39 protein-coding genes, 1 tRNA gene and 3 pseudogenes (1 of these 43 running past the window's edge) are annotated in these 47,697 nt (G+C 56.8%); 35 read left to right on the top strand and 8 right to left on the bottom strand.

What is annotated here, in order from left to right; translation table 11 throughout:
• From BHV64_RS10730 to BHV64_RS10705, 6 genes and pseudogenes are all read left to right on the top strand, one after another.
• Positions 1-667, top strand: a pseudogene (locus BHV64_RS10730) (MobV family relaxase); the annotation flags it as partial.
• A 341-nt stretch (positions 668-1,008) separates the two neighbouring features.
• A complete protein-coding gene (locus tag BHV64_RS10725) occupies positions 1,009-1,683 on the top strand; it encodes an SAM-dependent DNA methyltransferase (RefSeq protein WP_195559108.1) in 675 nt (224 codons plus the stop codon).
• The gene (locus BHV64_RS10720; RefSeq protein WP_195559107.1) at positions 1,670-3,157 is read left to right on the top strand and encodes an Eco57I restriction-modification methylase domain-containing protein; all 1,488 of its coding nucleotides are present in this window, start codon (positions 1,670-1,672) and stop codon (positions 3,155-3,157) included. Before BHV64_RS10725 ends, BHV64_RS10720 begins: the two co-directional genes overlap by 14 nt.
• Positions 3,158-3,301: 144 nt before the next feature.
• Complete coding sequence (locus tag BHV64_RS10715) at positions 3,302-4,603, top strand: AAA family ATPase (protein WP_195559106.1); 1,302 nt, start codon at positions 3,302-3,304, stop codon at positions 4,601-4,603.
• Entirely contained in the window at positions 4,603-5,202 is a 600-nt protein-coding gene (locus BHV64_RS10710) for a hypothetical protein (RefSeq protein ID WP_195559105.1), read from the top strand. The genes BHV64_RS10715 and BHV64_RS10710 overlap by 1 nt, the downstream gene beginning before the upstream one ends.
• Positions 5,203-5,205: 3 nt before the next feature.
• On the top strand, positions 5,206-7,671 hold the full coding sequence (locus BHV64_RS10705) for a GIY-YIG nuclease family protein (protein ID WP_195559104.1): 2,466 nt from the start codon (positions 5,206-5,208) through the stop codon (positions 7,669-7,671).
• Between the two features lie 150 nt (positions 7,672-7,821).
• On the opposite strand, the gene BHV64_RS10700 is transcribed toward BHV64_RS10705, so the two are convergent.
• The 4 genes from BHV64_RS10700 to BHV64_RS10685 form a co-directional block, all read right to left on the bottom strand.
• The gene (locus BHV64_RS10700) at positions 7,822-8,271 is read right to left on the bottom strand and encodes a hypothetical protein (protein ID WP_195559103.1); all 450 of its coding nucleotides are present in this window, start codon (positions 8,269-8,271) and stop codon (positions 7,822-7,824) included.
• Between the two features lie 3 nt (positions 8,272-8,274).
• Positions 8,275-8,709 (bottom strand): helix-turn-helix domain-containing protein, encoded by a 435-nt coding sequence (locus BHV64_RS10695; RefSeq protein ID WP_217726949.1) that lies wholly within the window; start codon positions 8,707-8,709, stop codon positions 8,275-8,277.
• Positions 8,710-8,727: 18 nt separating this feature from the next.
• On the bottom strand, positions 8,728-9,237 hold the full coding sequence (locus tag BHV64_RS10690) for a hypothetical protein (protein ID WP_195559101.1): 510 nt from the start codon (positions 9,235-9,237) through the stop codon (positions 8,728-8,730).
• Between the two features lie 456 nt (positions 9,238-9,693).
• A tRNA-Cys gene (locus BHV64_RS10685) sits at positions 9,694-9,764 on the bottom strand.
• Between the two features lie 278 nt (positions 9,765-10,042).
• On the opposite strand from BHV64_RS10685, the gene dprA reads away from it, so the two are divergent.
• From dprA to BHV64_RS10645, 8 genes and pseudogenes are all read left to right on the top strand, one after another.
• Positions 10,043-11,143 carry a DNA-processing protein DprA gene (gene dprA / locus BHV64_RS10680; RefSeq protein ID WP_288115895.1) on the top strand — a complete coding sequence of 367 codons (1,101 nt, stop codon included), beginning with the start codon at positions 10,043-10,045 and terminating at the stop codon, positions 11,141-11,143.
• Positions 11,140-11,922, top strand: a pseudogene (locus tag BHV64_RS10675) (TatD family hydrolase); the annotation flags it as partial. The gene dprA and the pseudogene BHV64_RS10675, both read left to right, overlap by 4 nt.
• 244 nt (positions 11,923-12,166) lie before the next feature.
• Entirely contained in the window at positions 12,167-12,472 is a 306-nt protein-coding gene (locus BHV64_RS10670) for a TIGR04076 family protein (RefSeq protein WP_118406387.1), read from the top strand.
• A 7-nt stretch (positions 12,473-12,479) separates the two neighbouring features.
• Positions 12,480-13,508 carry an asparaginase gene (locus tag BHV64_RS10665; RefSeq protein WP_195635720.1) on the top strand — a complete coding sequence of 343 codons (1,029 nt, stop codon included), beginning with the start codon at positions 12,480-12,482 and terminating at the stop codon, positions 13,506-13,508.
• Positions 13,509-13,878: 370 nt separating this feature from the next.
• Positions 13,879-14,631, top strand: coding sequence for a MotA/TolQ/ExbB proton channel family protein (locus BHV64_RS10660; RefSeq protein WP_015546928.1), 753 nt, complete (start codon positions 13,879-13,881; stop codon positions 14,629-14,631).
• A 28-nt stretch (positions 14,632-14,659) separates the two neighbouring features.
• Positions 14,660-15,079 carry a hypothetical protein gene (locus BHV64_RS10655; RefSeq protein WP_015546927.1) on the top strand — a complete coding sequence of 140 codons (420 nt, stop codon included), beginning with the start codon at positions 14,660-14,662 and terminating at the stop codon, positions 15,077-15,079.
• A 14-nt stretch (positions 15,080-15,093) separates the two neighbouring features.
• Positions 15,094-15,699 carry an ExbD/TolR family protein gene (locus BHV64_RS10650; protein ID WP_022061607.1) on the top strand — a complete coding sequence of 202 codons (606 nt, stop codon included), beginning with the start codon at positions 15,094-15,096 and terminating at the stop codon, positions 15,697-15,699.
• A 3-nt stretch (positions 15,700-15,702) separates the two neighbouring features.
• Entirely contained in the window at positions 15,703-16,173 is a 471-nt protein-coding gene (locus BHV64_RS10645) for an ExbD/TolR family protein (protein ID WP_022061608.1), read from the top strand.
• A 138-nt stretch (positions 16,174-16,311) separates the two neighbouring features.
• On the opposite strand, the gene BHV64_RS10640 is transcribed toward BHV64_RS10645, so the two are convergent.
• Positions 16,312-16,911 (bottom strand): ribonuclease HII, encoded by a 600-nt coding sequence (locus BHV64_RS10640; protein WP_147619620.1) that lies wholly within the window; start codon positions 16,909-16,911, stop codon positions 16,312-16,314.
• A 67-nt stretch (positions 16,912-16,978) separates the two neighbouring features.
• Here BHV64_RS10640 and BHV64_RS10635 point away from each other — a divergent pair, with 67 nt between their 5' ends.
• Both BHV64_RS10635 and BHV64_RS10630 read left to right on the top strand, forming a co-directional pair.
• Positions 16,979-18,010, top strand: a complete 1,032-nt coding sequence (locus BHV64_RS10635) for a hypothetical protein (RefSeq protein ID WP_149886194.1) — start codon at positions 16,979-16,981, stop codon at positions 18,008-18,010.
• A gap of 157 nt (positions 18,011-18,167) precedes the next feature.
• Positions 18,168-19,088: an AraC family transcriptional regulator gene (locus BHV64_RS10630; protein WP_022061609.1), complete on the top strand. Its 921-nt coding sequence runs from the start codon at positions 18,168-18,170 to the stop codon at positions 19,086-19,088.
• Between the two features lie 315 nt (positions 19,089-19,403).
• Here the strand turns inward: BHV64_RS10630 and BHV64_RS10625 are convergent, their stop codons facing one another.
• The gene (locus tag BHV64_RS10625; RefSeq protein WP_229104268.1) at positions 19,404-19,850 is read right to left on the bottom strand and encodes a hypothetical protein; all 447 of its coding nucleotides are present in this window, start codon (positions 19,848-19,850) and stop codon (positions 19,404-19,406) included.
• Between the two features lie 348 nt (positions 19,851-20,198).
• Here BHV64_RS10625 and lipA point away from each other — a divergent pair, with 348 nt between their 5' ends.
• From lipA to BHV64_RS10605, 4 genes are all read left to right on the top strand, one after another.
• On the top strand, positions 20,199-21,080 hold the full coding sequence (lipA, locus tag BHV64_RS10620; protein WP_015546919.1) for a lipoyl synthase: 882 nt from the start codon (positions 20,199-20,201) through the stop codon (positions 21,078-21,080).
• Positions 21,081-21,082: 2 nt separating this feature from the next.
• Positions 21,083-21,790 carry a lipoyl(octanoyl) transferase LipB gene (gene lipB / locus BHV64_RS10615; RefSeq protein ID WP_288115888.1) on the top strand — a complete coding sequence of 236 codons (708 nt, stop codon included), beginning with the start codon at positions 21,083-21,085 and terminating at the stop codon, positions 21,788-21,790.
• 181 nt (positions 21,791-21,971) lie between these two features.
• On the top strand, positions 21,972-23,738 hold the full coding sequence (recJ, locus tag BHV64_RS10610) for a single-stranded-DNA-specific exonuclease RecJ (RefSeq protein WP_229028782.1): 1,767 nt from the start codon (positions 21,972-21,974) through the stop codon (positions 23,736-23,738).
• A 115-nt stretch (positions 23,739-23,853) separates the two neighbouring features.
• Entirely contained in the window at positions 23,854-27,003 is a 3,150-nt protein-coding gene (locus BHV64_RS10605; protein ID WP_288115886.1) for an ATP-binding protein, read from the top strand.
• A 36-nt stretch (positions 27,004-27,039) separates the two neighbouring features.
• Here BHV64_RS10605 and BHV64_RS10600 read toward each other — a convergent pair whose 3' ends face one another.
• On the bottom strand, positions 27,040-27,570 hold the full coding sequence (locus BHV64_RS10600) for a nitroreductase family protein (protein WP_015546915.1): 531 nt from the start codon (positions 27,568-27,570) through the stop codon (positions 27,040-27,042).
• A 255-nt stretch (positions 27,571-27,825) separates the two neighbouring features.
• On the opposite strand from BHV64_RS10600, the gene BHV64_RS10595 reads away from it, so the two are divergent.
• The 15 genes and pseudogenes from BHV64_RS10595 (at position 27,826) to BHV64_RS10525 (ending at position 47,097) form a co-directional block, all read left to right on the top strand.
• Positions 27,826-28,665: an HAD family hydrolase gene (locus BHV64_RS10595; RefSeq protein WP_138265746.1), complete on the top strand. Its 840-nt coding sequence runs from the start codon at positions 27,826-27,828 to the stop codon at positions 28,663-28,665.
• A gap of 1 nt (position 28,666) precedes the next feature.
• A complete protein-coding gene (locus BHV64_RS10590) occupies positions 28,667-29,248 on the top strand; it encodes a hypothetical protein (RefSeq protein ID WP_149886866.1) in 582 nt (193 codons plus the stop codon).
• The gene (locus BHV64_RS10585; protein ID WP_217726942.1) at positions 29,235-29,891 is read left to right on the top strand and encodes an ATP-binding cassette domain-containing protein; all 657 of its coding nucleotides are present in this window, start codon (positions 29,235-29,237) and stop codon (positions 29,889-29,891) included. The genes BHV64_RS10590 and BHV64_RS10585 overlap by 14 nt, the downstream gene beginning before the upstream one ends.
• 24 nt (positions 29,892-29,915) lie before the next feature.
• A complete protein-coding gene (gene rdgB, locus BHV64_RS10580) occupies positions 29,916-30,497 on the top strand; it encodes an RdgB/HAM1 family non-canonical purine NTP pyrophosphatase (protein ID WP_138265744.1) in 582 nt (193 codons plus the stop codon).
• Positions 30,498-30,500: 3 nt separating this feature from the next.
• Positions 30,501-31,478 (top strand): Gfo/Idh/MocA family protein, encoded by a 978-nt coding sequence (locus BHV64_RS10575; protein ID WP_149886869.1) that lies wholly within the window; start codon positions 30,501-30,503, stop codon positions 31,476-31,478.
• A 19-nt stretch (positions 31,479-31,497) separates the two neighbouring features.
• Complete coding sequence (gene folE, locus BHV64_RS10570) at positions 31,498-32,106, top strand: GTP cyclohydrolase I FolE (protein WP_019151937.1); 609 nt, start codon at positions 31,498-31,500, stop codon at positions 32,104-32,106.
• Positions 32,107-32,633: 527 nt separating this feature from the next.
• On the top strand, positions 32,634-33,614 hold the full coding sequence (locus tag BHV64_RS10565; RefSeq protein ID WP_229028783.1) for a BACON domain-containing protein: 981 nt from the start codon (positions 32,634-32,636) through the stop codon (positions 33,612-33,614).
• A 28-nt stretch (positions 33,615-33,642) separates the two neighbouring features.
• Positions 33,643-35,169 carry a BACON domain-containing protein gene (locus BHV64_RS10560; protein WP_022062176.1) on the top strand — a complete coding sequence of 509 codons (1,527 nt, stop codon included), beginning with the start codon at positions 33,643-33,645 and terminating at the stop codon, positions 35,167-35,169.
• Between the two features lie 39 nt (positions 35,170-35,208).
• Entirely contained in the window at positions 35,209-38,196 is a 2,988-nt protein-coding gene (locus BHV64_RS10555; RefSeq protein WP_022062175.1) for a SusC/RagA family TonB-linked outer membrane protein, read from the top strand.
• An 18-nt stretch (positions 38,197-38,214) separates the two neighbouring features.
• On the top strand, positions 38,215-39,918 hold the full coding sequence (locus tag BHV64_RS10550; protein ID WP_149886870.1) for a RagB/SusD family nutrient uptake outer membrane protein: 1,704 nt from the start codon (positions 38,215-38,217) through the stop codon (positions 39,916-39,918).
• 80 nt (positions 39,919-39,998) lie between these two features.
• Positions 39,999-41,504 carry a calcineurin-like phosphoesterase C-terminal domain-containing protein gene (locus tag BHV64_RS10545; protein ID WP_022062173.1) on the top strand — a complete coding sequence of 502 codons (1,506 nt, stop codon included), beginning with the start codon at positions 39,999-40,001 and terminating at the stop codon, positions 41,502-41,504.
• Positions 41,505-41,585: 81 nt separating this feature from the next.
• Positions 41,586-43,826 (top strand): glycoside hydrolase family 31 protein, encoded by a 2,241-nt coding sequence (locus BHV64_RS10540; RefSeq protein WP_288115880.1) that lies wholly within the window; start codon positions 41,586-41,588, stop codon positions 43,824-43,826.
• Between the two features lie 146 nt (positions 43,827-43,972).
• Positions 43,973-45,555 (top strand): annotated as a pseudogene (locus BHV64_RS13295) (DUF6377 domain-containing protein).
• 248 nt (positions 45,556-45,803) lie between these two features.
• Positions 45,804-46,445, top strand: a complete 642-nt coding sequence (locus BHV64_RS10530; protein ID WP_022062169.1) for a DUF4136 domain-containing protein — start codon at positions 45,804-45,806, stop codon at positions 46,443-46,445.
• Positions 46,446-46,470: 25 nt separating this feature from the next.
• Positions 46,471-47,097: an outer membrane beta-barrel protein gene (locus BHV64_RS10525; protein WP_015546907.1), complete on the top strand. Its 627-nt coding sequence runs from the start codon at positions 46,471-46,473 to the stop codon at positions 47,095-47,097.
• Between the two features lie 241 nt (positions 47,098-47,338).
• On the opposite strand, the gene BHV64_RS10520 is transcribed toward BHV64_RS10525, so the two are convergent.
• Positions 47,339-47,697, bottom strand: the 3' end of a protein-coding gene (locus BHV64_RS10520) for an aldo/keto reductase (protein WP_288115879.1). Its footprint extends 646 nt past the window's final position; the window shows 359 of its 1,005 coding nt (coding positions 647-1,005); the start codon falls outside the window, past its right edge; it ends in the stop codon at positions 47,339-47,341.

The raw sequence follows: 47,697 nt of genomic DNA, 5'->3' as shown, positions 1-47,697 counted from the left end.
CACCGAATACGAACAGACCGCCACGCTCCAGGCGCAGAAGAGCGCCGAACTGAACCGCACCGAGGCCGAGCTGAAGAGTGTGAAGGGCGAGCTGAAGGGAGCCAGGTTAAAAAACGCCGCGGCGGAGGTCGGGTCGAATATCGTCGAGGGGATCGGGGCGATGATCGGCACCTCGCGTATCAAGCGGCAACAGCAGGAGATCGACCGTCTCAACGCGGAGAACGCCGCCCTGCACGAACAGATCGGGACGCTGAACCGCGCCAACCGCGAGGAGAAGGTCCGGCATGAGCAGGCTGAACAGCAACTGCAGGCGAAGCTCGACCGCATCGAACACTGGCTGCCCGACACGCAGACCCTTATCAACTGGGGCGAATACTGCCGCGACATGGGAATCCCGGAGTCGGACGCCCGCGAGATTATCGCCATGAAGCCCATCTACGTCTCCGGTGAACTCCATGCCCGGGAGTATTCGCGACGCTTCGACGTCGCGAATACCGAAATCCGCCTGCAACGCGACCCGAACGGCCCCGGAGGCTTCCAGCTGCTCATCGACCGACAACCCGCACACGCCTGGTTCCGCCAACGGTATGTGGAGCTCATGACCCGCTTGGGCTACCCCGTCCGCCCCGAACGTCCCGTCATCCGGCGACACACCATCAAGCGGTAAATCGAGGACCGAATCTAACCCCCGGATGAAATAAATCCCGGGATTTTTCCTATCTTTGAATCCGTAAAACCAAGAAATAGAATAACGACAAGAGAAAAAGACAATATCAACATATAACTAATTGAGCTTTTAGCTCTTATTCTCGACTTTGCGAAATCTGGTAAATTTTTTGAAGTACACGAGAGTAAGCAGCGGAGGTTCACGTCCATGGGCGTGGACCGTTCGTGCTTATTTGTGTACATAGGTTTACCAGAGCCTGCAAAGTCAAATAAGCGACAACGAATGGTTTCACGCCTTCTTTATGTCGCTTAGCGGAGGGTCGGGGCGAAGCTTTCAAGCCTATGCCCTCCACCAAATCTCATACACCGCAAATCATCTCGCGTCAGCGCGTGGCCGACCACGGCGAGGTCTTCACCGCAGAGCGTGAGGTCAAGGCGATGTGCGACCTCGTGAAGAACGAGACCGAGCGCATCGAATCCCGTTTTCTCGAACCCGCCTGCGGACAGGGCGCTTTTCTGATCGAGATCCTGCGTCGCAAACTCGCCGTCGTGTCGTCCCGTTATGCCGCGACGCAATCCGAATGGGAACGCCATGCCGCGATTGCCGTATCGAGTCTCTACGGAATCGACATTCTGGCAGACAACGTGACGCTCTGCCGCAATCATCTCTACGATACGTTCCTGACGGCATACCAGACTCTCTTCCCGAGGACCATGAAGCCCGCCTGCTGCCGTGCGGTGCGCTATCTGCTTGCGACCAACATTCTTTGGGGTGATGCCCTGACCCTCCAAACCCCGGACGATTCGGCGCGGCCGATTGTCTTTGCCGAGTGGTCGGACATTGGCGGCGGGCGGTTCAAACGCCGCGATTTCATGCTGGCCAACCTGCTGCAAAGCCAGCCGATGGAGGGCCCCAACCTCTTCTCCGACCTCGGAGATGCCGCCTTTATCCCGACCCCCGTAGCCGAATATCCACTTGTCCACTACCTCAAACTCGGAGCCGATGAAGAACTATAACCCCGATGTGCTGACCTGCCTGGCCAATCTGAGCAACGACGAGGTGTTCACCCCTCCGGTCGTTGTCAACCGCATGCTCGATCTACTGCCTGCGGAGTTGTGGCGCAATCCCGATGCGCGGTTCCTTGACCCCGTAAGCAAAACGGGAGTCTTCCTGCGCGAGATTGCCAAACGGTTAATGGTGGGGTTGTGCGAGCGGATTCCCGATCGGCAGCAGCGAGCCGACCACATCTTCACCCGACAGTTGTTCGGCTTGGCCATTACCGAACTGACGGCCCTTCTGTCGCGCCGTTCGGTCTATTGCAGCAAACAGGCGAACGGGCCCTATTCTGTTTGCACGGCCTTTCACGATGCGGATGGAAATATCCGCTTCCGGTCTACGGAACACACCTGGCAGAACGGCCGATGCCGCTATTGCGGGGCGAGCCGGGAGGTATACGACCGAGACGACACGCTTGAAAGCCACGCCTACGAATTTATCCACACCGAGAATCCCGAAACCATATTCTCCGATATGAAATTCGATGTCATTATAGGCAACCCGCCGTATCAGTTGAGCGATGGCGGAAACGGTGCCAGCGCAAGTCCGCTTTATCACAGGTTCGTTCGGCAGGCGCAGAAACTCAAACCTCGTTATTTGACCATGATTATCCCCTCCCGGTGGTTCGGAGGCGGAAAAGGGCTGGACGACTTCCGCCGGGAGATGTTAAACGACAACCACATCCGGGTTCTCGTGGACTATGAAAATGCCTCCGACTGTTTCCCCGGGGTCGATATAGCCGGCGGAGTCTGTTATTTTCTGTGGGACCGGGATAACCCCGGGCTGTGCGATGTCGTCAACATCCGGAACAACGAAACGAGGCACTCCGTCCGTGCGCTGAACGAGTTCGACACCTTCATCCGTCACGACCGGGCTGCATCCATTGTCAGAAAAGTCTGCGCATTCGGAGAGCCCATGATGTCCAATATGGTATCGAGCAGTAAGCCATTTGGATTGCGTACATTTGTGCGGCCTCAGGAATCCGGAGACATTCTTCTGAGGTGGCAAAACGGAGAGGGGCCCTATCGCCGCGATGAGATTACCGTCGGCCGGGAGTTGATTGACAAATGGAAGGTAATCACCTCCTATGTCGGCTATGACCATGCCGGCAATCCGGGCAAGGATGGAAAACGTCGGGTCTTTTCCAAAATAGACATTCTTCCGCCGGGGACCATTTGCACGGAGACCTATCTGGTCGTGGGCAGCTTCGACACGGAGCAGGAGGCAACGAATCTGGTTGCCTATATGAGAACGCTGTTCTTTCGGTTTCTGGTTGCCCAGTGCATGTACTCGCACCACATTACCAAAGAGGCCTATCGGCTGGTTCCTATACAGGACTTTTCCCAGTCATGGACGGATGAAAAGCTCTATGCCAAATATGGGATCACCGACGAGGAGTTTTTATATATTAAAACAACGATTCGCACAATGTAATACGCAACTATTATTATCGTATTAATGTCAAATGAGGACATTTTTCATCCATATTACAATAAATACGATATATAAATTTGCATTTCTATTTATTGTGAGTTATATTTGCGTTGTTTAGTAACCATACAATAATATAACTTAACTATGAAAATATCAAAAATTACAATTGAAGGATTTGCTAACATTGATAAAGTAAGTCTGTCGCTGTCTAATATATGTGCGCTATTGGCCTATAATAATTTTGGGAAAAGTAATATTCTAGAGGCAATCTCTTTTGGCTTCAGGTATCTTATTGCAGAAGCTTCGGAAAAAAAGAATAGGATGAATCGCAGCTTAAATTATATTCCTATAAATAATGCGACTGCGGGTAAAGATTTTTTGTTTGAATTTGAGATTGAGTTTAACAATCAAGGAGTAAAAAGAATTGTTACATATGGCTATAGTTTCTCTTGGCCTCAAAAAAAACAAACCTCTTCCATTAAAGCCGAATACCTTAAGATTAAAAGTACAGAAGATTTAAAGCCCAAATCGTATATTCGTAGAAATGATAGCAGTTGCTTTTATTTATCTTCTGAAGCCGGACGTTGTTCTTCAAAATTAGATATCGATCCTAATCAACTGGCTTTAAACAAATTGAGCAATTATGACAATTTGTTCTATATTGGCATTCTAAAAGAAATATTAAATATAAAGATTGTCGAAACAAATGCATTAGCTGATCCCAAAACATTTTTTAGAACCATCGAGGTCATAAATGGACATACTTCCTTTACGGATGGGATAGATACTATTCCTGATTTTAGCACATGTGCGAATTTTATGTACAATCTGAAAAATTCAGATTCTCATAAATACAATTTATTACAAGATGCAATTAAACAGTTAATTCCTGACATAATAGACTTTGAACCAATCAAAGTAGATCTAAAGAAACAAGTTGCAAAATTTAAAGGGAATAAAGATATTCCATTTGATTTTCCGGAATACATATATGATATTAGAGTACAAGAAAAAAGCCTAAATCAGCAAATAACTATTGAAAAACTATCATCAGGAACAAAAAGAATATTTTATTTACTCTTGATGACGATAGCTGCTGCTCATAACAATGTTCCCTTAATGATGATTGAAGAACTTGAAAATTCAATTCATCCTTCTTTGTTTCAACGATTATTAATTACGATTAGGAGACTTGCTAACGATACTCAAATATTACTAACAAGTCATTCTCCGTATTTACTACAATATTTGAAGCCCGAAACTCTTTATATAGGCATTCCGAATGATGAAAATTTAGCAATATTCAAGAGAGTAAAGCATTCAAAAATTAATTCTTTATTAAAAGAAGCATCGTCGTACGATATGTCTTTAGGTGATTTTATTTTTGATATGCTTGCAGATATTCATGATCAATCTGATGATGTGGTCTCTAAATATTTTGAATAATGGCTGAACATATCATTTTATTCGTTGAGGGCGATACGGACGAAGTCCTATTTAAGAAGATAATTGCTCGTTATAAAGAATTAGCAAATTATGAGTCAAACATAATTTGTCATATTGACAACTTAAAAGGCGTCAGTAAATATACCTCAAAAGCTAAAGGGCGCCTTCGTAATTATTATTTAAAGCATATTCGAAAAAATAAAGGCTCCTTAAAATTTGTGTTTTGTAGTTATGATACAGATGTTTTCGAATTTCAAGCAAACCCTCCTATCAACTGGCCTAATTTAAAAAAAGAGATGCAAGGAATAGTTGGGAAAGGGAAAGTGATACAAATTCCGGTAAAGACTTGTATTGAAGATTGGTTATTATCAGACCTATCCGGTCTATGTAGATATCTAAAAATAAAAGATATACCTAAAAAACTAACAGGTAAAGATGCGTATATGAAAATAAGTAATCTATTCGAGAAAAAAGGAAAAGTATACTCAAAAGGGTACGATGCTGAAAATATTGTACAAAATATAAACATTGATATTATCCTAGATAAACAAAAGGAAGCTCTCAAACCATTAAGAGATCTTTTCATTAAAGACAATTAAGAGATGTTCTTTTTCCCCTCCCGCCCGGCAGCGCATCCGACCATCTATGCCTACGAAGATACCCACCCGCAATACCGTGGGCTGCTGAAGGTCGGATACACCTCCGTCGATGTGCAGCATCGCGTGGCACAGCAATATCCAACGCTGCGGCCCGGAGCGCGCCCCTACCGCATTGTCTTCGAGGAGTCGGCCATGCGTGGCGACGGCACCTCGTTTACCGACCACGAGGTACACCGCGTGCTGCGTCGAATGGGAGTGGAGAATCCCGAGGGAGAGTGGTTCCGTTGTACGGTTCGCGAGGTCCGGGCGGCGGTACGCTCCGTGCGGGAGCGGCGTGAAGCCGAATTCCAACGCACGGAGCATTTTGCCATGCGCCCCGAGCAGGAGGCTGCCGTGGAGAAGACCTGCGAATATTTCCGTGCCTGCCGTGCCGACAACAACCGCACGCCGCATTTCCTCTGGAACTGCAAGATGCGCTTCGGCAAGACCTTCGCAGCCTACCAGCTGGCACGCCGCATGGGGTGGAAACGGCTGCTGGTCCTGACCTTCAAACCCGCCGTGCAGAGTGCCTGGGAAGAGGATTTGCGCACGCATGTCGATTTCGAAGGGTGGCAGTTCCTGTCGCGCAATTCGGAACTGAACTACGAGACGGCCGACCACAACCGTCCGATCGTCTGCTTCGGGTCGTTTCAGGATTTTCTCGGACGCAGCAAGTCGGGCGGCATCAAGTTAAAGAACGAGTGGGTACATGCCATCAACTGGGATTGTGTGATTCTCGACGAATATCACTACGGTGCCTGGCGCGACCATGCCAAGGATCTCTTCGAGAACGAAGACCGCCGCGAACAGGCCTTTGCCGAAGGGGAAGGCCGCGACTGGTTTGACGAGGAGGCGATGCCCATCACCACGGGAGCCTATCTCTATCTGTCGGGAACACCGTTTCGGGCCATCAGTTCGGGAGAGTTCATCGAGGAGCAGGTTTACAACTGGACCTATTCGGACGAGCAACGCGCCAAGGCGTCGTGGAACGATGCCGACGGGCCAAACCCCTACGCCGCCCTGCCGCGCATGGTGATGATGACCTATCAACTGCCCGACGAATTGCGGCAGGTTGCCATCGACGGCGAGTTCGACGAATTCGACCTCAATCTCTTCTTTCGGGCCGAAGGTAACGGCGACGACGCCCGGTTCGTCTTCAAAAACGAGGTGCAGAAGTGGCTGGACCTGATTCGCGGCGCCTATGTCGAAAATATTGTTTCCGACTTGAAGCTGGGGCATTCACGGCCTCCGATGCCCTTCTCCCACGCCCCGCTGCTCTCGGTGTTGACACACACATTCTGGTTCCTGCCGTCGGTGGCGTCGTGTTATGCCATGCGGAATCTGCTTGCCGAGCGTCAGAACCGTTTCTATCAGGATTATCGGGTGGTGGTCGCTGCAGGAAGCAGTGCCGGAATCGGAGTCGATGCGCTGGCTCCCGTGCTGAAGGCCATGGGCAATCCGTTGGAGACGAAGACCATCACGCTATCGTGCGGCAAACTGACGACGGGTGTATCGGTGAAGCCCTGGTCGGGTATCTTCATGCTGCGCAACTCATCAAGCCCCGAAACCTACTTCCAGGCGGCCTTTCGCGTGCAGACGCCCTGGACGGTATGCAATGCCGACGGCGTTTCGCCCAACCGGGTGGATATTCTGAAACAGGAGTGTTACGTATTCGACTTTGCTCCCAACCGGGCATTGCGGCAAATTGCGGATTACAGCTGCCGGCTGAATGTCGAGGAGAATAATCCCGAACGCAAGGTCGAGGAGTTTATCTCGTTCCTTCCGGTGCTGGCCTACGACGGCAGTTCGATGAAGCAGATCGATGCCGCCGGGATTCTCGACATTGCCATGAGCGGAACGACGGCGACTCTGCTGGCCCGTCGCTGGGAGAGCGCCCTGCTGGTCAATGTCGACAATGCAACGCTGCGGCGATTGATGGGGAATGCCGAGGCAATGGCTGCGCTGACGCGCATCGAGGGATTTCGCAACCTGAATCAGGACATCGAGACAATCATCAACAAATCGGAGGCGGTCAAGAAGGCGCGAAAGGAGACCCCGGACGAGGCAATGACCCCGCAGAAGAAACGGGAACTGACCGAGGAGGAGAAGGAGTACAAGAGCCTGCGGAAGCAGATTCAGGAGAAACTGATCAAATTTGCTACGCGCGTACCGATATTCATGTACCTGACGGATTTCCGCGAGCGGAGCCTCTATGATGTCATCACGCAACTGGAACCCGGATTGTTCAAGAAAGTAACGGGGCTGTCGATCTCGGATTTCGAGCTGCTTGTGTCGCTCGACGTCTTCAATTCGGCGCTGATGAATGATGCTATCTATAAGTTCAAGCGTTACGAGGATGCTTCGCTAACCTATGTAGGCATTAATCGACATGCGAATAAAGCTATTGGACTATATAACACAGTCATATAACATAAAACGCTAAAAAGACTTTTTAGTTATATTCCTATCTTAACACTCAACAATAATGAACTTCAACATAATATAGCCATATACAAAAATATCTGCCATCTAATAAATAGATAACAGATATTCATGATTAATATTTTGTACAGAATTGAACTATTGCTCCCGTTTCTGCATGTTGGCCATCATACTGTGTAATACAGCTTGTGCATCAAGCATTGGCAACGGGTATTTTGCCAACGAGGTACCTGCAGTTTTAGCAACGATAATGCCTCGCATAGTTCCAATTGCAACATTAATAAAATGAGGCATTAATTCTTTAATCTCTATCTTATCTTTTTCAATCTTTACAACAGCGTCTATAGGATTTACATTAAACGTAAACGCATAGCGACATTCCAGAAGAGGCGTTTTCTCTACAGCATATTGCACACCAAAAATAAGAGTAATCATACTCTCCTCTTTATTTACCGAAATTGCGTGCGCAAAACCAATATTAGGTCCATTCGGTTCTGATTTTGCCAATAAAGCCTCATCCAAGTTTAACATAAACTTGACTTCAGAAACGGAAACCAAACGAACCTGTATTTTATTATCTTGTCTCATATTCTAGTTTATCATATCATTATTCGCTGTGCAGAACGAAAAATTATTCCACAATACTGGAGTATAATCTGAATTATCTCGTATGGAAATCGATTTTGATCTATTAGATATATTAGTCTTCGGAGATGAATCTATCAAATTAATAAAAACATATTCATTGTTAGTTTTATGCTCCCCGGCAACTTCAATAATAGGTTCTTCTAAGACAGCTGAGATCTTCGCAATAGTTCTTAAGGTAAAATTATGAGCACCTTTTAACCATTTTGATATCTCAGATTCTTTTTTACCTATCATAGCAGCAAAATCCTTCTGTGATATTTTTCTATCAGATAATATCTTATCTATCTTATTGGCAATATCAAAAGACAGATCTATTTCTATCGTAATATCGTTTGGGACATTTGCCAAACATTCATTAAATAATTTTTCTGTCTTCATAGCTATATGCTTTTTATATTAAATTTCTATAATAAGTTTATCCTTCAATATAACGGTCTTATCGATAATCTTTATTTTACCTTGCCCCGTAAATTTTGTTATAACATGGTCTAATTTTGCTAAATCGGAGACATAAGTATTCAGTTCTTCATTATCGTTATATGCATTGCCGTATTTTATACCTCCATTACCAAGGATTAGAACTTCATCCGATATCCGCAAGCAATATAATCGTAATGTTCCACTACCTTTTTTTCTTCTCCTTATATCTAGTGGAATTGCAACAACCCTATCATTGATTTTACTTTCACATGTTCTAAAAAGCCGTTCGGAGGCCCCTTTGGCAATTATTTTTCTCAAGATCGCTATTATACGATTGAAATCTTCTTTAAGTATAGGGTCTGCGATATCTTTATATTTAGACATAAAGTCCATAAATTCAGTTTCTGCTTTATCTAAAAACTGAATAGTATAGACCCCGACAGCATCATAGATATCTAGGCGTCTGATCTCCAGCGATTTCTTCACTTATAAGTGCATTTTGGATATGCAAAGATAATACCTTTTTAGAGATTTGATACTAAAATTTGCAGAAAAATTAAATTATAAGTGAATTTTTACATATACCCCACAATCAGTATATCGGTATTTCTCAACTAAAACACCGCCTCATAACAAAGGAACATCGCCTAAATTTATAGTCAGCCATGAGTATCACCCGAAAAAAACTTCTCAGCAAAAGAATTTAATAAAGCTAACAATAAAAAAGACCGCTTAGGATAAAGTATCTACGCACCCAAACAATTCTCCAAAATAACTTACGTATCAAGAAGGCCAAATATTTTATCAATCAAAAAACAAATCAGCACTATCAATGAGCGACCAAATCAAGGACCTTGAAGATATGCCGTACAGCCGTATGACAAATGTATGACAAAACAAAAAGAAAACCGCGTTGCAGACATCTGCAACGCGGTCTCTGTGAGGTCTGAAGCGGATTCGAACCGCTGTACAAGGTTTTGCAGACCTTTGCCTAGCCACTCGGCCATCAGACCATCATCTTTCCCGCTGCGCCCTCTCTACACCAACCTAACCCTATCAGCTCTCTCCGCTCCCTTTCACACAACCGGAACTCAAACCGAAAAACGGCCCCTCTCCGGCCCGGGGAGCGTTCGGAACTAATTTCCAAGCGCATCGGGAGTGCAAATATACGAACAATTCTGATTTTTGCAAAACTTCTGCCCAACTTTGCATTATTTCCCGAATAAATTCCCGTTATTTCCCAAAAACCGCTACCTTTATCATCTGCAAAAACGATTTTTCATTCGCGGCTATGACCATCGAAGATATTGCCCTTCAGATGACTCCGGGCATCGGTATAAAAGGAGCCGTGCATCTGCTGGAGCTGTTCGGCGATGCGCGGAGCATTTTCGCCGCCACCGCCGATGAACTCGTCGCCAAAGCCGACCTGCGTCCCGACACGGCGCAGCAGATCGTCCGCCGGAAGGGATTTCCGGCCGCCGAAAAGGAACTCGCCCACTGTCGCCGCAACGACATTGCGGCCGTCGCCTCCACCGACCCGGAATACCCGGCGCTGCTGCGCGAAATCCCCGATTATCCCCACGTAATATACATAAAGGGCTGCGTCGAAGCCCTCTCGGCACGTTGTATCTCCATCGTCGGAACACGCGAGGCGACCCCTTACGGACAGACGGCCTGCAACCGGCTGGTCGGAGGACTCGCAGAGCGCGTTCCGGGGCTTTCGGTGGTCAGCGGGCTGGCGTTCGGCATCGACGTTGCGGCGCATCGCGCTGCGCTTGCAGCAGGCGTACCGACCGTCGCCGTGGTGGCCAACCCCCTGCCCGGGGTGACGCCCGCCCAGCATACGGACGTGGCGCGCGACATACTCGCCCGCGGGGGTGCGCTGGTCACGGAACTGCATTCGCAATCGAAACAGAACGGCAACTTCTACCTGGCGCGGAACCGCATCATCGCAGGATTGAGCGCGGGGTGTATCGTTGTCGAGTCGCCCGACAGCGGCGGTTCGCTTTTCACGGCCCACTGCGCCGACTCCTACGACCGCACGGTGATGGCCGTGCCGGGACGCATCACCGACCGGGCGTCGGCCGGGACGAACCACCTGATCCGCAACCGCAAAGCGCAATTGGTGCTGACAGCCGACGACGTGATCCGCGAACTGATGTGGGACCTCGGGGAGAATCCCGCAACGCTGCGCGCAAAACCCCCGACACCGGAACTGACACCCGACGAAGCGGGATTGCTGGGCTGTTTCCGCACGGACGACCCCCTTTCGGTCGAGGTGCTCGGCGAGCTGACGGGGCTGAATCCCGGCGAGCTGGCGACGCTGCTCGTGGGTCTGGAGCTGGCAGGAGCCGTGCGCCAGCTGCCCGGAAACCGATATATGAAGCTATGAAACTGACAGATACGCATTCACACCTTTACGACGAAGCGTTCGACCGCGACCGCGAAGAGGCTTTGGCGCGCGCCGCGGCCGAAGGGGTCGGGCAGCTGCTGCTCCCGGCCATCGACTCCGAAAGCCACGAACGGCTGTTCGGGCTTTGCCGCCACCACCCGCAGCGATGCATCCCGATGATGGGCCTGCACCCCACGTCGGTGAACGACAATCCCCGCTGGCGCGACGAACTCGCTCTGGTCGAAAGTTACCTCCGGACGCCGCCCGAGGGAATCGCGGGGTTCTGCGCCGTGGGCGAAATCGGGCTGGACCTCTACTGGAGCCGCGACTTCCGGGAAGAGCAGGCCGAAGCCTTCCGCCGCCAGATCGACCTTTCGCTGCAATACGGACTGCCGATCGCCGTGCATACGCGCGACGCCTGGCCCGAAACCGTCGCCATCATGCGCGAATACCGCGGCCGGGGCGTCCGGGGCGTTTTCCACGCCTATTCCGACGGAATCGAAACCTATCGCAAACTGAAGGAGTGCGGCGATTTCGTTTTCGGAATCGGCGGCGTAGTGACCTTTAAAAAGAGCAGGCTGGCCGAGGTCGCGGGCGAAATGGAGCTGCGGGACCTCGTGCTCGAAACCGACTGTCCCTATCTGACGCCCGCGCCTCACCGGGGCGAGCGCAACGAATCGGCCTGGGTGCGTTACGTCTGCGAAAAAGTCGCCCAAATCAAGGGACTGACCCCGGAAGAGGTCGCGGAAGCGACGACGGCCAATGCCGAAAGGATGTTCGGACGGCCGCAAAACCGGCCCGCCCCCAGTCATGGCCGGAAGATTTTCGATGCGCCCGAGGCGAATCGGCAGGCCGCAGCTCCGCCCTGCGGAGGCCTGCCCGCAACTGCGTTTCGAGCGGACCCCCGCGAGCTGCCACCTGAAAACGCGACCGAAGTTCCGGAGAACGAATCTTCCGACCACGCATCCCCCTCGTCAGACAACGGCCTTTCCCGGCCCGAAAGAGCATAACACGACACCGGACATGAAAAAAATAAAGATCACGGTCTTGCGCAAGACCTGCCACAGGGATCTGATGGAGCAGTACGAAAATCCCATCGAACATGCCTGCGATCTGTACGAAGGGCAGGTTTTCACGACCGACGGCTGGCGGAAACCCGACGGATTGTGCGACAGCGCCTGGCAGACGCTTTCGCCGTTCGTCATGACGCTGGCACACGGCGGCACGAACATCTACGACGGCTGGATGAAGAATCCCGCCTCGGCGATGATCTCCTGCAACGACGGGTTTCGCCCCGTGAGCTTTCTGATCGAAACATTAGAGAAATAAAAACGCTATGCGATCCTCCATTCTGATCATCTACACGGGCGGGACCATCGGCATGAAGACCGATGCCGCCACCGGGGCGCTGGTCCCCTTCGATTTCAGCGGCATCTACGACGAATTCCCTTCGCTGAAACGCCTCAACGTCGACATCGACGTACACACGGTGTCGCCCGTGATCGACTCGTCGAACGTCGAGCCGGCGAACTGGGTGGCCCTGGCCCGCCTGATCCGCGACAACTACGCCCGCTACGACGGATTCGTCGTGCTGCACGGAACCGACACCATGTCCTATACGGCATCGGCCTTGAGCTTCATGCTCGAAAATCTCGCCAAACCCGTGGTCTTCACCGGAAGCCAGATTCCGATCGGCGTGCTGCGCACCGACGGGCGCGAGAACCTCATCACGGCCATCGAAATCGCCGGAGCGCGCATCGGCGACCGGCCCGAGGTCCCCGAAGTGTCGCTCTATTTCCAGAACCGGCTTTTCCGCGCCAACCGCACCACCAAACGCAGCGCCGAAGCCCTGAGCGCCTTCCGTTCCTACAACTACCCGCCGCTGGCCGAAGTCGGCGTCAACATCGCCTACAACCTCCCGGCGATCCTGCAACCCGAAGAGTCGCCGGCGGAACTGCGCATCGCCACGAAGCTCTCCGGAGGCATCGAGCTGATCAAACTCTTCCCGGGAATGGGCGAGGAGATCCTGCGGGCCATGTTCTCGGCTCCGGGGCTGCGGGCCGTGGTGCTCGAAACCTTCGGCGCGGGCAACGCCCCCACCTCCGAATGGTTCATCCGCGTCATCGAAGAGGCCGTCGCACGCGGAATCATCCTCCTCAACATCACGCAGTGCGGCGGGGGCCGCGTCTCGATGGAGTTGTACGAAACGGGGCTCAAACTGCAAAAAACCGGCGTCCTGTGCGGCTACGACATGACCGCCGAGGCAGCCGTGACCAAACTGATGTACGTACTCGGGCTGGGGCTTCCGGACGACGAGACACGCATGCTTCTGCGCAAGCCCCTGCGCGGAGAATTTACGGCATAAGCCATTGCACGTAACAAATTTTTTTTCTATATTTCGCACTGCTAACGTACCCTTTCCGCCGGGACCATTGGGCGGAGGCCGGCGTAGCGCACAGGCAAAAAGATTGATTTACAACTACTTGATCGGGTCCGGGGTGAATTATCCGGGATTCGGCTCTACGTGCAGGAATAACCTTTCGCAACTGCGCCGGAGCACAAAAGGACGCCGCAAAGGCTGCGAAAGACAAAAAAAATAATTATTTTTAGCGAAAAAATAACCCGGCGGAAACGCCCGAAAAGAAAAGAGGCCCCGACCGGCCGGAAAAACGAAAGAAACCAAAACACAACAATAAAAAATCAACTAATCAAAATTTAATTTATCCAACACAACTATGAAAAAACTTTTTTTGATTCCGTCGGCTGCCCTGTCCGTATTGGGTACCGTTAGTGCGTTCGCACAGGATGCCGCTGCCGCAACCGAAACGGTTGTCGCTGAAACCCAGATCGCAGGCGACAGCATGCACCACGTTATGATGCAGAAGTTCCTCGAAGGCGGCTGGGAGTGGATGCTTCCGGTGCTCCTCTGCCTGGTGATCGGTCTGGCCGTGGCCATCGAGCGTATTCTGTACCTGTCGCTTTCGACGATCAACTCGAAGAAACTCATCGCATCCGTCGAGGAGGCGCTCAAGAACGGCGGCATCGAGGCTGCCAAGGAAGTTTGCCGCAACACCCGCGGTCCGATCGCTTCGATCTACTATCAGGGTCTCGACCGTTACGACCAGGGTCTCGACGCCGTCGAGAAAGCCGTCGTTTCCTACGGTTCGGTTCAGACCGGCCAGATGGAGTCGGGTCTTTCGTGGATCGGCCTGTTCATCGCCCTTTCGCCCATGTTGGGATTTATGGGAACCGTCGTCGGTATGATCGCGGCGTTCGACGCCATCCAGGCTGCCGGTGACATCAGCCCGACGCTGGTTGCAGGCGGTATCAAGGTCGCCCTGCTGACGACCCTCATGGGTCTTATCGCGGCGGTTGTTCTTCAGCTGTTCTACAACTATATCGTTTCGAAGATCGACTCGCTCGTGAACGATATGGAGGATTCGTCCATCACGCTGATGGATATTCTGACGGCTTACAACAAGAAATAATCGAACGCTGAAATAGTCAAAAGCAATTATGAAAAAGATTTTAAACATATTGCTGGGTATTCTGATGGCTATCACCGTAGTCCTCATGGTCTACGCGATCGCTACCGGCGGCTCGGACGCATCGATCAGCGTGAACCTGATGTGGGGTTACTTCCTCTTCGTGTTCGCTGTCGCTGCGGCCATTTTCTGCGCCGTTTTCGGAATGATTCAGAACCCGGCAGGCATCAAGGGAACCATCCTGTCCCTGGCGTTGATCATCGTTATCGTGGGCGTGTCGTACTTCTACTCGGCAGGCCACACGGTGAACATTGTCGACCTCCAGAACAACGGGTTCTTCGGCCACGGTGAAACCGTAATTACCGAAACGAGCATCCTCGTAACCTATGTTGCATGCGTCGCCGCATTCGTGACGGCCGTAGCAACCGAGATCTGGGGCGCATTCAAATAACCGAGTAAGACACAATGGCAACAGATAAAAGAAAAATCCAGGAGATCAATGCCGGTTCTATGGCCGACATCGCCTTCCTGCTGCTGATTTTCTTCCTGGTGGCCACTACCATGAATACCGACACGGGTCTGGTGCGCATGCTTCCGCCGATGCCTCCTGAGGATCAACCCCAGGATGAAATCAAGGTCAAGGAGCGCAACCTCTTCCTGGTGTTCATCAACGGTAGGGGCGACATCATGGCAGGAGCCGCAGGAAAACAGGAGGCGATCGACCTGCGTCAACTCAAGGACAGGACCAAAGAGTTCATCCTCAATCCGCTGGATGACGAGAACCTGCCCGAAAAGGCGAACAAGGACATTGAACTTCCCGACGGCGGCAAGTGGGTATATCCCGTGAGCGAAGGCGTCGTCTCGTTGCAGACGACCCGGGATACGGGCTACCAGTCCTATATCATGGTGCAGAACGAACTCACGCGCGCATTCAACGAAGTGCGCGACGAAGTGGCACAGCGTAAATTCGGCGCAAAATTCGCGGATCTTCCCGAGGAGTTGCGCAATGCAGTATCGAAGGCCGTACCTCTGAAGATTTCGGAGGCTGAACCGCGTAACATTAAGAAGTAAGCCATGGCAGTAATGAAAAAGAAGGGCAGCAAAGGTCTGCCCCCTATCTCGACCGCTTCGCTTCCTGACGTGATCTTCATGATCCTCTTCTTCTTTATGGTCTCGACGACCATGCGCGATCAGGAACTGCTGGTGAGATACAAACTTCCGGAAGCTACCGAAGTGCAGAAACTCGAGAAGAAATCGCTCGTAAGTTTCATCCACATCGGTCCTCCGGCAATGACGATGCAGGCAAAGTTCGGAACCGCGCCGCGCATCCAGTTGAACGACTCTTACAAATCGACCCGGGACATCCTGGACTTCGTTGCCGCCGAGCGCGACAAACTCTCCGAAGCCGACCGCGCTTCGATGACGATCTGCCTCAAGGCCGACGAAGCTACGAAAATGGGTATCGTGACCGACGTCAAGCAGGAGCTGCGTCGCGCCAACGCCCTGAAACTCTCCTATGCGGCTTCCAAGTCGCTGGGTTACTGATCCGGAGATTTCTTTTTGAAAAAGAGCAGGCTTACAGCCTGCTCTTTTTGTTTGACCGGGAATGCCGGGAATGTGCGGCAAATACGCGACAAATACGCCGCAAGCACCGGAAACGTCAGAGAGAGGAGGGGAGGGGCGTCAGAAAGGGAGTTCCAACTGATCAATCTCGTGGTTGAACGTCAGCCGGTGGTGGGGCGTGAGGCCGTGCTCGCGAATCGCCAGCCGATGCTCGCGCGTCGGATAGCCCTTGTTCTTCGCCCAGCCGTATTGGGGAAACTCTTCGGCGATGCGGAGCATGTACTCGTCACGATGGGTTTTGGCAAGCACCGAAGCCGCGGCAATGTCGGCGTATTTGCCATCGCCCTTGACGATGCAGCGCCAGGGAATTTCGAGACGTGTGCGGAACCGGTTGCCGTCGATGGCCAGAAACGCCGGAGCGGGATCGAGGCGCGCCACAGCCAGCGACATGCCCTCGAACGAAGCGTTCAGGATGTTGATTTCGTCGATCCGTGCGGCGGAGACCGCCTCGACAGCCCATGCGACGGCCTCGCGCTCGATGACGGCCCGCAACTTTTCGCGGTTGCGCTCGGTCATCTGCTTCGAGTCGTTGAGCAGCGGGTCGTGGAAATCGGGCGGCAGCATCACGGCCGCCGCAAACACCGGCCCGGCCAGACATCCCCGCCCGGCTTCGTCACACCCGGCCTCCGGAAGGTCGTATTGATACTGGTTTTCTAACATCGCACCACAAAGTTACGGATTATTCCGGCTTTTTTCGCTAATTTTGTCCGGAGAAAAAGCCCCCGACATGAAATTCGACATCGCACGGCAGCCGCTCGTTCCGGCCTTCCTGACCCTCGCCGCACTCGCCGTCGTCGCGATGTGGAGCGCAGGCGGCCCCGCCGTGTCCATGGCGGTGCAGGCCGGCCATGCCGCAGGAACCGTCGATATAGGCCGGAATGCCGCCGGCGCACTTGCGGTCTCTTCCCCCGGGGAACTGCTGGCGCAGTTCCAGGCCGCACATCCCGTCTGGGCGCGCTGGATCGCCGGACTGCTGATGCTCTTCACGGGCATGTCCGTCGGGCGCCTCACCGTACGCTACAACCTCTACTCCGTCGGAACCTGTCTCGCCATCCCGCTCTACGGAGCGATCGCCTGCGGCCTCGCCGTCGGCGGCGACTGCCTGACTACCTTCGCCGCATCGGCCCTGCTGGCCCTCGCCACGAAGAATTTCTGCCGTTCGTACTGCAACGGATTCGGCTTCGACGCCATCTTCCGCGCCTCGCTCTACATCGGACTGCTGCCGCTCGTCGCCACGGCCGCAGCGCCGCTCCTGATCCTGCTGCCGCTGGCCGTCATGCTTTTCCGGCGCACGCTGCGCGAAGTCGCCGTCGCGGTTGCGGGCCTGCTGCTGCCCGCTCTCACGCTCTGCTACGTCAACTGGGCCGCCGGAGGCGAGTTTCTCGCTCAGGTCGCGGAACCGGGAAGCGCATTCATCGCCGGAACGCCGCTGTCGCTGTTCCTCTCGACGCCCGTGCAGAACCTCGTCCTGCCGGGAGCCGTCTTCCTCCTCGACCTGACGGCCCTGCTGTTTTTCCTCTCGGACATCTACGCCCTCGGCACCAAACCGCGTCTCATATTCATATTCAATATAAGTGCGCTCCTGCTGACCGCCGCCGCACTGTGCGGTCCCGCCGCCACACCTGCAACCGTCGCCCTCGCGGCGGTGCCTTCGGCCGTCCTGCTGCCCTTCATGTTCGTGCGCATCCACCGGGCGATCGCCCTTCCCCTCTACCTGCTATTGCTCGCCTCTGCCGTCATTAGCGCAGTTTTACAATAATCTATTTAGTTCGAAACATAGCACAAACGGTTCTATTTGCCACTTTGTGCCCAAATGTGCTATTGCTTATGGTAGATTGAAAAGTTTTAATTGTATATTTGAGAACGAACAACAGTGACGCAATGCTTTGTTCAGAAAAACTTAAATTACAATTACTATGAAGAATTCAATGAATTCGTCGGTTCAACAACCGATGATTGTGAAGTATGTCGAGTCGCTTCACAACGGTATCCAGTCGCAGGCCCTTTCGCGCTATGCAATCGGCTACATCCTCCGCGGAACGAAGTACATCTACGACGGCGATAAGCGTCAGACACTTTCGCGCGGCGACGTTTTCTATCTGGGCATCGGACACCACTACATTGAGAACTTCCCCGAAGGCGGCCAGCCGTTCGAGCAGGTGCTCTTTTATTACACGCCCGGCGACCTGCAACGCATCCTGATGCATCTGAACATCACCTACGGGCTGAACATTTCGAACGAACATTCGTGCGAAAACTGCCGCAACCGTTCGCACGTCACCATGCCCGCGTGGAACTCGCTGCGAAACTTTTTCATCAACACCAACAACTACCTGCGCGACGAGGATTTCCGCCACGACGAGACAGCCGAGAACATCAAGATGACCGAGTTGATCTACCTGATCGCCTCGCACGAGGATTGCTGCATCAAAAGCAAGCTGTTGAGCAACGTCGACGCCGCGAAGGAGAATTTCGAACAGACCGTCTACGACCACATCTTCAAGGACATTTCGATCGAGGAGCTTTCGAAACTCACCAACCGTTCGCTCACCTCGTTCAAAAAGGAGTTCCGCCGCCACTTCCAGATGCCGCCCCACAAGTGGTACATCCGCCAACGGTTGATGCACTCGCGCCTGCTACTGATCTCGACCTCGAAATCCATCTCCGAAATCGGCAACGAATGCACGTTCCCCAACACATCGCATTTCATCAAACTCTTCAAGAAGGAGTATCAGATGACGCCCGCCACCTACCGGCACAAGCACCTCACGTCGCTGGTCCCGGAACCCGCCCTCAACGAAACGGCGGAAGCTGCGGAAATGCGCGAGGCGCTTTAATCAAAAACTTATAAACACGCAGGTATTTTAAAAATTTTAATTATAATCTATAAACAAAATTACGTTAGGTTTTAGAAAAATGTTACAAAACATTTGGAGTTTCATAAATTTCAATTACCTTTGTGTAACAAACGTGGGATTCTCCCACTCTCATTAACCTAACTAACCTAACCAGAGAGGTCCGATACCGGCAGGTGTCCGACCTCTTTTCTTTTGCGTGTTTGCGGGCGGGTGCTCTTTTGCGGGCGGGCGCAGAGCCGGACCATCAGCGGCAAGGCTCCGCACCCGACAACCCGCCTTTCAGGCGGGCGCACGCTAAACCCCGGCTTTCAGCAGAGGGTATCCTTCCCGGAACAGCGGATCATCCGCCAGCATGGCGCGCAGCCGTGCGTCGCCCGCGCAGCAGGCCGCCGCCGTTTCGGCCATCCGCAGAAAGCGAAGCCGCAGGAACCGGCAGGGAAGCATCTCGGTCCCGTGGTCGTAATAGTCGCCGTCGAGGCAGGCGAGCGCCGCGTCCCGGTAAGCCCGCACGGCCGACGGGCGCGACCCGACGCGGAGAAAGAAATCGCCGAGCCGCTCCCACTCCACGCTTTCGGCAAAGGCGCGCCGGTCGGCGCAGCATTTCAGCCCCTCCGCCCTGCGGACGGCCCGGAGGTGTTCCTCCTCCACGGCTTTGCGAAGATCCGCATCCAACAACAGTTCGTTTCCGCGCAGGCGGGCTGCAAGGCGGTAATTCGCCTTGCCGGTTTGCATTGTTTTCATAAAAGCACATTTTGAAATTAGACAAACGCCGGAGCCTGCCGAAGCGAATCAAAGAACGCAACAGGGCGTAATATCCCCGTCGATGCGGTCTTCGACAGACTGCCGATTTTCAAATGTGCGAATGATATGCAGGTAAAAGAATCACATAATTTCCGGACAAACGGCCCGGGTCATGCCGGAGATAACCGTTGCGGGGACAAATATAAGGCAAATTTCGGCTTCCTCCAAAAAAATCCGCATCCCCTCCGGTGCACCCAGACCCCGCATCGGAACAATAATTGGCTTTTTCACGGGGTTTTTCAATTATTTTTTCTTATTTTTGCATCAATTGGAAAATAATGAACTTAAATGCCGAAGTTTTATGACAAGGTAGATGTACTAAAAAAACCCGGATGGCTGAAAATCCGACTCCACCGCACTCCCGAATGGGGCGAAGTGCGGCAGATCGTCGAAAAGCACAATCTGCACACGATTTGCAGCAGCGGCAGGTGTCCCAACCAGGCCGAATGCTGGAGCCGGAGGACAGCGACATTTATGATTCTGGGAGACATCTGCACTCGGGGCTGCCGTTTCTGCGCAACCAAAACGGGCCGTCCCCTTGCTCCCGACGCCGAGGAGCCACGACAGGTGGCCGAAAGCGTCGCACTGATGAAACTGCGGTATGTCGTCGTAACTTCCGTGACGCGCGACGACCTCCCCGACGGCGGAGCAGCCCATTGGGCCGCAACCGTGGAGGCCATCCGCACACAGAACCCCGACGCCGTAATTGAGCTTCTTATTCCCGATTTGGACGCACGGCCCGACCTGCTGGAGGTGATCGTCGCGTCGAAGCCCGACATCATCGGGCACAACATCGAAACCGTCGAGCGACTGACCCCCGTGGTGCGCTCCAGAGCCAAGTACCGTACGAGCCTGGAGACCCTGCGCTGTCTGAACAGGCAGGGCGTCGTAACGAAAAGCGGACTGATGGTCGGACTTGGCGAGAGCGATGATGAAGTTTTGCAAACCTTGCACGACCTGCGCGACGCAGGCGTGCGGATTGTGACACTCGGTCAGTACCTTCGGCCCACTCTGGAGCACTACCCCGTTGCGGCGTACATCACTCCCGAAAAATTCGAATGGTACAGACTCCGGGCGCTGGAAATGGGTTTCAGCTACTGCGCGAGCGCACCTCTGGTCCGCTCGTCGTACATGGCCGAAGAAGCCCTGCGAAGCGTAAAAAGTTTGTAGCGATGAAAGCCTACTGCCGGGACCTCGGACGCATGGACTACAAAACCTGCTGGGATTTGCAGCAGGAGCTGTTCGACGCCGGGGTAGCCCGAAAGCGCACCGGTCCCATTCCGGTCCCGGGCGCAGACGGCGCGGACGATGCGGGCACGGTCCTGCTGGTGGAGCATCCGCCGGTTTACACGCTGGGCAAGAGCGGGCATGCCGAAAACCTGCTCGTCAATCAGGAAGCGCTCGAAGCGATGGGCGCACAGTTCTTTCACATCGACCGCGGCGGCGACATCACCTTCCACGGCCCCGGGCAGCTGGTATGCTATCCGATCCTCGACCTGGAGCGTATCGGCATCGGCCTGCGGGAGTATATCGAAGCGCTGGAGGAGGCCGTGATCCGCACGGTCGCGGAATACGGCATCGCGGCGGGACGCATCGCCGGAGCCTCGGGGGTCTGGATCGACCCCGGAAAGGCACGGCCGCGCAAGATCTGCGCAATAGGAGTCCGTTCGTCGCGTTATGTCACCATGCACGGGTTCGCACTGAACGTGACGACCGACCTTGAGTGGTTCTCGCGCATCAACCCCTGCGGATTCACCGACCGGGGCGTCACGTCGATCGCCGCCGAAACGGGGTCGCAGCCGTCGATGCAGGAGGTAAAACAGCTGGTCATCAGGGAATTGGCCACAGCCTTGCAGTGTGAAATAACGAGCGGTTCGTGAAAGAGGGCCGGCAAAAGGGTCTGGCATCTCACACATCTCCCACCCTGAAGGAGGGCCGGAGCGGAGATTTTTAAACGATGCCACAGGCGGCGGCGACAGCGGCGGACAGCGCCGAAACGATATAAAGACGCAATAACGATAATTGGAAATTAAATGTTAAAATATATAAATAACAATTCGTATGCCTATAGAAAAACGCTGGGTAGTGAAGCCACAGGGCGACCCCGCGACGGCAGCCATGCTGGCTGCCGCTCTGCGGATCTCGCCAGTACTGGCCAATCTGCTCGTACAGAGAGGCATAGACACCGTAGAAAAGGCGGAGAAGTTCTTTAAACCGAGCCTCGCCGACCTGCACGATCCGTTCCTGATGAAGGACATGGAGAAGGCGGTCGAGCGGGTCGAACGGGCCGTTGCGAACCAGGAGAAGATCATGGTTTACGGCGACTACGACGTGGACGGCTGTACGGCCGTCGCGCTGGTTTACAAGTTCCTGCGCCAGATCGGGCACAAAAACCTGATGTTCTACATCCCCGACCGTTATACCGAAGGATACGGTATTTCGATCAAAGGTATCGACCTCGCCGCCCGCAAGGGCGTGGGGCTTATCATCGCCCTGGACTGCGGCATCAAAGCCACGGAAAAGGTTGTCTATGCGAAGACGAAAGGCGTGGATTTCATCATCTGCGACCACCACCTCCCGGCCGAGGAGATTCCCAAGGCCGTAGCCGTTCTGGACCCCAAGCGGGTCGACTGCTCCTACCCGTTCGACGAACTGTCGGGCTGCGGCGTGGGATTCAAACTCGTGCAGGCCTATGCGCAGAAAAACCGCATGCCTTTCGAGCAGATCCTGCCCCTGCTGGACCTGCTGGTCGTATCGATCGCCTCGGACATCGTGCCGCTGGTCGGCGAGAACCGGATTCTGGCCTATTTCGGCCTGAAGAACCTCAACCGCGAGCCGTCGAAAGGTCTGCTGTCGATCATCAAGATCTGCGGGCTGGACAAACACAATATCACCATCGACGACATCGTCTTCAAGATCGGGCCGCGCATCAACGCCGCCGGCCGCATGCGAATGGACGAGAACGACGAAAACGCCTCGCCTTCGGGCGGGCACGCCGCCGTGGAACTGCTGATCGAGGGCAACGAGTCGATCGCCGAGGAGTTCGGCAGCGTGATCGACGCCTACAACCAGGACCGCAAGTCGATCGACCGCTCCGTCACGCAGGAAGCGCACGACTATATCGAGGGCAATCCCGAAATGAAGGCCCTCAAGAGCACCGTGATCTACAATCCCCGCTGGATGAAGGGCATCGTGGGCATCGTCGCGTCGCGTCTCATCGAGACCTACTACCGCCCGACGGTGGTGCTGACGATGAGCAACGGATTCGTGACCGGATCGGCGCGTTCGGTTCCCGGATTCGACCTTTACCAGGCCGTCGAGTCGTGCTCGGACCTGTTGGAAAACTTCGGCGGACACATGTACGCCGCAGGGCTGACGATGCGTCCGGAAAACGTCGGCGAGTTCACGCGGCGGTTCAACGCATACGTGGAGGAGAACATCGACCCGCAGATGCTCGTCCCGCAGGTGGACATCGACAGCGAACTGCTCTTCTCGGACATCACGCCGGCTTTCCGCAAGGACCTCAACCGCTTTCAGCCCTTCGGGCCGGGCAACACGGCGCCGGTCTTCGCCACCTGCGGCGTGAGCAACCACGGCGACGCCAAGCTCGTCGGCATGGAGTGCGAGCACCTGCGCATGGACCTGATGCAGCGGCAGAAGCCCAACACCAAGATCCAGGCCATCGCCTTCCAGCAGCCCACGCATTACGAATGGGTGCGCTCGGGACGCCCGATCGACGTCTGCTACCAGATCGTCGAAAACCACTACCGGGGAACTGTGACCACCCAGCTCCGGATCAAGGACATCAAACCCGTTCTGAACAGGTAGTCTCCGTCTTCGAAAGAGAGGTCAGGAACACAACTCCGGGCCTCTCTTTTTCAATTTACATGCGTCATTGCATTTAGCGTCACAGCCGGTCATCCGGCTCCTTCACTGCAAACAAATGAATCTTCGGAAGAAACCGTTCAGCATTTCCCTCCAGGCCCTGGCGGGAGTTCTGATTTTCAGCTGCCTGCTGGCACATCCCTTCTCCGAAGCTGCGAGCAGCCCCCCGGGCGACAAGCGCGACTACATGCTGGTGCTGAACACCTACACCGAATCGGCGCCCAGGAGCAGCCACATTATCAACAGCATCGTCGCGCATATCGACCAGGTGGACAACTTCGAAGTCTACACCGAAAACATGAACTCGCTGTTGATGACGTTCAAAAAACACAAAACCGGCGAGATCGAATCCTTCAAAAACAACCTGCTGCGGGAATACGGCAAGAATCCGCCCCGGATGCTGGTGCTGCTGGGCGCTCCGATCGCCGTGCTGCGCGACTTCGTGAAACAGACCTGGCCCGGCGTGCCGTTGATCCTCTGCTCGGAAATGGACTACATAGGTCCTGAAAACGCCTACCTCGACCGCCGCCCGCTGCGCCCCGAGGAGCGGCTGCCGCTGTGCGACAAAGCCGTGTCCGACAACATCACGCTCATCCGCACGCCGCTCTACCTGCGCGAGAACGTCGAGCTGATGCGCCGGATGATCCCGGGGATGGATTCGCTGATCTTCGTCGGCGACGGCCGCTATATCAATCAGCAGGCCGACAGCGACCTGCGCGAGCTGCTGGACCGCGAATTCCCGCAGATCGACTACCGGTTCTACTCGGCACACGAAATGTCGACCGAAGCGCTGCTGGACTCGCTCAACCGCATCGACATCCACCGCACGGGCATACTCTTCTCGTCGTGGCATTACACAAAAAAAATCGGCGACAACATCGTCTCCGTCACCGACTCCTACCGCGTCATCGCCAGCGTGCAGGCCCCGATGTTCGCGCTGATGCCCGCAGACATCCGCGACGGCGGACTGGTCGGAGGCTATGTATACGACGACGCCGAGGTGAACGCACACGTCATTTCGACCATCGACGCCGTTCTGGCCGGACACCAGCCACGCGACATTCCGTTCTACGCCCCGCAGGACGCCCGCCCGGTCTTCAACTACGCAGCCCTCGAACGCAAGGACCTCTCGCCGCACACCTGCCCGGCCAACACGCTCTTCTACAACAAACCGGTATCGACGCTCGAACAGTACAAATGGGCGATCGGGGGCGTCGTGCTGCTGCTGGCCTTCATCGGCATCCAACAGTGGCGCATTCGCATGATGTATCGCGTGGAATCGGCCCGGCAGCGGGAATCGGAAAGTCTGGCGAAATATTCGAACCTGTTCAACGCCATGTCGATCGTCTACATCCAGATGAAGGTGATTTACGACGAAAACGGCAACCCCGCAGACGCCCTCTACTGCGACGTGAACTCCCGTTACGAACGCATATTCATCCCCCGCGAGCAGGCGATCGGACGACGGGTCAGCGAACTGTTCCCCTTCCCGATGACCGAATTCATGCGGCTGATAAAAATCGCACAGACCGAGAACCGGACCATCACCTACCCCTATTATTACGAACCGCGCGACATCTTCTACGAAGTGGTGATCAGCCGCTCGTACCTCGAAGAACACATCGACATCTTCTGCCTCGACGGCACGGCGCTCTACAAGACGCAGCAGAAACTCGATTCGATCAACCACAAGCTGGCGATGGCGCTCGACGTGGCGGACATCGTGCCCTGGAAATGGGACCTGCGCAAAGGGTCGATCCTGTGCGACGTGAACAAATCGGTGCACGGCCAAATGCTCGCCGGGACGAACGCCGACCAGCAGCTGGAAGTCCCCTCGGAAAGCTATTTCGCCAAGATCCACAAGGAAGACCGCGAGCGGGTGCGCCGCGCCTACGACGACCTGATCGCCGGACGGAAGGACAAGGTGCGCGAGGAGTACCGCGTAGCCTCCGACGCCGGAGGACGCTGGCATCTGGACTGGGTGGAAGCACAGGCCACCGTGGACCAGCGCGACGACGACGGGCGCCCGCTGAACCTCATCGGATCGTCGCTCGTCATCACTCCGCGCAAGCGGCTGGAGCAGGACCTCCGTTCGGCACGCGACCGCGCCGAAGAGTCGAACCGCCTCAAATCGGCCTTCCTGGCCAACATGAGCCACGAAATCCGCACGCCGCTCAACGCCATCGTAGGGTTCTCGAGCATCCTTGCCGAGACCGACGAGGAGCAGGAAAAACGGGAATACATTTCGATCATCGAGAACAACAACGCCCTGCTCCTGCAACTGATCGGCGACATCCTCGACCTCTCGAAGATCGAGGCCGGAACTCTGGAGTTCAACTTCTCGGACTTCGAGCTGAACGAACTGATGCACGAAAAGGAGAACATCATCCGCATGAAAACGGCCGAAGGCGTCGAACTGATCTTCGAACCGGGGCTTGACGCATGTCTGTTCCACTCCGACCGCAACCGGCTTTCGCAGCTGCTGATCAACCTGCTGACCAACGCCGCGAAATTCACCGCCAAAGGGTCGATCCGCTTCGGCTACCGGGCGGAGGGCAGCCGGCTCCGTTTCTACGTCTCCGACACGGGCTGCGGCATTCCGCCCGAAGGGCAGCGGCGGATTTTCGACCGGTTCGTCAAACTCAACTCCTTCAAACAGGGCACGGGACTCGGGCTTCCGATCTGCAAAAGCATCGTCGAACATCTCGGCGGAGAGATCGGCGTGAAGTCGGAAGAAGGGCGCGGCACGACCTTCTGGTTCACGCTTCCCTACATCACCGGCAAGCCCTGCGAAACCCCGTGCGGGGAGGTCCCGACGGTTTCGGTCGAAAAGGACAAACTGACGATCCTCATTGCCGAGGACAACGACAGCAACTACCGCCTTTTCGAAACGATCCTGCGCCGCGACTACCGGCTGATACACGCCCGGGACGGGGAGCAGGCCGTAGAACTGTGCCGCACGGAACATCCGCACCTGATTCTCATGGACATCAACATGCCCGTGATGAACGGTTACGAGGCCGCGGCGGAAATCCGCAAATTCGCGGCGGAAATCCCGATCGTCGCCGTCACGGCCTACGCCTACGCCTCCGACGAGCAGAAGATCATGCAGAACGGATTCACGGGCTACATGCCCAAGCCGATCAACGCCCCGCAGCTCAAAAAACAGATTCTCGACATCCTGCGGGAACGCATCACGCTGATATGAAACGTTAAAGGACGCCTCGAAGGGCGTCCTTTAACGTTATCCGAGCCGGAGAATCCGCGCCTCGTCGTCCGCAGGCGGCAGCGGGGCGGGGGAGAAGTCAGAATAGCCCAGGGCGATGGCGCAGAGGGGTTCGCAGCCGTCGGGAACGGGCAGGAACGTCCGCAGGTAATCGGCGGCCCTCTCTCCGTCGGGGGCGTCCTTGCGGCGGGGCCGTCCGTTGACGTGCACCCAGCACGAAGCCAGCCCTTCGTCGACGCAGGCCAGCTGGAGCACCGTGGCCGAAATCGCGGCGTTCTCACGCCACAGATCGCTCGCCGAGGTGTCGCCCAGCACCAGGACCGCCAGTGGCGCGCCCTTCAGAAACGCCGACCCGTAATCGCGCATTTCGGCCATGCGGGCCACCAGCGCGGGATCGTCGACCACCAGAAAACGCGTCGTGCGCGTATTGCGTGCCGAAGGGGCCGAAAGGGCTTCGGCGAGAATGCGGTCCACGACCTCGCGGGGAACTTCGCGGTCGGTGAATTTACGGACCGAACGGCGTTTCGCAATCAATTCCTTGAACTCCATAATCTGTTGTTTTTACGTACGTTATTGCCGGAAAAGAGCCTCTGTTCCAGACAGACTGCGCCCCGGACCGGCACGAAAGCGACCGGCGTCGGGGCCGGTTTGCGCTGTTTTTGCAAAAATACGAAAAAAAAGCTATCTTTGGTGTCGGGGTCGCTGCGGCCCCTTCATCTGTCGGAAGGTTTTACCGAACCGCATGCCATACGGTTTTGCAGCCATCTGATTTTTAGCAGCTTTAAAATCAAAACTTTGAAAACGATGGAATTCAGATTTACCATAGCACTGATCTACGACTTCGACGGAACGCTCGCTCCGGGCAACATGCAGGAATACGACTTCATTCCGGCCGTCGGCAAGAGCAACAAGGAGTTCTGGACCGAGGCCAACACGCTCGCCGAGGAGCAGGACGCCGACATGGTCCTTACGTACATGGCGCGGATGATCCAGGAGGCCAAGTCGAAGGGACTCTCGCTCAAACGCGAGGCGTTCCAGGAGTCGGGCCGCCGCGTGACGCTCTTCAACGGCGTCAGGGAGTGGTTTTCCCGAATCAACCGCTACGGCGAAGAGCGGGGCATCCGCATCCTCCACTACATCAACTCGTCGGGTCTCAAGGAGATCATCGAGGGAACGGAGATCGCCCACGAGTTCCGCAAGATCTACGCCTGCTCGTTCCTCTACGACGTGGACGGCATCGCCTACTGGCCCGCCGTGGCGGTCAACTACACCAACAAGACGCAGTTCATCTTCAAGATCAACAAGGGCGTTGAGTCGGTTTTCGATTCGAAGCTCGTCAACCGCTACATCCCCGAAAACGAGCGTCCCGTACCGTTCAAACACATGATCTACGTGGGCGACGGGACCACCGACATCCCCTGTATGCGGCTGGTCAAGAACTCCGGGGGCCATTCGATCGCGGTCTACAACCCCGACCGGAAGGGGGCCAGCAAGGAGATGGCCTCGCTGATCCACGACAACCGCGTGAGCCACGTATGCCCGGCCGACTACACGGAGGGTTCGGAGATGGACATCCTCGTGAAGACCATCATCGACAAGATCGACCTCGACGACAGACTGGAAAAACTGGAGGTCGTCCGATAACATGCTTGCCGGGAAAGTCTACTCCGGACGGCTGGTGCGCCCGGCCCTGTTCGGCGGATCGCCCGAGTGGACCGCCGGGGTGCGCCGGCATCCTACTGCGGTCGTCGCCACGGCCGTCGTGCTGCTCGTCTGCGCCTGCATCCCCTATGCCGGATTCCCGGCCCTTTATCTCGCGGCGGCGGCCTGCGGGGCGTTCTATGCCGCGAACGAACCTCTGCAACTCCTGCTGCTGCCCGGAAAGGGCGCCGCGCGATTGCTTGCCCGCAAGATCTTCACGGCCTGGCGCAACTACTTTCTGATGACCGCCCCTTTCGCCGTGCTGGCACTCCTCGCACAGCCCCGTTCGGCCTGGATGGCCGCGGCGTGGGCCCCGCTGGCGGCGTTGGCGCTGCTCTATTTCGTCGCGGCCAAATACGCCCGCTACGACCCGGCGGACGAATCCCCGCGCTGGCCGCTGGCCGCCCGGCTGGGAGCTGCGGGATTTCTCATCCCGCCCCTGCTGCCCCTCAGCCTTTGCCTCGTGGTGAGCTACCTGCTCCGGGCCGAACGCAACCTCAGCCGCTACCTTTATGATTACGATTGACGCCCTCCGGATTTGCGACGGGGAGCGGACGCCGCTCGACGGCGTGACGATGCTCCTCACGGCCAATGCCGTCCACGGCATCGCAGGCGAGGGCCGCAGTGAACTGCTCCGGGCCGTATACGGACTCGCCGTGCCCGAATCGGGAAGCGTCACCTCGGGCGGACACCCCCTGCGGCGGCGCGACATGGCCTATCTGGAGGCGGAGCCGCGCTTCTGGCCGGGACTGACAGCGGGGGATTGCCTCGGCCTCGTACGCCGCTACCATCCCGCATCGGACCCGGCTCCGTTGCTTCGGCGGCTGCCCGTACCGCCCGCCGCCGAAGCAGCCTCCATGCCGCCCAACGAGCGGAAACGGCTGGCGCTGATCCTGCTGCTGATGCAGCGCAAACGGGTCCTGCTGCTCGACGAACCTTTTTGCGGACTCGACGCCGAAAGCGTTTTCGTCGTGCAGCAACTGATCCTGCAACTCGGCTGCGAGGGGCGGACCCTGCTCGTCGCAGCCGATTCGCTCGCCCTGCTCGACGGCATCTGCGACGATCTCTACGTGCTCGGCGGCGGGCAGGTCCAGGGACGTTACGAACATTACGAATTCCAACGGGCAATCCGCGAAGCGGGTTCCGCGGCGGGATTCCCGAAAAAATAGTATTTTTGTCCAAAACCGCAACCCATGAAAATCGTTTTCGCCACCAACAACGCCCACAAACTCACGGAAGTACAGGCCGTGCTGGGCGACGCCTATACGCTCGTGACGCCCCGCGACTGCGGCGTCACGGAGGAAATCCCCGAAGATCAGGAAACGCTCGAAGGCAACGCTTCGCAAAAGGCCCGCTACCTGCACCGCCGCACGGGACTCGACTGCTTCGCCGACGACACGGGACTCGAAGTCGAGGCGCTCGGCGGCGCCCCGGGCGTACATTCGGCCCGTTACGCCACCGACGGCCATGACTTCGCGGCCAACAACCGCCTGCTGCTGAAAAACCTCGAAGGAGCCGAAAACCGCCGCGCACGGTTCCGGACGGTCATTTCGCTGCTTCAGGGCGGCGAGGAGCACCTGTTCGAAGGCATCGTCGAAGGGCGCATCATCGACCGTGAGGCCGGGCACGAGGGCTTCGGTTACGACCCGCTGTTCGTTCCCGACGGCTACACGAAGACCTTCGCCGAGATGACGACCGAAGAGAAAAACGCCGTTTCGCACCGCGCCCGCGCCGTGCGCAAACTCGCGGCTTACCTCCATTCAACCGAACGATAGCCCATGAAAACCGTCAACTGGGGAATCGTAGGCTGCGGCAACGTCTGCGAGCGCAAGAGCGGCCCGGCGATGTACAAGACCCCACACTCGGCCCTCGCGGCCGTCATGCGCCGCGACGCGGAGAAGGTGGCCGACTTCGCACGGCGCCACAACGTGCCGAAAAGCTACACCGACGCCGCGGCGCTGATCGCCGACCCGGAGGTGGACATCGTCTACGTGGCCACGCCTCCCGGCACGCACCGGGAACTCGCGGTGCAGGCCCTCGAAGCCGGGAAGCCCGTCTACGTCGAGAAGCCGATGGCAATGAACCACGCCGAGTGCCTCGAAATGATCGCAGCGGCGGAAAAAGCCGGGCAGAAACTCTTCGTGGCCTACTACCGCCGGGCGCTGCCCTATTTCCTCAAAGTCAAGGAACTGCTCGACGGAGGGTCCGTCGGGCAGCCGTTGACGGCGGAAGTCCGCCTGCTCCGCCCGGAAAGACCCGAAGACCGCGATCCGGCCCGGCTTCCGTGGCGGCTGCGCCGGGAGGTCGGAGGCGAAGGCTATTTCCACGACCTCGCACCGCACACGCTCGACATCCTCGATTTCCTGCTCGGGGAGATCACCGACGCCCGGGGCTGCAAAAGCAACCGCGGGGGATTCTACGACGTGGCGGACACCGTCGCGGCGTCGTTCCGCTTCCGTTCGGGCGTGCCCGGTACGGGGATGTGGTGCTTCGTCGCTCCGCCCTCCGCTGCGGAGGATTCGGTGGTCGTCACGGGCCGCAAAGGCTCGGTGCGGTTCAGCACGTTCGATTTCACGCCGGTCGAACTGGTGACGGCGCGGGGTGTCGAACGCTTCGAAATCGCCCCTCCGGAGCATATTCAGGGCCCGCTGATCGAAACGATCGTCCGGGAGCTGCGCGGCGAGGGCGTGTGCCCCTCCACGGGAGTCTCCGCGGCGCGAACTTCGCGGGTGATGGATGAGATAATGAAAGAATAAATCGCTATCTTTGCGCCCTATGGAGACGAAAAACTACGACAAGGAGGAGCGTTTCGACCCTGCGACCGTCGAGGCGCTGAAACTCCACTATGCGGAGATCCTGCGCCTGCTGGGCGAGGACCCCGCGCGCGAAGGGCTGCTGAAAACCCCCGAACGGGTGGCCAAGGCTATGGCGTTCCTGACGAAAGGTTACGACGAAAATCCGCTCGACATCATCCGCTCGGCGATGTTCCGCGAGGAGTACCGGCAAATGGTGCTCGTCAAGGACATCGAGCTCTACTCGCTCTGCGAACACCACATGCTGCCCTTCTACGGCAAGGCCCATGTGGCCTATATTCCCAACGGTTACATCACGGGTCTTTCGAAAGTGGCCCGCGTGGTGGAGTGCTTCGCCCGCCGCTTGCAGGTGCAGGAGCGGCTGACGGTGCAGATCCGCGACTGCATTCAGGAGGCCCTCAACCCGATGGGCGTGGCCGTGGTGATCGAGGCCAGCCACATGTGCATGCAGATGCGCGGCATCGAGAAGCAGCAGTCGGCCACCACCACGTCGGCTTTCACGGGCGTCTTCCTGTCGAGCCAGCGGACCCGCGAGGAGTTCATGACCCTCATTTCCCACCGCTACCGTTAGACTTAAACCCGTTCCGGCACAGATGCCGGTTCCTTATGCCGGGGTCTTCGGTGCGGGCCGGGACTTGGTTTGTGTCAGCGACGGCAAGGCATTCGGATTCTGAGAGGCGTACCGTTACCGGAACGACCGGATTAAAAAAGCAACAGCTTAGACAATTAAGCTGTTGCTTTTTTTGATGCGGTGAATTTTCGGCAGAGCGACATTGGCTTTCGATTTATTTCGATTCGAAATTCGTCAAACGTTTCCGGACCTCGGAAATGCATCTCGTTTCGGGCCGAAATTTTTTCTGACAGCTCTTTCCTGCTTCGATACGGGCATTGCAAGTCTATATAACAACGGTAGTCGTACATTTGTAAATGTCTTATAAACAAAATGTTGGTTTTTGTAGGGTTCTATATTATAGACCGGCTCTATTTATTGCCTTTTATAAAATGGATACTTTTGTAAAACATAATTTCGGACTTATGATTTGCAATTTTTTTAATAAGGTTCGATTTCTGACCAACAAACTAAAACTCTTAATTTTTATGAAGAAACCATTTTTACACTTGCATCTAAGCTTGCTGTTTCTGATGGGTTGTGTCTTCCTGCTTCCCTCCTGCATCGAGGACAAAGCGGAAGACGCCGCACACCGGCTCGTCGTAAGCAAGGTCGATGTGGAGTTGATTCAGACCGGAATGCTGAACACCGGTTCGAAAGCCTCGTTCGACGTACTTGCAAACCGGGGGTATGTCATCACGTCCGATGCCGAATGGCTCGATGTCGATAAACCGACCGGAAAAGGACGCGTTTCCGTAACGCTCGAAGCGAAGCCCAATGAAACCGCCGGCGAACGCACCGGACATCTCACCGTCACGAGCGGAAAACTCTCCGAGCGGGTCACCGTCACGCAGACGCTCGATCCCGATCCCGACGACGGAAATCCCGTGGGATACACCTATTATTCGGAGAATTTCGACTGGATCGCCGTGTACGGCGGCGCCGACTGCGTAGGACTCGGTTCGCAGAACGGTGCGAAAAACATTTATAGCACCGGCGACGCGCTGCAAAAATTCGGCGAAGCCGGGCTTCAAGATTACAACCCCGTGGGCAAAACGATGTATGCCTGCGCCGGATACTTCAAGATGGGAGCGACCGACAAACAGACCGGAATCATTCTGCCGGCCCTGAAAATCGGCCGCAAGAAAGCCTCCAACGTCGAACTCACGTTCGAGACCTGCCCGAATATCGGCGGCTCCGGCAAGGCCGACGCGGTGACCGTCACGGTCGAGATCGTCGAGGGGCCGGGCACGGTCAACGGCAATTCCGACCGCGAAAGCGAGGCCATGAAACCCGACCAGACCTGGAAATGGACGCCGATGAGCGTGAAACTCTACGGCGTGACTGCTGCGACCCGTATCGCCATCCGCTCGACGCAGCAGGGGAATCCCGGTGTGACCGCCGGCGAAAAAGGCTATTTCCGCTGGTATCTCGACAACGTGAAGATCGTGAAAGCTCCGCGCAACTAACCGCAATCAACTCAAAATCAGAATAACAATGGATTTCAAATACATAATAATCCGGGCGTCGTCCGCCCTGTTGCTGCTGTCGGGCCCCCTCTTCACGGCCTGCGACGACGACGATCCCGATGCGTTCATCACGGTTTCCAAACAGGAGATCGAAGTGGAATACAACGGTTTGACGGCCAACGGCGAAACGGTCAATTTCGACCTCGGGTCGAACCATGCGTGGCAGGCGACCTACGTCGAGGAGTGGATACATCCGACCCACACGGAGGGAGACCGCGGCCGTACGCGCATCTTCCTTGCGATCGACGAAAACGACACGGGCAAAGACCGCGAAGGCTATGTCATATTCGAGGGCGGCGGTTCGCGGCGAACGGTCGCTGTCACCCAGAAACTCAAAATCGACGCCCTGATGGTCTCCCCGGGCAAACTCACCGTCGTCAGATCCGGCCTGCTGGAAACGGGCGAGAAAGCCTCGGTCTATATCTCCGCGAACAGCGACTGGACGATCGAGCCCTCCGGGGACAGCGGTTGGATCACTCCCTCGAAAACCTCGGGCAAAGCCGGCGAAGAGGACGTAGAGCTGACGATCGCCCAGAATACGACCGGCGCCGTGCGTACCGGCACATTCGTCGTGGTCGCCGGTTCGAAGCGTGCGACCGTCACCGTGACCCAGAACCTCGAGGGGCTGAAAGTTTCCGCAACGTCGTTCAGGGTCAATAAGTTCGGCTTTGCCGACGAGGAGCGCACGCCGCTGACGTTCACGGTTACTGCCGCCGAGGCATGGACCTCGACCGCCGACGGCTGGCTGACGCTCAGCCCGGCTTCGGGCGATGCGGGCGAAACCGAGGTGACGCTCACGGTCGGAGAGAACGGTACGGGGGCTCTCCGCAGCGGAGAAGTGAAGATCGTCACTGCGCAGACCGGACTCGAAGAGACCGTAAGTGTCAGCCAGAACGCCAAGGACAATCTGTTCGAGGACGACGGCCAGCAGGTCGGGCATGTCTATTATAACGAGCCGTTCGACTGGGCCATTCCGTTTGGTATGGACGACCAGGTGGGGCTCAATGGCACCAAATGGACGCGTCTCAGCGTACAGAAGAACGATGAGATTAAGGCGGCTTGGGCGAAATGCGGTCTCACCGACTTCAATCCGGATGCGAATTGTCTTTTCATCGCTTCCGATTATCTTCATATGGGAGGTAAAAATATTCAGACGGGCGTCATTCTTCCTGCAATCGGAGTTAAGGCCGGCCAGAGTACCGATGTCGAGCTGTCGATGGAAACCTGTGCCAATATCGGCGGTTCGGGAACTCCGGACGGTGTTACCGTCACGGTCGAAATCACTGCCGGTCCCGGTACCGTGAACGGTGATTCGGAGAAGTTGTGCGAGCCGATGACACCGGCTCCGAGTTGGGGATGGACTCCGATGAGCGTGAAGCTTTACGGCATTACGGCCGACACCCGGATTGTTATCCGTTCGACCCAGCAGGGACAAAACGGCTACTTCCGCTGGTTCCTCGACGACATCAAAATGACGAAGATCGCAGCCGAATAGTCCTGCGGTGTCAAATCAATGAAAAACAAGAAGACAGATATGAAAAACAGATTTGCAGATACGGGAAAATCCTATGCAGGGTATTTTCTGCGTTTCGTGTTCTGCCTGGTGCTGACGGCGGCCGCGTCGCTGGCGCAGGCTCAGAACCGCAACCAGGTGAGCGGCAAGGTGACCGATAAGGCCGGAGAACCGCTCATCGGCGCCACGGTCGTGGTGGTCGGCACGACGACAGGTGCGACGACGGGGGCCGACGGTCGTTTCACGATCGGGGTTCCTGCCGGAGGCGAACTGAAAATCTCCTACATCGGCTATGTGGAGCAGACCGTCAAGGTCAGCGCGCAGTCGGTGCTCGACATCGTTCTGGAGGAAGACAGCCAGATGCTGAAAGATGTCGTCGTGATCGGCTACGGCACGATGGAGAAGAAGTCGGTGACTTCGTCCATCTCCTCGATCAAGGGCGACGATCTGGTGGCCGGCATGGGCGGCTCGACCATCGCCACGGCGCTTCAGGGCAAGATTCCCGGCCTGACCATTTCGGGCAGCGCCAGCCCCAACAGCAGCAACGACTTCCAGCTGCGCGGCGTGGCTTCGGTCAACGCCAGCAAAGGTCCGCTCGTGATCATCGACGGCATCCCCGGCGGCGACATGCGCGCGCTCAATCAGGAGGACATCGAGTCGGTAGACGTGCTCAAAGACGCCTCGGCAGGCGCCATCTACGGCACGCGCGCCGCCGGCGGTGTGATCCTCGTCACGACCAAACAGGCCCGGCAGGGCCGCGTAACGGCGCGTTATACGGGCGAATTCTCGGTCGAGGCCATCCGCAAGACCCCCGACCTGCTCTCATCAAGCGAGTACGTCGAGTACGGACTCGGCGAGGACTACGGTCACGACACCGACTGGTACAAGGAGCTTACCAACGAGCTTCCGTTTTCGCAGCGCCATTCGGTGAGCATTTCGGGCGGATCGAACGTGGCGCAGGTCTACACCTCCTTCATGGCGCAGAACCAGAAAGGCATCGTCATCGGCGACAACCGCAAGGACTACTCGGGCCGCGTCAACGCCAAGTTCAACCTTTTCGACGGAGTGGTCGAGATCCGCACCAACGCCCAGTTCCGCGAGGCCGAGCGCGACAACCGCAACTCGTCGGGCATCTTCAAGATGGCTTTCGGGCTCAACCCGACCATTCCGCTCCGCGACCCCGCCAATCCGTCGAACTACAACGTCGTCGGCAACGGCATCTCGGGAACGAGCTTCAACCCCGTGGCCGACATCATGCTGCGCACGAACAACGGCAAGGACCAGTGGCTGCTGGCCGATGCGACCGTGAAAATCAACCTGATGAAAGGTCTTTCGTTGCAGGGTACCGTGGGTATCGACAAACGCCAGTATCAGCAGTACACCTACGTTTCGCACGACCACAAGGAGTCGATCGACAACAGCCGCCGCGGCGGAGCGTCGCACAAGTTCAGCAAGGACAACCGGGTCTCGATCGAAGCCTATGCCAACTACCACAAGGTTTTCCGCGAGGACCATACGCTCGACGCGGTTGCCGGTTATAGTTTCTGGCAGGCCGGCGGCGAAGATTTCAACATGGCGAACTACGACTTCCCGGTCGATGGGGTCGGTCCGTGGGATATGGGCGTGGGTTCGTACCTCTCGGAAGGGCGTGCCACGATGGACTCGGGCAAGGACCCGCGCGAACGGCTGCTCTCGCTGTTCGGCCGCGCCAACTATTCGTACAGGGACCGCTACATGGTGAGCGCGAGCTTCCGCCGCGAGGGTTCCTCGAAATTCGGCGCGAACAACCGCTGGGGTAACTTCTGGGCCCTCTCCGGAGGCTGGCGCATCTCGAACGAGACGTTCCTGCGCGACGTGAGGTGGGTCAACGACCTCAAAGTCCGCCTGGGCTACGGCGTCACGGGCAACAACGGCTTCGGAAACGGTTACACGACCCGCATGTACAAGGCCAACGACATGTGGCCGACCAACGGCATCTGGCAGCCCGGCTACGGTTCGGTCCGCAACGTCAACCCCGACCTCAAATGGGAGGAGAAATCGGAGCTGAATTTCGGTCTGGACTTCTCGCTGTTCGACGACCGGCTGTGGGGCAAGTTCGACATCTACCACCGCAAGGTCGATGACATGCTCTACGAAGTCAACGCCCCGATGCCCCCGATGGTGCACGATACGGTGATGAAGAACATCGGCAGTCTGGAAAACAAGGGCTGGGAATTCGAATTGGGCGGCGACATCGTCCGCAGCAAGAATTTCCGCTATACGTCCAGCCTGCGCCTGTCGCATAACAAGAGCAAAATCAAGCGTCTGGGCGACGACGGCTACTTCCTCGACCAGGTGACCTTCCCCTCGCCGGGCAACCCGGGCACGGCCGTGCGCCTGCAAAACGACGTCGAGATCGGCCAGTTCTTCGTCTACAAGTATGCCGGACTCGACGAGGACGGCAAATGGATGATCTACGACAAGAACAACGAGATCGTGCCTGCCGTGGACGGCACCAAGTCGAATCTCGTCGCCGAAAACAAGCACTTCGTGGGCAACGCCATTCCGAAAGTGATCCTTTCGTGGGACCACACGTTCCGCTACAAGAACTGGGACCTGTCGGTCTTCCTGCGCAGCTGGCTCGATTACGACGTGTTCAGCCAGGTCAACATGTACTACGGACTGGCCAACGATTCGCAGCTCAACGTCCTCAAGTCGGCCTATACGCGCAACCGCAACATCAAGGACGAAAAGATCCTCTGCGACTACTGGATCGACGACGCCTCCTTCCTCAAAATCGACGCCATCAACCTCGGCTACACGCTCGACCTGAAAAGGTGGACGCGCTACATCCAGTCGGCCAAGATCTACTTGACGATCCGCGACGTGGCCGTATTCACCGATTACAACGGCATCAACCCCGAGGTAGACATCAACGGCCTGAACCCCGGTTTCGAGTATGTGAACAACACGGCGTCGATGTATCCGCAGACGACCCGTTTCACGCTCGGCGTGCAATTAACGTTCTAAACAAAATCAGAGATGAATATGAAATTCAAACATATAGCAGCCGTATTGGCCGGAGCGGCCGCACTCTCCGCGCCTTCCTGCGATCTCAACGAGAAGTTCTATTCGGAGGTGACCCCCGACACGTTCTTCACCTCGCCCGAGAGCACCTATGCCGTGCTGTGCCGCCCCTTCACCCATTGGAAGTGGTACATCGGCGCCGACCGCTGGTACCTCCAGGAACTGACGACCGACGAAATGACCTGTCCCAAACGCGGCGCGGACTGGTACAACGGCGGAGAGTACTACCGCCTGCACTACCACACCTGGTCGCCCGACGACCGTTTCGTCGTGAACACCTACGACGGCACGACGGGCGGCATTTCGCGGGCTCTGGAGGCCAAAGCCGATCTGGAAAGCGTCGATTACAACGCCATCGGGCTCAGCGACGCCGTCAAGGCCGACCACATCAACCAGCTGAACGCCATCACGGCCTACTTCTACATGAAAGGTCTCGACTATTTCGGAGGGATGCCGATTTACCATTCGGTGAACGACGGTCTGCGCCCCCGCAATACGGCGCTCGAAACCTACCGGCACGTCGAAACGCTGCTCAAAAACGCCATTCCCGCCCTGGCGAAGAAATCCTCGCTCGGAGCCCCGGAGGACGGCTACATCAAGCAGGCTGCCGCGGCGGCGATGCTGGCCCAGCTCTATTTCAACGCCGAAGCGTACATCGGCGAGGAACACTTCGACGAATGCGCGCAGATCTGCCGCGACATCATCGGCGGCCTTTACGGCGTCTACGAACTGGACGACACGTGGTACGGCCCCCACACGTTCGACAACGACTCTTCGCACGAGGCGATCTGGAACGTTCCGTCGGAGAACTCGAAGGTCGAGTGGAGCTGGTATTTCAAGTATTTCTACCACAATTCGTCCTATGTCTATTTCGACATCGAAACCGCCGGTTACAACGGCTTCATCCTGACGCCTTCGCTCAACCCGCAGGGGAGCTACTACACCCAGTGGAAGCTGGGCAGCCCCTACCGCAAGTTCAACGACAAGGACCTGCGCAAGAAGCCCTACCGCTATCTCGGCAACAAGCGATACGAGGGCATGTTCCTCGTCGGCAAGCAGGTCAACTTCGACGATCCGACCAAAGTGTGCCTGGGACAGAAAGAGTACAGCGGCAAAGTCATCGACATGGTGGATCAGGTGGCCCGCTTCTCGGAGGTGGGCAGCAAATACGGCTCGGTGGCCGAACTGACTTCGACGATGGCCGACGGCGAGGAGAATTCGGGCATCCGTCTGGTGAAATCCCCGCAGCCCAACCTTGCGGACAAGCAGCTGCGCTGGAATCCCGACTGTCCGGTCATCCGCCTGTCGGAGATCTATTACATGCTGGCCGAATGCGAACTGCGCGCCGGGCACAAGAAAGAGGCCGCCGAACTGATCAATCAGGTGCGTGCGCGCAACTTCGAGAACCGCAACGACCCCGATCCCGTGACCGCGGACAATCTCGACGAATACCGCATGCTCGACGAATGGATGATCGAGTTCCTCGGAGAGGGACGCCGCCGCACCGATCTGATCCGCTGGGGCGCGTTCACCTCCGAGTCGTGGTGGGACCACACCCCCTCGAATGACAAGAACATGAACCGCTTCCCGATTCCCAACTCGGCCATATCGGCCAACAACCTGATCAAGCAGAATCCGGGGTACGGAGGTACGGCCGAAGAGTAGAACGCCGCTTTTCCCCGGATGCCCGAGGGTGTCCGGGGAGAAATCCGGCCTTTTCATAAACCAAACAAAAAAACCGAACAATGATCAAACACCTGTTCAAATACCTGCTGATAGTCCTGCTCGCCGGAGGGTTCACGGCCTGCTCCGAAGACGAAGGCGCCCAAATACTCGGCGGCCTTTACGAAAAGGTTGACATCGCCCCCGAACCCGGCATGAACCTCGTGGGCCGCGTGACCGACGGCAAGAATCCGATCGAAGGCGCGGTTGTGAGCGACGGCTTCACCGTAACGACCACCGATGCGCAGGGGGTCTACCAGATGCGCGTGAAGAAGAGCACTCCGTTCGTGTTCGTCTCGGTGCCCGCCGACTGCGAGATCCCGGTGGAGAACGGCATGCCGAAGATCTATAAGAAGATCGCCTTGGGCGACAACGACGTTGTGCAGCGCAGTTTCACGCTCGAACGCACCGGCAAAAAGGAGCGGTTCACCCTGCTGGCGCTGGCCGACGTGCAGATCGGCCGCGACGACGAGGTCGTGATGCTCGAAAAAGAGGTGCTGCCCCTGCTGGTGCCCTACGTACAGCAGCTGGACAAACCGGTCTACGGCATTTCGCTGGGCGACCTGGTGTGGGACAACATGCCTTTCCACAGCGTCTACAAGGAGCAGATCCGGAAGATCGGCGTACCCGTCTTCCAGGTGATCGGCAACCACGACCACGACAAGGCCATCGGCATGGACACGGAGGCCGACCACAGTTTCCGTGCGGCGTTCGGCCCCACCTATTATTCGTACAACATCGGCGACTGCCACTTCGTCGTGCTCGACGACGTGCTCTACACCGGCTCTTCCAACTACACCGCCGAAATCACCGAGGCGCAGATGGCATGGCTGGAACAGGACCTGAAACACGTGCCCAAAGACAAACTCATCATCATAGGAGTGCATATCGCCACCTCGCGCCGCAACCGCCCCACGAGCCACATCGCCAACTACCGGGAGCTCTACGCCCTGCTCGACGGATACAATGTCCGCATCCTTTCGGGACACTCGCACAACAACTACACCACGACGATCTCCGAAACCATCGAGGAGAACACGCTCGGCGCCGTGATGGGCGCCTACTGGAACGGCGAGGAGCTGTGCAACGACGGCAGCCCCCGGGGCTATGCGGTCTACGAGATCGAGGGCAACCGGATCGCAAACTGGTATTATAAGGGTACGGCCTATCCCAAGGAGTACCAGATGTACCTCTACGGTCCCGGGCAGGCGGTGTCCGAGCAATACCGCGACGGGCTGATCTTCAACATCTTCAACTGGCACTCCACCTGGACGGTCGAGGTCCGGGAGGACGATGCCGCCTGGACGACCCTGCCCTCCGGATCGAACCTGAAATACGAGATGGACCGCCGGGCCTACGACTTCATGTACGGCGACACCAAACCCGAGCACCGCCCGACGGCCGAACCGGAGACGAACAACGACCACATGTTCTATTACGAACCGTCGTCCGCGACGTGGAGCGAAGTCACGGTAAAGGCGTCCGACCCCTACGGAAACGTCTATACCGAGAGTATCCGGAACGAATAGAACCCATTACGAAGAATCGAATCCCCTCTCCGCATCGTCGGAATGAACGGTGCGGAGAATTTTTCAACTGTTTTTCAATCCATGAAAAAATTTTTCCCGACACTTCTGCTCTTGCTGAGCTGCGGACTTTCGGCCGTCGCACAGCCATCAGGGAATCCGCTCGTCTTCGGCGAGAACCGCCTGACGCTCATCACGCCGACGCTCTTCCGGCTGGAATTCGCCCGCGACGGCAAATTCATCGACGATCCCACGATCTTCGCCTACGACCGTTCGAACCTGCTTCCCACGGACCGGTTCGAGGTGCGGGCGCTGGGCGGCGACCGCTACGAGATCACGACCGAGGCCCTGCGTATCGTCTACGAGCACGACGGCTTCCCGTTCGGACTGCACAACTTCGCGGCCTACTACAAGCTCAACGGCAAGGAAAAGAAGTTCACCAACCGCTGCATCTTCCGCAACAACCTCGGCGGTCCGGTCGAAACCCTCGACCGCGTCACCGGTGAAATCCCCATGCAGGACGGGTTGCTGAGCCGCGACGGCTGGTACGTGATCGACGACGAACGCTCCGACCTGCTGGTCGATGGATGGCTCCGCCCGCGCGACACCCGCAGCCATGTGCAGGACCAGTACTGCTTCGTCTACGGCAACGACTACAAGGCCGCGCTGGCCGACCTGGGAGCCATCGGCGGACGGGTTCCGATGACCCGCAAATACATCCACGGCGTCTGGTACTGCCGCTACTGGGACTACACCTCCGAGGAGTTCCTCTCGATCATCGACGGCTACGAGCAGAACGACTTCCCGCTCGACAACCTCGTCTTCGACATGGGCTGGCACACCTACACGGCCCGAACCGGCACCGGTCATGCCGGCAGCCGCAGTTGGACGGGCTATACCTGGGAGCGCGAACGCATTCCCGATCCCGAAGCGCTGATCGCCGAGGTGCACCGCCGCGGCGTGACCGTGTCGCTCAACGACCATCCGCACGACGGCATCCGTCCCCACGAGGAGATGTACGGCGCCTTTATGAAGGATATGGGGGCCGATCCGGCCAAACCGCTCCTTTTCGACCTGGGCGACCGCAAATACATGGAGACCTTCTTCAAACACGCCCATCACACCACCGAGGATATGGGCGTCGATTTCTGGTGGCTCGACTGGCAGCAGAACTACCTCTATCCCGAGGTGCGGGGATACCGTTCCACCTCGTTGCAGTGGATCAACGAACTTTACTACCGCGAAACGGAGCGGAAAGGACTGCGCGGCGCGGGTTACAGCCGTTGGGCCGGGTGGGGCGACCACCGCCATCCCATCCAGTTCTCGGGCGACGCGCAGGCCAACTGGGAGATGCTGGCTTTCGAGGTCAAGCTCACGGCCGCCAGCGGCAATGCGGGCTGCTACTACTGGGCGCACGACATCGGCGGATTCCGCGGCGACCCCAATCCCGAACTTACCGTGCGCTGGACGCAGTTCGGAGCCTTGTCGGCCGCCCTGCGCGTGCACTCGACCAAGGATGCGCGGCTCGACCGCCGTCCGTGGATCAGCGGCGAACGCGAAACCGCCGCCATGCGCCGCATGTACCACATGCGCTCGGAGCTGATGCCCTACGTTTACAGCAGCGTCTGGCAGACCCATTCGACGATGGTGCCGCTGAACCGCCCGATGTATATCGAATACGGCGGCGACGAACGCGCGTACTGCAACGAGCAGGAGTTCCTTTTCGGGGACCTGCTGCTCGCCGCTCCCATCGCCTCGCCCGGCACGGGCCCCGACAAGGTCGCTTCGCAGCGGGTGTGGTTCCCCGGAGAGGATGTCTGGTACGACTTCTTCACCCACGAACGCTTCGACGGCGGCCGGGAGTGCGAAATATCCAAGCCGCTCGAAGAGTTTCCGCTCTACGTCCGGGGAGGCTGGGTGCTGCCCATGCAGCCCTATACGCCGCGGCCGGCCTCGACGCCGCTCACGACGCTCGTCATGCGCGTCTACCCCTCGGCCGGCGATGCCGACAACACCTATACGCTCTACGAGGACGACGGAGTGACCCGCGATTACGAACAGGGCGCGTATGCGACCACGCAGCTCAATTACCGCCGGACGGGGCGGGTGACGACCGTAACGGTACGTCCCACCGCAGGCTCTTACGAAGGTCAGGTCGTCAAACGCGCCTACCGGCTTCAGCTCCCCGCCGCCGGGAAGATCGAAAGAGCGAAGGTCGGCGGCCGCAGCGTGAAGCCTGTGTTCGATGAAAAGCTGAAATGCCATGTGATAGAGGTCCCCGCGGCTGACATCCGCCGGGAGGTGAAGATCGAAATCATCGGTTGATCCGGCCGCCGAAGACCGGAACGTGCGACGAATCTCCGCCGGAAAACGGTGCGGGATTCGTCTTTTTTTGTAAATTTGTATATTTGAACAAGCGTCCCGATGAAAAAGTTGATCATGTTCTCCCCCCCCTCGTTTTTGTGATCTGTATGGTTCTGCTTTGTGCCTGTCATGAGAGTGATAACGAACAGATACTCGACCAGTTGGATCAGGTCATCGAAAGTAAGGGCCTCTATGCGGTACGTTTCGAACGGCGAGTAGACTCGCTGCGGAGGGAACTATGCACCGCGTCCGACGACACGATGCGGTGGAGGACGGCCAATCGGCTGTTCGATTCCTATATCACTTACAACATCGACACGGCGGCCCGTTACGTCGCCCTGATGTACGACCTTGCCGAACACACGGGCCGCCGGGACATGAAGTTTCTGTCCACCACCTGCGACATATCCGTCCTGATCGGCCGCAACAACATCGAAGACGCTTACGACCGGATTCGGTCGCTCGATACCGCAGGCATCACCAAGCGGATGCGTGCGAACTACTACACTCAGCAGATGGTCGTCTACGGGCGTCTCGCCTCGCAGAACACCTCCGAATCCCGCAGCAGGGCCTATGCCGACACACTCGCCCGGATACGGCGCGTGCGCATCGGCTTCGACGGACACTCGTACGTCACACGCCAGCGGCTGCGGGCCATCGACCTGCTGTCGCAGCAGCGTTGCGACGAGGCGCTCGATGTGCTGCTGCCGCTTTACAACCCCCGGCAGAGTTCGCGGACACTGGCCCGCGTGGCGTACAACATAGCCAACGTATACGAAACCCTCGGCGACCGCGAGCAGCGCAAATACTGGCTCGCCCGCGCCGCGGTGAACGACCTGCGAACCCCCGTCCGGGAGTACCTCTCCCTGTACGAACTGGCGCTGATGATGTTCGAGGAGAAGGACATGGAGCGTGCGGCCCGCTACATTCAGTGCACGGTCGCCGATATGCTTTCGTGCAACTACAACACGCGCATCTTCCATTCGAGCCAGGCCGAGATGATCATCAATCAGGCCGTGGTTTACAGCATCAACTCCCGCAGCCGCATCCTGACGGTCATGGTCAGCGTTTTCCTGCTTCTGCTGGTGATCATAGCCCTGCTGTGTTCCACACGCAGCGCCAGCACCGGCGGCTGAGGCGCAACACCTCCCTGATTTACGAAGTCAACAGGCGGCTTCACGAACGCAACGAACAGTTCCGGATCGTGAACGACCATCTGCGCGATGCCAACAAGATCAAAGACAGTTATGTGTTCCGCTACATGCAGCTCGCCACGCATTACATCGGCCGGGTCGACGAATACCGGATGGAATTGCGAAAAACCGCCAAAACCGACGGTACGGAGGCCCTGATGCGCAAACTGCGGTCGCCTTCGGATGTGGACCGCAATTACCGCGACTTCTACCGCATCTTCGACGAAACGTTCCTCGGCATCTTCCCCGACTTCGTAGAGCGGGTCAACGAGTTGCTCGAAGAGCCGGCGCGTTTTCCGGTGCGTTCGGACGGGGCTCTTTCGACCGAACTGCGCATCCTGGCCGTCATGCGGCTGGGGATCACCGACAGCGGTTGCATCGCCAGTTTTCTGAACTGCGCTTCGGCAACGGTTTATACCTATCGCACCAAACTCCGCAATTCGGCGCTCGGCTCGCGCAGCGATTTCGAAAACCGGGTTCGGCGCATCGGCCTCTGACCGGATTTCTTACGGATCGCCCATTTGCGGCGGGGATTCTTTCATAGTGGCTGTTTCATACGGGTTGTCAGATCTGGACCGGTTTTGACAACCGGCTATCAGTGTGCCGTTTACGCGGGGATCGGGTTCTCCGTGTCATGAAAACGGCTTCTTTATACGCGATTCGGGCCCTGCGCCGGGAAACCCGCGCGCGGGGAACGGAATTTGAAACGATGGTCGGGACAGCAAACCAAAAAAATTAAACAACCATGAACGTCAAAAAATTACGTTACTTTGCGTTCGCACTCATTGCAGTTGCGTTCTGCGCGTGTCAGAAGGAGCCTTCGACATCGGACCTTCACCGGGATTATCTGGTCTACACCGCCCACGATACCGGCACCGACTTCGCCGCGATCGACACCTACTACATTCCCGACAGTATCCTGATCATCGGGAACAGCGACAAAACCGAATACTGGAAAGACGCCGACGCCATGGCGATCATCGGCACGGTGGTCGGCAAACTCGACGATGCGGGCTACACGCGCACCGAGGACAAAGACGCCGCCAGCGTGGGCATCCAGCTCAGCTACGTCCGCAAAGTGACCTACTTCGTAGGCTACGACTATCCCTACTGGTGGTGGTACTATCCCTACTACTGGGCTCCCGGCTACTGGGGCGACTGGGTGGGATGGCACTATCCTTACAGCGTTTACTACGGGTACACGGCCGGTTCGCTGCTGATGGAAATGCTGGACCTCCAGGCCGACCAGGAGAGCGGCAAGAAACTGCCTATCGTATGGGACAGCTTCATCGGCGGCCTGCTGACCTCCGACGCCGACCTCAACCAGCAGCGCACGATCGCCGCCGTCGAGCAGGCATTCGAACAGTCTCCTTACCTGGCCAAATAGTTTAACAGCAAAAAATCGTCCGATTATGAAAACATCGAAATACCTCAAAACCATCGCTTTCTGCGCCTTGATGCTCGCTGCGGCCATGCCGGGCAAAGCGCAGGTATTCCCCAACACCTACATCAACATCGACTGGCAGGTAGGCGTGCCTCTGGGCGCCGGTTTCGCCGACAAGGCCTCGGGCTGGGGCATGAACTTCGAAGGCGGATACTTCGTCACGCCGGCCATCACCGTCGGTCCGTTCATCTCCTACCAGACCAACCTCCAGAGCATTTCGCGCCAGACGCTCGATCTGGGCAACGGATCGGCGCTGACGACCAACCAGAAACACGCGCTGTTCCAGCTGCCGTTCGGTGTCACGGGACGATACAACTGGCTTACCGACAGCGTATTCCAGCCATATGCGGGTCTGAAGCTGGGCGCCAACTACGCCGAAATGTCATCGTACTACTACATCATCAAGCAGTACACCGACACCTGGGGATTCTACCTCTCGCCCGAAATCGGCGTGTCGATATTCCCGAGGCCCGACTACCGGCTGGGGTTCCACGTAGCGCTCTATTACAGCTACTCGACCAACAGCGGCGACGTGCTGACTTACTCGATGGACAACATCAACAATTTCGGCATCCGCGTCGGTATCTCCTTCTGACGCCCGTTGGGTGACGCCTCACCGGAACGCCGGACCCGTTGCAGGGTTCGGCGTTTTCATGCGTCCGGATTTGACGGTTCCGGTTTAAAAACCTATCTTGCAGGACCGAAAACTATTTCGCCCTGGCGGCCGCCCGCATCCCCGCCTTTTCTACATCGGCCAGAAGCGGCAGCGCCTTCCCATGACACGAAAGACCCGATTTCGCAGGAAATCGGGTCTTTTTTTCGGCTTCGGAAGAGGGTCATTCCCGCGAAAGGGCATCAATGCGCGCCAGCTCGTCGTCGGAGAAGGAGGCGTTTTCCAACGCCCGCAGGTTGTCTTCGATCTGCGCCGCGGAGCTGGCCCCGACGATTACCGACGTAACGCGTTTATCGCGCAGAAGCCATGCCAGCGCCATTTCGGCCAGCGTTTGGCCGCGCTGCTGGGCGATGTCGTTCAGGGCGCGGAGCCGTTCCAGCATCGCGTCGGTCAGCACCTCGCGCTGCAACGAACGACCCGCCGCCATGCGCGAATCCTGCGGAATGCCGTCGAGGTAACGACCCGTCAGCAGTCCCTGCGCCAGCGGCGAAAAGGCGACGAAGCCCGAACCCGACGCGGCGG

It is taken from the genome of Alistipes sp. 56_sp_Nov_56_25 (genome assembly GCF_001915285.1).
Classification (GTDB): domain Bacteria; phylum Bacteroidota; class Bacteroidia; order Bacteroidales; family Rikenellaceae; genus Alistipes; species Alistipes shahii.
This window is presented reverse-complemented; position numbering and strand designations above follow the sequence as displayed.

What these genes read in the sequence shown, in the direction of transcription:
- BHV64_RS10725 (WP_195559108.1), top strand. Translation starts at nt 1,009, where the DNA reads ATGCCCTCCACCAAATCTCATACACCGCAAATCATCTCGCGTCAGCGC.
- BHV64_RS10720 (WP_195559107.1), top strand. Translation starts at nt 1,670, where the DNA reads ATGAAGAACTATAACCCCGATGTGCTGACCTGCCTGGCCAATCTGAGC.
- BHV64_RS10715 (WP_195559106.1), top strand. Translation starts at nt 3,302, where the DNA reads ATGAAAATATCAAAAATTACAATTGAAGGATTTGCTAACATTGATAAA.
- BHV64_RS10710 (WP_195559105.1), top strand. Translation starts at nt 4,603, where the DNA reads ATGGCTGAACATATCATTTTATTCGTTGAGGGCGATACGGACGAAGTC.
- BHV64_RS10705 (WP_195559104.1), top strand. Translation starts at nt 5,206, where the DNA reads ATGTTCTTTTTCCCCTCCCGCCCGGCAGCGCATCCGACCATCTATGCC.
- BHV64_RS10700 (WP_195559103.1), bottom strand. Translation starts at nt 8,271, where the DNA reads ATGAGACAAGATAATAAAATACAGGTTCGTTTGGTTTCCGTTTCTGAA.
- BHV64_RS10695 (WP_217726949.1), bottom strand. Translation starts at nt 8,709, where the DNA reads ATGAAGACAGAAAAATTATTTAATGAATGTTTGGCAAATGTCCCAAAC.
- dprA (WP_288115895.1), top strand. Translation starts at nt 10,043, where the DNA reads ATGACCATCGAAGATATTGCCCTTCAGATGACTCCGGGCATCGGTATA.
- BHV64_RS10670 (WP_118406387.1), top strand. Translation starts at nt 12,167, where the DNA reads ATGAAAAAAATAAAGATCACGGTCTTGCGCAAGACCTGCCACAGGGAT.
- BHV64_RS10665 (WP_195635720.1), top strand. Translation starts at nt 12,480, where the DNA reads ATGCGATCCTCCATTCTGATCATCTACACGGGCGGGACCATCGGCATG.
- BHV64_RS10660 (WP_015546928.1), top strand. Translation starts at nt 13,879, where the DNA reads ATGAAAAAACTTTTTTTGATTCCGTCGGCTGCCCTGTCCGTATTGGGT.
- BHV64_RS10655 (WP_015546927.1), top strand. Translation starts at nt 14,660, where the DNA reads ATGAAAAAGATTTTAAACATATTGCTGGGTATTCTGATGGCTATCACC.
- BHV64_RS10650 (WP_022061607.1), top strand. Translation starts at nt 15,094, where the DNA reads ATGGCAACAGATAAAAGAAAAATCCAGGAGATCAATGCCGGTTCTATG.
- BHV64_RS10645 (WP_022061608.1), top strand. Translation starts at nt 15,703, where the DNA reads ATGGCAGTAATGAAAAAGAAGGGCAGCAAAGGTCTGCCCCCTATCTCG.
- BHV64_RS10640 (WP_147619620.1), bottom strand. Translation starts at nt 16,911, where the DNA reads ATGTTAGAAAACCAGTATCAATACGACCTTCCGGAGGCCGGGTGTGAC.
- BHV64_RS10635 (WP_149886194.1), top strand. Translation starts at nt 16,979, where the DNA reads ATGAAATTCGACATCGCACGGCAGCCGCTCGTTCCGGCCTTCCTGACC.
- BHV64_RS10630 (WP_022061609.1), top strand. Translation starts at nt 18,168, where the DNA reads ATGAAGAATTCAATGAATTCGTCGGTTCAACAACCGATGATTGTGAAG.
- BHV64_RS10625 (WP_229104268.1), bottom strand. Translation starts at nt 19,850, where the DNA reads ATGAAAACAATGCAAACCGGCAAGGCGAATTACCGCCTTGCAGCCCGC.
- lipA (WP_015546919.1), top strand. Translation starts at nt 20,199, where the DNA reads ATGCCGAAGTTTTATGACAAGGTAGATGTACTAAAAAAACCCGGATGG.
- lipB (WP_288115888.1), top strand. Translation starts at nt 21,083, where the DNA reads ATGAAAGCCTACTGCCGGGACCTCGGACGCATGGACTACAAAACCTGC.
- recJ (WP_229028782.1), top strand. Translation starts at nt 21,972, where the DNA reads ATGCCTATAGAAAAACGCTGGGTAGTGAAGCCACAGGGCGACCCCGCG.
- BHV64_RS10605 (WP_288115886.1), top strand. Translation starts at nt 23,854, where the DNA reads ATGAATCTTCGGAAGAAACCGTTCAGCATTTCCCTCCAGGCCCTGGCG.
- BHV64_RS10600 (WP_015546915.1), bottom strand. Translation starts at nt 27,570, where the DNA reads ATGGAGTTCAAGGAATTGATTGCGAAACGCCGTTCGGTCCGTAAATTC.
- BHV64_RS10595 (WP_138265746.1), top strand. Translation starts at nt 27,826, where the DNA reads ATGGAATTCAGATTTACCATAGCACTGATCTACGACTTCGACGGAACG.
- BHV64_RS10590 (WP_149886866.1), top strand. Translation starts at nt 28,667, where the DNA reads ATGCTTGCCGGGAAAGTCTACTCCGGACGGCTGGTGCGCCCGGCCCTG.
- BHV64_RS10585 (WP_217726942.1), top strand. Translation starts at nt 29,235, where the DNA reads ATGATTACGATTGACGCCCTCCGGATTTGCGACGGGGAGCGGACGCCG.
- rdgB (WP_138265744.1), top strand. Translation starts at nt 29,916, where the DNA reads ATGAAAATCGTTTTCGCCACCAACAACGCCCACAAACTCACGGAAGTA.
- BHV64_RS10575 (WP_149886869.1), top strand. Translation starts at nt 30,501, where the DNA reads ATGAAAACCGTCAACTGGGGAATCGTAGGCTGCGGCAACGTCTGCGAG.
- folE (WP_019151937.1), top strand. Translation starts at nt 31,498, where the DNA reads ATGGAGACGAAAAACTACGACAAGGAGGAGCGTTTCGACCCTGCGACC.
- BHV64_RS10565 (WP_229028783.1), top strand. Translation starts at nt 32,634, where the DNA reads ATGAAGAAACCATTTTTACACTTGCATCTAAGCTTGCTGTTTCTGATG.
- BHV64_RS10560 (WP_022062176.1), top strand. Translation starts at nt 33,643, where the DNA reads ATGGATTTCAAATACATAATAATCCGGGCGTCGTCCGCCCTGTTGCTG.
- BHV64_RS10555 (WP_022062175.1), top strand. Translation starts at nt 35,209, where the DNA reads ATGAAAAACAGATTTGCAGATACGGGAAAATCCTATGCAGGGTATTTT.
- BHV64_RS10550 (WP_149886870.1), top strand. Translation starts at nt 38,215, where the DNA reads ATGAAATTCAAACATATAGCAGCCGTATTGGCCGGAGCGGCCGCACTC.
- BHV64_RS10545 (WP_022062173.1), top strand. Translation starts at nt 39,999, where the DNA reads ATGATCAAACACCTGTTCAAATACCTGCTGATAGTCCTGCTCGCCGGA.
- BHV64_RS10540 (WP_288115880.1), top strand. Translation starts at nt 41,586, where the DNA reads ATGAAAAAATTTTTCCCGACACTTCTGCTCTTGCTGAGCTGCGGACTT.
- BHV64_RS10530 (WP_022062169.1), top strand. Translation starts at nt 45,804, where the DNA reads ATGAACGTCAAAAAATTACGTTACTTTGCGTTCGCACTCATTGCAGTT.
- BHV64_RS10525 (WP_015546907.1), top strand. Translation starts at nt 46,471, where the DNA reads ATGAAAACATCGAAATACCTCAAAACCATCGCTTTCTGCGCCTTGATG.